52 protein-coding genes, 1 tRNA gene, 1 other RNA gene and 1 pseudogene are annotated in these 57,671 nt (G+C 71.8%); 32 read left to right on the forward strand and 23 right to left on the reverse strand.

The annotated features are described in order from the left end of the window. Positions 1-338 (forward strand): transposase (locus BM076_RS28590; protein ID WP_143120666.1); only part of this gene is annotated, 338 nt, incomplete at its 5' end. A gap of 343 nt (positions 339-681) precedes the next feature. Here BM076_RS28590 and ssrA read toward each other — a convergent pair. Next, positions 682-1,051, reverse strand: a transfer-messenger RNA (tmRNA) gene (ssrA, locus tag BM076_RS28595). Positions 1,052-1,278: 227 nt separating this feature from the next. On the opposite strand from ssrA, the gene BM076_RS28600 reads away from it, so the two are divergent. The 8 genes from BM076_RS28600 to BM076_RS28635 all read left to right on the forward strand — a co-directional run bounded on the left by BM076_RS28600 (position 1,279) and on the right by BM076_RS28635 (position 14,774). Continuing rightward, a complete protein-coding gene (locus tag BM076_RS28600) occupies positions 1,279-5,190 on the forward strand; it encodes a S8 family serine peptidase (RefSeq protein ID WP_093716629.1) in 3,912 nt (1,303 codons plus the stop codon). 249 nt (positions 5,191-5,439) lie between these two features. After that, on the forward strand, positions 5,440-6,444 hold the full coding sequence (locus BM076_RS28605; RefSeq protein ID WP_093716630.1) for a helix-turn-helix transcriptional regulator: 1,005 nt from the start codon (positions 5,440-5,442) through the stop codon (positions 6,442-6,444). A gap of 187 nt (positions 6,445-6,631) precedes the next feature. Further along, on the forward strand, positions 6,632-8,008 hold the full coding sequence (locus BM076_RS28610) for a nitrate/nitrite transporter (RefSeq protein ID WP_093716631.1): 1,377 nt from the start codon (positions 6,632-6,634) through the stop codon (positions 8,006-8,008). A 128-nt stretch (positions 8,009-8,136) separates the two neighbouring features. After that, a complete protein-coding gene (locus BM076_RS28615; protein ID WP_093716632.1) occupies positions 8,137-9,354 on the forward strand; it encodes a uroporphyrinogen-III synthase in 1,218 nt (405 codons plus the stop codon). Between the two features lie 122 nt (positions 9,355-9,476). Beyond that, positions 9,477-10,076 (forward strand): CGNR zinc finger domain-containing protein, encoded by a 600-nt coding sequence (locus tag BM076_RS28620; protein ID WP_093716633.1) that lies wholly within the window; start codon positions 9,477-9,479, stop codon positions 10,074-10,076. 155 nt (positions 10,077-10,231) lie between these two features. Beyond that, a complete protein-coding gene (locus BM076_RS28625) occupies positions 10,232-12,496 on the forward strand; it encodes a HelD family protein (RefSeq protein WP_093716634.1) in 2,265 nt (754 codons plus the stop codon). Between the two features lie 328 nt (positions 12,497-12,824). After that, positions 12,825-14,270 (forward strand): NAD-dependent malic enzyme, encoded by a 1,446-nt coding sequence (locus tag BM076_RS28630; RefSeq protein ID WP_093716635.1) that lies wholly within the window; start codon positions 12,825-12,827, stop codon positions 14,268-14,270. 222 nt (positions 14,271-14,492) lie between these two features. Further along, a complete protein-coding gene (locus BM076_RS28635; RefSeq protein ID WP_093716636.1) occupies positions 14,493-14,774 on the forward strand; it encodes an HU family DNA-binding protein in 282 nt (93 codons plus the stop codon). Positions 14,775-14,849: 75 nt separating this feature from the next. Here BM076_RS28635 and murA read toward each other — a convergent pair whose 3' ends face one another. Further along, a complete protein-coding gene (gene murA / locus BM076_RS28640) occupies positions 14,850-16,196 on the reverse strand; it encodes a UDP-N-acetylglucosamine 1-carboxyvinyltransferase (protein ID WP_093716637.1) in 1,347 nt (448 codons plus the stop codon). Positions 16,197-16,507: 311 nt separating this feature from the next. Between murA and BM076_RS28645 the strand changes: the two genes are divergently transcribed. From BM076_RS28645 to BM076_RS28675, 7 genes are all read left to right on the forward strand, one after another. Beyond that, entirely contained in the window at positions 16,508-17,086 is a 579-nt protein-coding gene (locus BM076_RS28645) for a YqgE/AlgH family protein (protein WP_093716638.1), read from the forward strand. Positions 17,087-17,097: 11 nt separating this feature from the next. Further along, complete coding sequence (locus BM076_RS28650; RefSeq protein ID WP_093716639.1) at positions 17,098-17,397, forward strand: DUF3039 domain-containing protein; 300 nt, start codon at positions 17,098-17,100, stop codon at positions 17,395-17,397. Positions 17,398-17,465: 68 nt separating this feature from the next. Then, positions 17,466-18,731 (forward strand): tetratricopeptide repeat protein, encoded by a 1,266-nt coding sequence (locus BM076_RS28655; RefSeq protein ID WP_093716640.1) that lies wholly within the window; start codon positions 17,466-17,468, stop codon positions 18,729-18,731. Positions 18,732-19,045: 314 nt separating this feature from the next. Beyond that, positions 19,046-20,677, forward strand: coding sequence for a beta-N-acetylhexosaminidase (locus BM076_RS28660; protein ID WP_093716641.1), 1,632 nt, complete (start codon positions 19,046-19,048; stop codon positions 20,675-20,677). Positions 20,678-20,987: 310 nt separating this feature from the next. Continuing rightward, positions 20,988-21,878 (forward strand): FAD binding domain-containing protein, encoded by an 891-nt coding sequence (locus BM076_RS28665; RefSeq protein ID WP_177246663.1) that lies wholly within the window; start codon positions 20,988-20,990, stop codon positions 21,876-21,878. Continuing rightward, positions 21,875-23,572 carry a 2Fe-2S iron-sulfur cluster-binding protein gene (locus tag BM076_RS37700; protein ID WP_245796463.1) on the forward strand — a complete coding sequence of 566 codons (1,698 nt, stop codon included), beginning with the start codon at positions 21,875-21,877 and terminating at the stop codon, positions 23,570-23,572. The genes BM076_RS28665 and BM076_RS37700 overlap by 4 nt, the downstream gene beginning before the upstream one ends. Before the next feature lie 97 nt (positions 23,573-23,669). Beyond that, on the forward strand, positions 23,670-25,988 hold the full coding sequence (locus BM076_RS28675) for a xanthine dehydrogenase family protein molybdopterin-binding subunit (RefSeq protein WP_093716643.1): 2,319 nt from the start codon (positions 23,670-23,672) through the stop codon (positions 25,986-25,988). Positions 25,989-26,005: 17 nt separating this feature from the next. Here the strand turns inward: BM076_RS28675 and BM076_RS28680 are convergent, their stop codons facing one another. From BM076_RS28680 to BM076_RS28705, 6 genes and pseudogenes are all read right to left on the reverse strand, one after another. Further along, a complete protein-coding gene (locus BM076_RS28680; RefSeq protein ID WP_093716644.1) occupies positions 26,006-26,755 on the reverse strand; it encodes an isocitrate lyase/PEP mutase family protein in 750 nt (249 codons plus the stop codon). Positions 26,756-26,831: 76 nt separating this feature from the next. Beyond that, entirely contained in the window at positions 26,832-27,893 is a 1,062-nt protein-coding gene (locus BM076_RS28685; RefSeq protein ID WP_245796465.1) for a methyltransferase domain-containing protein, read from the reverse strand. A gap of 340 nt (positions 27,894-28,233) precedes the next feature. Then, positions 28,234-29,058: pseudogene (locus BM076_RS28690) on the reverse strand (helix-turn-helix domain-containing protein); the annotation flags it as partial. Next, entirely contained in the window at positions 29,055-29,576 is a 522-nt protein-coding gene (locus tag BM076_RS28695) for a DUF6879 family protein (RefSeq protein ID WP_093716645.1), read from the reverse strand. The pseudogene BM076_RS28690 and the gene BM076_RS28695, both read right to left, overlap by 4 nt. Then, on the reverse strand, positions 29,560-29,751 hold the full coding sequence (locus BM076_RS28700; protein ID WP_093716646.1) for a hypothetical protein: 192 nt from the start codon (positions 29,749-29,751) through the stop codon (positions 29,560-29,562). Before BM076_RS28700 ends, BM076_RS28695 begins: the two co-directional genes overlap by 17 nt. A gap of 136 nt (positions 29,752-29,887) precedes the next feature. Beyond that, positions 29,888-30,349, reverse strand: coding sequence for a MarR family winged helix-turn-helix transcriptional regulator (locus tag BM076_RS28705; protein ID WP_093716647.1), 462 nt, complete (start codon positions 30,347-30,349; stop codon positions 29,888-29,890). Positions 30,350-30,412: 63 nt separating this feature from the next. On the opposite strand from BM076_RS28705, the gene BM076_RS28710 reads away from it, so the two are divergent. After that, complete coding sequence (locus BM076_RS28710; protein ID WP_093716648.1) at positions 30,413-30,781, forward strand: VOC family protein; 369 nt, start codon at positions 30,413-30,415, stop codon at positions 30,779-30,781. Positions 30,782-30,817: 36 nt separating this feature from the next. Here BM076_RS28710 and BM076_RS28715 read toward each other — a convergent pair whose 3' ends face one another. From BM076_RS28715 to BM076_RS28725, 3 genes are all read right to left on the reverse strand, one after another. Beyond that, positions 30,818-31,501: an NADPH-dependent F420 reductase gene (locus BM076_RS28715; protein ID WP_093716649.1), complete on the reverse strand. Its 684-nt coding sequence runs from the start codon at positions 31,499-31,501 to the stop codon at positions 30,818-30,820. A gap of 110 nt (positions 31,502-31,611) precedes the next feature. Further along, the gene (locus tag BM076_RS28720; protein ID WP_093716650.1) at positions 31,612-31,815 is read right to left on the reverse strand and encodes a DUF397 domain-containing protein; all 204 of its coding nucleotides are present in this window, start codon (positions 31,813-31,815) and stop codon (positions 31,612-31,614) included. Continuing rightward, entirely contained in the window at positions 31,812-32,651 is an 840-nt protein-coding gene (locus BM076_RS28725; protein WP_093716651.1) for a helix-turn-helix domain-containing protein, read from the reverse strand. The genes BM076_RS28720 and BM076_RS28725 overlap by 4 nt, the downstream gene beginning before the upstream one ends. A 161-nt stretch (positions 32,652-32,812) precedes the next feature. Here BM076_RS28725 and BM076_RS28730 point away from each other — a divergent pair, with 161 nt between their 5' ends. Then, positions 32,813-33,208 (forward strand): ATP-binding protein, encoded by a 396-nt coding sequence (locus tag BM076_RS28730; RefSeq protein ID WP_245796466.1) that lies wholly within the window; start codon positions 32,813-32,815, stop codon positions 33,206-33,208. Between the two features lie 67 nt (positions 33,209-33,275). Beyond that, positions 33,276-33,722 (forward strand): hypothetical protein, encoded by a 447-nt coding sequence (locus BM076_RS28735; protein ID WP_093716653.1) that lies wholly within the window; start codon positions 33,276-33,278, stop codon positions 33,720-33,722. Between the two features lie 53 nt (positions 33,723-33,775). Here the strand turns inward: BM076_RS28735 and BM076_RS28740 are convergent, their stop codons facing one another. Both BM076_RS28740 and BM076_RS28745 read right to left on the reverse strand, forming a co-directional pair. Continuing rightward, positions 33,776-34,333 (reverse strand): hypothetical protein, encoded by a 558-nt coding sequence (locus BM076_RS28740; protein WP_245796468.1) that lies wholly within the window; start codon positions 34,331-34,333, stop codon positions 33,776-33,778. 125 nt (positions 34,334-34,458) lie between these two features. Further along, positions 34,459-34,533 (reverse strand) — tRNA-Cys (locus BM076_RS28745). Between the two features lie 192 nt (positions 34,534-34,725). On the opposite strand from BM076_RS28745, the gene BM076_RS28750 reads away from it, so the two are divergent. The 6 genes from BM076_RS28750 to BM076_RS28775 all read left to right on the forward strand — a co-directional run bounded on the left by BM076_RS28750 (position 34,726) and on the right by BM076_RS28775 (position 40,950). Further along, positions 34,726-36,216, forward strand: coding sequence for an MFS transporter (locus BM076_RS28750; RefSeq protein ID WP_093716654.1), 1,491 nt, complete (start codon positions 34,726-34,728; stop codon positions 36,214-36,216). Between the two features lie 26 nt (positions 36,217-36,242). Continuing rightward, on the forward strand, positions 36,243-36,440 hold the full coding sequence (locus tag BM076_RS28755) for a hypothetical protein (RefSeq protein WP_093716655.1): 198 nt from the start codon (positions 36,243-36,245) through the stop codon (positions 36,438-36,440). Then, entirely contained in the window at positions 36,437-36,811 is a 375-nt protein-coding gene (locus BM076_RS28760) for a type II toxin-antitoxin system death-on-curing family toxin (protein WP_093716656.1), read from the forward strand. Before BM076_RS28755 ends, BM076_RS28760 begins: the two co-directional genes overlap by 4 nt. A gap of 190 nt (positions 36,812-37,001) precedes the next feature. Beyond that, positions 37,002-38,792, forward strand: coding sequence for a DEAD/DEAH box helicase (locus BM076_RS28765; RefSeq protein WP_093716657.1), 1,791 nt, complete (start codon positions 37,002-37,004; stop codon positions 38,790-38,792). Positions 38,793-39,046: 254 nt separating this feature from the next. Then, a complete protein-coding gene (locus BM076_RS28770; protein ID WP_093716658.1) occupies positions 39,047-39,829 on the forward strand; it encodes an IclR family transcriptional regulator in 783 nt (260 codons plus the stop codon). Positions 39,830-40,161: 332 nt separating this feature from the next. Then, a complete protein-coding gene (locus BM076_RS28775; RefSeq protein WP_093716659.1) occupies positions 40,162-40,950 on the forward strand; it encodes a S16 family serine protease in 789 nt (262 codons plus the stop codon). A 9-nt stretch (positions 40,951-40,959) separates the two neighbouring features. On the opposite strand, the gene BM076_RS28780 is transcribed toward BM076_RS28775, so the two are convergent. The 7 genes from BM076_RS28780 to BM076_RS28810 form a co-directional block, all read right to left on the reverse strand. Continuing rightward, positions 40,960-42,264, reverse strand: coding sequence for an MFS transporter (locus tag BM076_RS28780; RefSeq protein ID WP_093716660.1), 1,305 nt, complete (start codon positions 42,262-42,264; stop codon positions 40,960-40,962). Between the two features lie 110 nt (positions 42,265-42,374). Further along, entirely contained in the window at positions 42,375-43,001 is a 627-nt protein-coding gene (locus BM076_RS28785; RefSeq protein WP_093716730.1) for a winged helix-turn-helix domain-containing protein, read from the reverse strand. A 79-nt stretch (positions 43,002-43,080) separates the two neighbouring features. Next, positions 43,081-44,043 carry a glycine betaine ABC transporter substrate-binding protein gene (locus tag BM076_RS28790; protein ID WP_093716731.1) on the reverse strand — a complete coding sequence of 321 codons (963 nt, stop codon included), beginning with the start codon at positions 44,041-44,043 and terminating at the stop codon, positions 43,081-43,083. Positions 44,044-44,054: 11 nt separating this feature from the next. Further along, the gene (locus tag BM076_RS28795) at positions 44,055-44,930 is read right to left on the reverse strand and encodes an ABC transporter permease (protein ID WP_093716661.1); all 876 of its coding nucleotides are present in this window, start codon (positions 44,928-44,930) and stop codon (positions 44,055-44,057) included. Further along, positions 44,927-46,222, reverse strand: a complete 1,296-nt coding sequence (locus tag BM076_RS28800; RefSeq protein ID WP_322936493.1) for a betaine/proline/choline family ABC transporter ATP-binding protein — start codon at positions 46,220-46,222, stop codon at positions 44,927-44,929. Before BM076_RS28800 ends, BM076_RS28795 begins: the two co-directional genes overlap by 4 nt. Further along, positions 46,215-46,862 (reverse strand): ABC transporter permease, encoded by a 648-nt coding sequence (locus BM076_RS28805; protein WP_093716662.1) that lies wholly within the window; start codon positions 46,860-46,862, stop codon positions 46,215-46,217. Before BM076_RS28805 ends, BM076_RS28800 begins: the two co-directional genes overlap by 8 nt. A 39-nt stretch (positions 46,863-46,901) precedes the next feature. Next, positions 46,902-47,372: an Lrp/AsnC family transcriptional regulator gene (locus BM076_RS28810; RefSeq protein WP_093716663.1), complete on the reverse strand. Its 471-nt coding sequence runs from the start codon at positions 47,370-47,372 to the stop codon at positions 46,902-46,904. A 124-nt stretch (positions 47,373-47,496) separates the two neighbouring features. Between BM076_RS28810 and hppD the strand changes: the two genes are divergently transcribed. Both hppD and BM076_RS28820 read left to right on the forward strand, forming a co-directional pair. Next, complete coding sequence (gene hppD / locus BM076_RS28815; RefSeq protein ID WP_093716664.1) at positions 47,497-48,612, forward strand: 4-hydroxyphenylpyruvate dioxygenase; 1,116 nt, start codon at positions 47,497-47,499, stop codon at positions 48,610-48,612. An 89-nt stretch (positions 48,613-48,701) separates the two neighbouring features. After that, complete coding sequence (locus BM076_RS28820; RefSeq protein WP_093716665.1) at positions 48,702-50,072, forward strand: FAD-binding oxidoreductase; 1,371 nt, start codon at positions 48,702-48,704, stop codon at positions 50,070-50,072. A gap of 55 nt (positions 50,073-50,127) precedes the next feature. Here the strand turns inward: BM076_RS28820 and BM076_RS28825 are convergent, their stop codons facing one another. After that, positions 50,128-50,607, reverse strand: a complete 480-nt coding sequence (locus BM076_RS28825) for an SsgA family sporulation/cell division regulator (protein ID WP_093716666.1) — start codon at positions 50,605-50,607, stop codon at positions 50,128-50,130. Positions 50,608-50,931: 324 nt separating this feature from the next. Here BM076_RS28825 and BM076_RS28830 point away from each other — a divergent pair, with 324 nt between their 5' ends. The 3 genes from BM076_RS28830 to BM076_RS28840 all read left to right on the forward strand — a co-directional run bounded on the left by BM076_RS28830 (position 50,932) and on the right by BM076_RS28840 (position 53,460). Beyond that, positions 50,932-52,125: an RDD family protein gene (locus tag BM076_RS28830; RefSeq protein WP_093716667.1), complete on the forward strand. Its 1,194-nt coding sequence runs from the start codon at positions 50,932-50,934 to the stop codon at positions 52,123-52,125. Positions 52,126-52,197: 72 nt separating this feature from the next. Further along, positions 52,198-52,899, forward strand: a complete 702-nt coding sequence (locus tag BM076_RS28835; RefSeq protein WP_093716668.1) for an RDD family protein — start codon at positions 52,198-52,200, stop codon at positions 52,897-52,899. Positions 52,900-52,986: 87 nt separating this feature from the next. Further along, entirely contained in the window at positions 52,987-53,460 is a 474-nt protein-coding gene (locus BM076_RS28840; RefSeq protein WP_245796470.1) for an RDD family protein, read from the forward strand. Positions 53,461-53,530: 70 nt separating this feature from the next. On the opposite strand, the gene BM076_RS28845 is transcribed toward BM076_RS28840, so the two are convergent. Continuing rightward, on the reverse strand, positions 53,531-53,860 hold the full coding sequence (locus BM076_RS28845) for an MMPL family transporter (protein ID WP_093716670.1): 330 nt from the start codon (positions 53,858-53,860) through the stop codon (positions 53,531-53,533). Positions 53,861-54,152: 292 nt separating this feature from the next. Here BM076_RS28845 and BM076_RS28850 point away from each other — a divergent pair, with 292 nt between their 5' ends. Together BM076_RS28850 and BM076_RS28855 are read left to right on the forward strand one after the other, a co-directional pair. Continuing rightward, positions 54,153-56,564 carry an immune inhibitor A domain-containing protein gene (locus tag BM076_RS28850; protein ID WP_245796472.1) on the forward strand — a complete coding sequence of 804 codons (2,412 nt, stop codon included), beginning with the start codon at positions 54,153-54,155 and terminating at the stop codon, positions 56,562-56,564. A 141-nt stretch (positions 56,565-56,705) separates the two neighbouring features. Continuing rightward, on the forward strand, positions 56,706-57,020 hold the full coding sequence (locus BM076_RS28855) for a hypothetical protein (RefSeq protein WP_093716672.1): 315 nt from the start codon (positions 56,706-56,708) through the stop codon (positions 57,018-57,020). A gap of 45 nt (positions 57,021-57,065) precedes the next feature. Here the strand turns inward: BM076_RS28855 and BM076_RS28860 are convergent, their stop codons facing one another. Continuing rightward, positions 57,066-57,656 (reverse strand): nicotinamidase, encoded by a 591-nt coding sequence (locus BM076_RS28860; RefSeq protein WP_093716673.1) that lies wholly within the window; start codon positions 57,654-57,656, stop codon positions 57,066-57,068. Positions 57,657-57,671 lie beyond the last annotated feature (15 nt).

Below are 57,671 nucleotides of genomic sequence, written 5' to 3' on the forward strand. Positions count from 1 at the left end.
TGCCCAGACCGACCGGCCGCCCCAGGACGACACCGGACGTGATCCTGGCCGACAAGGCATATTCGTCCCGCGCGATCCGATCCCATCTGCGGCAGCGGAAAATCCGGGCGGTGATCCCGCAGCCGGCGGACCAAGCCGCCAACCGCAAGCGGCGCGGCCGGCTCGGGGGCCGTCCACCGGCCTTCGACCGCAACGCCTACAAGCAGCGCAACACCGTCGAACGGTGCATCAACAAACTCAAGCAATGGCGCGGCCTGGCCACCCGCTACGACAAGACCGCCACCATCTACCTCGCCGGACTCCACCTCGCCGCCATCTTCATCTGGTCAGCCAGATGATCCGAAAGAAACGGCCTAGTCCCAACCTCCATGAGGCTGCTCAGAGCATCACCCTGGCCGCACGAATCGTCTAACGGGCGCAAGGTGCTCAACCGGGCCGTGTTCACGCGGCTGTACCTCGACGCGGTGTACGATGCGCCGGTTGTCGCCGGCCACGAGTTGGCCGAGCCGTTCGCACCCCTCATCGAGGCAGAACGAGGGGTGAGTCTGAGCGCTGAGGCTGACAAGGTCCTAGAAAGACGAAACGGCGCCTTCCTTGCGGAAGACGCCGTACGTCTGGGGTTGACCAGTGCAGACCTACTCGCTGTCTCCCTCACGGATGAGGGTTCGAGTAAAGCTGCGTTGGTGGAGATGGCGGGAATCGAACCCGCGTCCTGTGGTGCGGAAACAGGGCTTCTCCGAGCGCAGTCCGCTGTGCTTTTCTCGGCCCCGGCAGTCACGCGGACAAGCCGCCGACGGGCTCAGTCACTGTTTGATTTCCTTCTCAGGCCCGTGACCGGCCTGAGAAGTTTAGATCCCTTGATGATGCCAGGATCCGGGTCGGGATCACCCCCGGGCTGACACTTCGCAAGTCGCTACTTAGGCAGCGAGGGCGAAGGAATCGCGCTTGGTGTTGGCGATTATTGGTTGCGACATATGGTTAACGAGATCATTGCCGCTTCCTCGGCTCGCTTCCCCTGCTTCGACATCCCCAGTCGAAACCGATCATCCCCATGTTGTTTTTTCAAGGTGCACCACCCGGGGGTGGTTGCTGACTCCATCGTACGGGACCAACGCCGAGCGGTGCCAGCGCATTCCTCCCGGGGCGCCGCCCCGCCGTTCGCGCGTGGCGCCGTTGCGTCACGTCGCATGCGTGCCACGGGAAACCGGTGACAGGTGAGGCGGGGCGGCCGGATTCTTTCCAGCATCGCGTGCACATGCATGGAAAGGGGCTGGACCGATGAGACGAACCAGCGTCGCGGCGGTCGTGTCGACAGGGCTGATGCTGGCCGCATCCGTGACGTTACCGACAGTGGCCACCGCCGCTCAGGGCGCCTCGGGCGGTACTGACAACGCGGCCGACAACGCTGTCATGAGCAGTGCGGGAACAGGCGCGGGGACAGATGCCGGGACGAGCGCCACCGTACGGCTGATCACCGGCGACCGGGTGACGGTCACGACGGCGCAGGACGGGCGGCACACGGCGTCGGTGCGGCCGGGGGCCGGGCGGGAAGGGGTGGTGTTCCACACCTCGGAGGCGGACGGGCGGCTCACCGTACTGCCGTCCGACGCGGACCCGCTGGTGCGGGCCGGGACGCTGGACCGGCGGCTGTTCGACGTCACCGGGCTGGTGGCGCAGCAGTACGACGAGGCCCACCGGGCGTCGCTCCCGCTGATCGTCGGCCAGGGAGCGGGGAAGGCCGGGAAGGCCGGGAAAACCGGGAAGGCGGGGACGGCGAAGGACGCCGCCGTGGACCGGCTCACCGCGTACGCCGACACCGCCACCCCCACCCACGAGCTGAACAGCATCGACGCCCGCTCGTTGAGCGTCCCGGACGCCGAACTCGGCGACTTCTGGCAGCAGTTGGTGCCCGACCCGGCGAAGCCCCGGATCGAGGCGGCGAATGCCGCTCCGAAGATCTGGCTCGACGCCCGCGTGAAGGCAGCGGCCGACCCCACGAGCATGGACCAGATCGGCGCCCCGCCGCTGTGGCAGGCCGGCTACGAGGGCGACGGCGTCAAGGTCGCGGTGCTGGACACCGGCGTCGACGGGACGCACCCGGACCTCAAGGGCCGGATCGCGAAGGCCGAGGACTTCACCGCGAGCCCGACCGGCACGGGCGACCACTTCGGGCACGGTACGCACGTGGCGTCGATCATCGGCGGTACGGGAGCGGCCTCGGGCGGTGCGCGCCGGGGGGTTGCCGACGCGGCGGACCTGCTGGTCGGCAAGGTGCTCGGGGACGACGGCTACGGCTCGGACTCGCAGGTCATCGCGGGCATGCAGTGGGCCGCGGACCAGGGCGCCAAGGTCGTCAACATGAGCCTGGGCGCCGACGACGAGAGCGACGGCACCGACCCGATGAGCCTGGCGCTGAACGAGATCAGCGAGGCCAGCGGCACGCTGTTCGTCGTGGCGGCGGGCAACAACGGGCAGAGCGGGCCGCAGTCCGTGGGCATCCCCGGTGTCGCGGACGACGCGCTGACCGTGGGCGCGGTCGACAGCCACGACGCGCTCGCCGACTTCTCCAGCCGGGGCCCGCGCCCCGGTGACGGCGCCGTCAAGCCCGATGTGACCGCGCCGGGCGTGGACATCGTCGCGGCCCGCGCGGCCGGCACCACACTGGGCGACCCGGTCGACCCGTACTACGTGACGCTGTCCGGTACGTCGATGGCCACCCCGCACGTGGCGGGCGCGGCGGCGCTGCTGGCGCAGCGGCACCCGGGCTGGACGGCGCGGCAGCTCAAGGACGCGCTGATCAGCACCGCGCACACCGTGGACGGGCAGGCCGTGACCGACCAGGGCGGCGGCCGGATCGACGTGTCGGCGGCCGCGCTCGGCCCCGTCACGGCCACCGGCACCGTCTTCCTCGGCGACGTCCACGAGGGCGACCCGGCGGCGACGCACACCATCACGTACACCAACACCTCGGACGCGCCCGTCACCCTCGCGCTCGCCATGACGCTCGCGACCCCCGGCGGCCGGGAGCCGGGCACCGGAGCGGTACGCCTCGGCGACGACGGTGACGCAAGCGCCGTCACCGTCCCGGCCGGTGGGACCTCCCGACTCCCGCTCACCGTCGACCCGTCGAAGGTCGAGCACGGCTCCTACTACGGCTATCTCACCGCGACACCGCACGGCCGCGCGGCGGTGCACACCACGCTCGCCCTCGTCGCCCACGGCCCGGTGCACACCCTGACGGTCACCGCGTACGACGCGCACGGCGCCCTCGCCCAGCCCGCGTTGAGCGTCTTCGGGGCGAACGGGCTGCTCTACCCGCTCGGCACCGGCGACGGCGTCTCGGCCGCCGACCTGGAGGAGGGCACGTACCAAGTCCGGGCGTCCTTCCAGGAGATGACGCCCAAGGGCGTCGAGGAGCGGCTGGTCGTCCTGCCGGAGGTCAAGCTCACCAAGGACACGGCCGTGACCGTGGACGCCCGCAGGACCACCCCGGTCGAGATCCGTACGCCACGGCCCGCCCAGCAGAGCGGTGTGCCGTACTACCAGACGTACCGCAGCATCGACGGCCGCAGCATGCTGGAGGCCGAGCAGTTCTTCACCGGCACGCTCAGCAAGCTCTACGTCAGCCCGACGGACCGAGTCACCGACGGGGACTTCGAGTTCAGCTCGCGCTGGCAGCTCGCCGCGCCGCAGCTCACCATGCGGGCGCCGGGCACCGGTATCGATCTGACCGGCTACTACACCTCGTACTCGCCGGCGTTCGGCGACCGGGGCGCGGATCTGACGGCGGTCGACGCGGGCAGCCTCCAGCAGCCCGACTTCAGCAGGGCGCGCGGCAAGCTGGCCGTGGTCCGCAATGAAACCGGCGAAGGGGAGAGGGACTTGGCGGCGCTGGCCGCGAAGGCCGGGGTGCGCGCGCTGCTGATCGTGCACTTCTCCGACTTCGGCTGGACCCGCTGGTATCCGACCGGCGAGCGCAACGCGATCCCGACCGTACGGGTCGGGAAGGCGGAAGGGGACGCGCTGCTGGGGAGGATCGCGAAGAAGCGGGTCACCGTGCGGTTCGGCGGGACGGTCGTCAGCCCGTACTTCTACGACGTCGTGCAGACGTCCGCGCGGCGGATTCCGCGGCACGTCGTGTACACCGTCTCGAACGCCAACAGCGCGGTGATTCCCAGCACTTACGCCGAGAACGGCGGCACGCCGTGGGCGAGCGAGCAGCGCTTCGCGTGGCGGCCGTACCAGGGCGTGGCCTGGGAGGAGACCAGGAACGTGCCGACGGGTCTGACCCGTACCGAATACCTCAGCACCGACGGCACGCTGTGGCAGCACCGGGTCAACCAGGAGACGACCTTCGACATCGACGTACCGCTCAAGGCCGGGATGGTGGGCCCCGCGACCGTCTACCGGCCGGGCCGGCAGCCCGCCGAGGCGTGGCAGCAGGCCGTGGTCCGGCCGTCGATCCCGCGCGGCACCCGGACCCCGAGCGTACGGGTCGGCGACGTACTCGACCTGCGGATACCGGAGTTCACCGACTCCGGGGACGGGCACTGGGCGCGGGCCGCGACCGATGGCGGCTTCGGCGGATTCGGCGGAGCCGCCGACACTGCGGGCAACTCCCTTGCCGCGCAAGGTGATCCGCCGGACGGCGACTCCGCCTCGGCGGCGCTCTTCAGGAACGGCACGCTGGTCGGCACCGCCGACTCCCCGTGGACCGACGTCGAAGTCGCCCCGGGCAGCGCCGACTTCCGCCTGGACGTGACGACGTCGCGGGTCTCCCCGGAGTGGGAGTACGCGACCGGCACCAGCACCTCGTGGTGGTTCCGGTCCGGCAGCACCGCTCAGGCGGCGCTCCTGCCGCTGCTCCAGGTCGACTACGCGGTCCCGGTCGACGCCCGGAACGCGGTACGCGCCGGCCGCTCGCACACTGTCGGCCTGACGGTCCGCGCCCAGGACGGGGCGGCCGTGCCCAAGGGCGTCGAGGTCGAGGTGCAGGCGTCGTACGACGACGGGCGCACCTGGAGCACGGCCCGCGTCGACTCCCGCGGTCACAACACCTTCGACGCCCGGCTCACCAGGTCCGGCCACGGCAAGGGCGACGCGTACGTGACGCTGCGGGTCACCGCCCGCGACGCCGCGGGCGACCGCGTCCGGCAGACCGTGACGCGCGCCTACCTGTGGCGGGGGTGAGGGGGATGTGAACGGCGGTCGGCGGACCGGCGCGTGCCACCGGCGCGCCCGCCCGCCGACCGCACCGCCGCCGGGGCGGGCGGGCCAGTGGGGTGCCTGCCCGCCCCGGCCCGTACCCGGAACACCCCGCCGGGTGCCCCGAGCCGGCCCCGCGGCCCGGCCGCGGCCCCCGGGCCTGCCCCGGAACCGGCCTCTGCGCTCGTAGTACGGTGGCCCCTCACTTCGCCGCCGGCCTGCGAGGAGGGTGCCATGGCGCTGGAGGCCGCCGGGATCACCGATGCCGAGGAAACCGCGTACCGGCTGCTGGTGACGAGGGACAGCGCCTCGGCGCAGGAGATCGCCGAGCACTCGGGCCTCAGCCAGGAGGACGCGGCGGCGGCGCTCGCCGCGCTCGCGGCCAAGGCGATGGCCAGCCCCTCCGACGGGCGGCCGCCGCGTTACCGCGCGCACCCGCCGGACGTGGCGCTGCTGCCGCAGCTCAAGCACCGCGCCGACGCGCTCGACCTGGCGCGGTCGGCGGCGACGGACCTGCTGGAGACCTACCGGGCCGCGGCCCGCCGCCGTGACGCGGGCCTGCTGATCGAGGTCATCACCGGGGCGGAGGCGCTGCGGCAGCGGCTGCGGCAGATCCAGGACCGGGCGCGCGACGAGATGCTGTGGTTCTGCAAGGCGCAGTACGTGGCGATGCCCTCGGGCAGCAACACCGCCGAATTCGACGCGCTCGCCCGCGGGGTGCGTTACCGGGTGCTCTACGAACGGGACTTCTTCGACGACGAGGGCGCCGTCGGCAACATCGCGGCGGCCGTCCGCAAGGGCGAACTCGCCCGCGCCGTCCCGCACCTGCCGCTGCGGCTCGCGGTCGCCGACCGGTCGGTGGCGATCTTCCCGCTGGTACCGGGCGGGCCGCACGGCAGCCCGGACGAGCCGTCCACCGCGCTGGTCCGCGACAGCAGCCTGCTCGACGCGCTGATCGCGCTCTTCGAGCGCTACTGGGAGGACGCCGTGCCGCTGCACGTCACCGCCTCCGGCACGGTCACCGGCACCTCCGGCGTCGGCCCCGCCGACCCGCTGTCCGCCACCGACCGCCGCCTGCTGTCCCTGCTGGTCGCGGGCGTCGCCGACAAGGCCATCGCCACCCAGATGAACCTCAGCCGCCGCACCCTCCAGCGCCGCGTCCACCACATGATGGAACTGGCCGGCGCCACCACCCGTACCCAGCTCGCCTGGCAGGCCGCCCGCCGCGGCTGGCTCTGACGGAAACGGCACCGGCCCGCGCCCCGTACGACGGATCCTTCCGCCCGGCAGGGCGCGCGCTCACACCCCGCCCCCGCCCCGGGTGAGTGCATGGTTGCGCTTCCGTCACCTCGGGCCACGGGGAGGTAACGCGGCGTTCCTAGGGTCGGGCCGAAGGCCAAGGGGCGACGACGGTGGGAGGCGCGGCATGAGTGGGTCGGCGGGTCGCTGGGCGGGTCGGTGGATCGAGGAGTGGGACCCGGAGGACGAGCGGTTCTGGGAGGAGGGCGGCGGAAAACAGGTCGCGCGGCGCAATCTGGTCTTCTCGGTGCTGTCCGAGCACATCGGCTTCTCCATCTGGAGCCTGTGGTCGGTGATGGTGCTGTTCATGGGGCCGGAGTACGGGGTCGACCCGGCGGGCAAATTCTTCCTGGTGGCGATGCCGACGCTGGTCGGCGGCGTGATGCGGGTGCCGTACACCTTCGCGGTGGCGAAATTCGGCGGCCGGAACTGGACGATCGTCAGCGCGCTGCTGCTGCTGGTCCCCACGGTCACCGCCGCCTTCGTGATGAAGCCGGGCGCGTCGTACACCACCTTGATGGTGGTCGCCGCGCTGACCGGCGTCGGCGGCGGCAACTTCGCCTCCTCGATGACGAACATCAACGCCTTCTACCCGCTGCGCGAGAAGGGCTGGGCGCTCGGACTCAACGCGGGCGGCGGCAACATCGGGGTGCCCGCGATCCAGCTGACCGGCCTGCTGGTGATCGGCACCGCGGGCGCCGCGCACCCGCGGATCGTGCTCGCCGTCTACATCCCGCTGGTGGTCCTCGCGGCGACGCTGGCCGCGCTGTACATGGACAATCTCGCCCCGGTGCGCAATGACACGGGCGCCGCGCTGGCCGCCGCCAAGGACGCGCACACCTGGATCATGTCGGTGCTGTACGTCGGGACGTTCGGCTCCTTCATCGGCTACAGCTTCGCCTTCGGCCTGGTGCTGCAGAACCAGTTCGGCCGCACCCCGCTCCAGGCCGCCGACCTCACCTTCATCGGCCCGCTGCTCGGCTCGCTGGTCCGCCCGGTCGGCGGCCGGCTCGCCGACCGGTTCGGCGGCGCCCGGATCACGCTGTGGAACTTCCTCGCCATGGCCGCCGCGACCGGCGTCGTCATCGTCGCGTCGCGGCAGAAGTCGCTGGCCCTGTTCCTGGTCGGCTTCATCGCCCTGTTCGTGCTGACCGGCGTCGGCAACGGCTCGGCGTACAAGATGATCCCCGGCATCTTCCGGCGCAAGGCCGAGGCGGACGGCCTGACCGGCGAGGCGGCCGACGCGTACGGGCGGCGGCTGTCCGGCGCCGCGATGGGGCTGATCGGCGCGGTCGGGGCACTCGGCGGCGTCGCCATCAACCTCGCCTTCCGCGAGTCGTTCCTGAACGCCTCCTCCGGCACCCCGGCCTTCTTCTCCTTCCTCGGCTACTACGCGCTGTGTTACGTACTGACCTGGGCCGTATACCTGCGGCGCCCGGCCGGCGCGCCGGTCACGGCGGGAGAAGCGGCACCGGCCGGGGCGGCGGCGTACGCGGAGGTGTGAGCGGGCCGCGAACCGCGCAGGTGTCCGTAACACCGGGGAAATCCCGGCGAACCGAACCCGACACCCCGCCTTGGGACGATGCCGTCCCCGGCGGGGTGGCCGGGCACCCAGACGAGCGGGGCACAGCCATGCAGGGGCAGGACCACAGCCGGAGCCAGGACCCCGGCCCGGGCCGGGAGCACGGCCGGGGCCGGGGGCGGCCCGGCGCGGGCGGCGGAGTGCCGCCGCTGGCCGGGTTCACGGTCGGAGTGACGGCGGCCCGCCGCGCCGACGAGCTGGTGGCGCTGCTGGAACGGCGCGGCGCGGCCGTGCTGCGCGCCCCCGTGCTGCGCATCGTGCCGCTGCCCGACGACACCGAACTGCTCGCCACCACCAAGCAGTTGATCGACGACGCGCCGGACATCGTGGTCGCCACCACCGCGATCGGCTTCCGCGGCTGGATCGAGGCCGCCGACGGCTGGGGTTACGGCGAGGCGCTGCTGCGCCGCCTCGCCGAGGTCGAACTCCTCGCCCGCGGGCCGAAGATGCGCGGCGCGGTGCGCGCGGCCGGGCTGCGCGAGGCGTGGTCGCCGGCCTCGGAGTCCATGGCCGAGGTGCTGGAACGGCTGCTGGAACAGGGCGTCGACGGCCGCACCATCGCCGTCCAGCTGCACGGCGAGCCGCTGCCCGGCTTCATCGAGTCGCTGCGCGCGGCCGGCGCCCGTGTGGTGTCGGTGCCGGTCTACCGCTGGATGCCGCCGGAGGACCTCGCGCCCGTGGACCGGCTGCTGGACGCCGTGGTCGCCCGTGCGGTGGACGCGGTGAGCTTCACCAGCGCGCCGGCCGCCGCCTCCCTGCTGGACCGGGCCCGGCAGCGCGGGCAGCTCGACGAGCTGGTGGCGGCGCTGCGCGGCGACGTCCTGACCGCCTGCGTCGGCCCGGTCACCGCGCTGCCGCTGCAGGCCCACGATGTGCCGACCCGGCAGCCCGAACGCTTCAGGCTCGGCCCGCTCGTCCAGCTGATCGCCAGCGAACTGCCCGGCCGCGTAAGGCCGTTGCCGGTGGCCGGGCACCAGGTCGAGATACGCGGCCAGGCCGCCGTGGTGGACGGCGAGCTGCGGCCCGTGCCGCCCGCGGGTATGGCCCTGCTGCGGGCGCTGGCCCGCCGCCCCGGCTGGGTCGTCGCCCGCGGCGACCTGCTGCGCGCCCTGCCCGGCTCGGGCACCGACGAACACGCCGTCGAGACGGCGATGACCCGCCTCCGTACGGCCCTGGGCGCCCCCAAGCTGATCCAGACCGTCGTCAAACGCGGCTACCGCCTCTCCCTGGACCCGCACGCCGACAACAAATACGACTCCGCCTCGTAGGCCCCAGGACCGATCCGCGTCGCAAGATCCGCGTCGCAAGGCCCCTACGCGTGGTCTAGCCCGGAAGGGCTGCCTGCGGGCACCCTGGGGAGAGGTGACCGGCGGGCGGAAGGCGGCGGACGATGAGGGGAACGAGCCCGCTGCGGTTCGACACCGGCCGTCTGTGTCTCGATCTCGTCGCCACCCGGGCCGGCCGCCCCGAGGAGGAACGGCTGCACTCGCCGGAACGGCTGGCGGAATGGCTGTACGGCAGCGGCCTGGTGCCGCGCGGCCCGGCGGCCGGCCCGCGGCCCGCCGTGGACGAGGGCTGGCTGGCCGGATTCCGCGCGCTGCGCGCGGCCGTCTTCCGGGTGGTGACCGCCGAGGTGGCGGGGGAGCGGCCCGCCGCGGCCGATGTCGCGGAGCTGAACGCCACCGCGCTCGCCGCCCCGCCCGCGCCCCGGGCGGTCGCCGACGAGGGCGGCACCCTGGTACGGGCGCTGGCCGCGCCGCCCGAGCCCGCGGGGCTGCTCGCGGCCGTCGCGAGAGACGCCGTCGCACTGCTCACCGACCCGCTGGCCCGTACCCAACTGCGCCGCTGCGAGGGCGAGAGCTGCTCCCTGGTGTACCTGGACACCTCGCGCGGCCGGCGCCGCCGCTGGTGCAGCAGCGAGATCTGCGGCAACCGCGAGCGCGTCGCCCGGCACCGCCGCCGCAGCACCCTCACCACCTCCCAGGGCTGAGCCCGCGCCGCGGGCCCCGGACAGCTGACCGGTCCTCAGACCCGACCGCACGCCGGAGTGTGCAGAAGCCCGCAGGTCGCGTACGGTTGCAGGCTGCCCCACGTGCCTGTCACGCACGTGGGCGGCGCACGACGTGATGAAGAAGGGGGTCCTGCGTGGCCGCGCAGACCACAGCCCAGCCGGGGGTCCGGGATCAGGAGATCGCCGTCGAGCAGGCGCACCTGGACCGGGTGTACCGCCGGCTGGAGGAGAAGATCGACGAGGCCGAGTTCCTGATGCGGGACGCCGCCCAGCGCGGCCACGTCGGGACACCCGGCGCGCTCGCGGAACGCGACGCGCAGGTCTTCCGGGCCGGGGTCCATCTCAACCGGCTGAACAGCGAGTTCGAGGACTTCCTCTTCGGCCGGATCGACCTGCTGCGCGGCAAGGACGGCAAGAAGGGCTCCGACGGCGCCTACACCTCCGTCGAACCCGCCGACGACGCGGTGCGCGAGGACAAGAGCGCCGACATCGCCGAGACCCTGCACATCGGCCGGATCGGCGTGCTGGACGCCGAGTACGCGCCGCTGGTGATCGACTGGCGGGCGCCGGCCGCCGCGCCGTTCTACCGCTCGACGCCCGTCGCCCCCGGCCGGGTCGTCCGCCGCCGGGTGATCCGCTCCAAGGGCCGCAAGGTGCTCGGCGTCGAGGACGACCTGCTGCGCCCGGAGCTGACCACGGGCCTGCCGGTGGTCGGCGACGGCGCCCTGATGGCGGCGCTCGGCCAGGCCCGCAGCCACACCATGCGGGACATCGTGGCGAGCATCCAGGCCGAGCAGGACATGGTGATCCGCGCGCCCGCCGCGTCCGTCACCGAGGTGTCCGGCGGCCCCGGCACCGGCAAGACCGCGGTCGCCCTGCACCGCGCCGCGTATCTGCTCTACCAGGACCGGCGCCGCTACTCCGGCGGCATCCTGTGCGTCAGCCCGACGCCGCTGCTGGTGTCGTACACCGAGGGCGTCCTGCCCTCGCTCGGCGAGGAGGGCCAGGTCGCGATCCGGGCCGTCGGCTCGCTGGTCGACGGGGTGAGCGCCGACCTGTACGACGATCCGGCCGTCGCCCGGATCAAGGGGTCCCTGCGGATGCAGAAGGTGCTGCGCAACGCCGCCCGCGGCGCCCTCGACCTGGCGCCGGGCCGGCCCACGACGCTGCGGGTGGTCGCCTTCGGCCGCCGCGTCGAGCTGTCCGAGCAGGAACTGGCGGGCATCCGGCACAACATCCTCGGCGGCACCGCCCCGGTCAATCTGCTGCGCCCGCGCGCCCGCCGGCTGCTGCTGGACGCGCTGTGGCGCAGGACCGGCCGCCGCTTCGACGACGCCGAACTGGCCGCCGAGGAACGGCAGGGCTTCGACGAGGACATCTCCACCGAGCAGGACTTCACCGACTTCCTCGACGCCTGGTGGCCGGTGCTCACCGCCCGCGAGGTGCTGGCCGCGCTCGCCGACGAGAAGCGGCTGGCCCGCTGGGCGCGCCGCGTCCTGACCCCGCCGGAGGTCCGCCGGGTGGCGCGCTCGCTGCGCCGCTCCGGCACCACCGCGCACGACGTGGCGCTGCTGGACGAGCTGGACATGCTGCTCGGGCCTGTGCCGCGCCCAAAGCGCCGCGAGGCCGACCCGCTGGACCAGCTCACCGGCCTCGATGAGGTGACGACCTTCGCCGACCGCAACGACGCGCGCCGCAGCCGCGCCGACCGGCTGGAGGAGGAGCGCACCGAGTACGCGCACGTCATCGTGGACGAGGCGCAGGACCTGACGCCGATGCAGTGGCGGATGGTGGGGCGGCGCGGCCGTACGGCGACGTGGACGATCGTCGGCGACCCGGCGCAGAGTTCCTGGACGGACGTGGACGAGGCGAACCGCGCCCGGGACGAGGCGCTCGGCACCCGGCCCCGGCGGCGCTTCACCCTCACCGTCAACTACCGCAATCCCGCCGAGATCGCGGAGGTCGCGGCCACGGTGCTGGCGCTGGCCATGCCCGGCATGGAGTCGCCGCGCGCGGTCCGCTCCACCGGCATCGCGCCGCAGTACGCGGTGGCGGGCGACGACCTCGGCGCGGACGTACGGGCCGCCGCCGAGCGGCTGTTGACCGAGGTGGACGGCACCGTCGGCGTCGTCGTCGCCATGAACCGCCGCGCGCAGGCGCGGACGTGGCTCGACGGGCTCGGCGACCGGGTCGTCGCACTGGGCAGCCTGGAGGCCAAGGGCCTGGAGTACGACGCCACGCTCGTGGTGTCGCCTGCGGAGATCGCGGAGGAGTCCCCTGCGGGGTTGCGGGTGCTGTACGTCGCCCTGACGCGGGCGACGCAGCGGCTGATGGTCCTTGCCGGACCGGGGGACCTGCCGGACGCCGACGGGGTGCCGGACCTGCTGCGGCGCGACTGAAACAGAACCGCCCCTCCCGGAATCGGGAGGGGCGGTTCACGTCTGCGACACCGACCCGCCATGCTCGCCTCGCGGCAAGTGGGCGCTCGAAGCGCCTAAGGTTGGGCCCGGGGGCTTGGATCGAGCCGGTGCCTCACCCAGGCTAACAAACGGCCCCCGGAACCTCTTCCCGTGAGGCGAAAATCTCTTCTTCCCACCACCCGGTTGCGTCGATCCCGCATCGCGGAAGTATTCTTCCAATCTTTACCGCAGCGGTTTACGCGTACCCGCCGGTAGGTGCAACGATCGACGGGCAGGCAGCACCACCAGGAACTGGAAGAAGGTCGTCATGGCAACGGCGCCAAGCGTCTCGTACTCGATCACGGTACGGCTGGAGGTCCCCGCGAGCGGGACCGCGGTCAGCCAGCTCACCACCGCCGTGGAGTCCTCGGGCGGGTCCGTGACCGGCCTCGACGTCACCGCGTCCGGCCACGAGACGCTGCGCATCGACGTCACCGTCGCCGCCAGCTCCACCGCGCACGCCGACGAGATCGTCAGCAAGCTGCGCGGCATCGAGGGCGTCGCCGTGAGCAAGGTCTCCGACCGTACGTTCCTGATGCACCTCGGCGGCAAGATCGAGATGCAGTCCAAGCACCCGATCCGCAACCGCGACGACCTCTCCATGATCTACACCCCGGGCGTCGCCCGGGTCTGCATGGCCATCGCGGAGAATCCCGAGGACGCCCGCCGCCTGACCATCAAGCGCAACAGCGTGGCGGTCGTCACCGACGGCTCCGCGGTGCTGGGCCTGGGCAACATCGGGCCCAAGGCGGCGCTGCCCGTCATGGAGGGCAAGGCGGCGCTCTTCAAGCGCTTCGCCGGCATCGACGCCTGGCCGCTGTGCCTGGACACCCAGGACAGCGACCAGATCGTGGAGATCGTCAAGGCCATCGCCCCCGGCTTCGCCGGCATCAATCTGGAGGACATCTCCGCGCCGCGCTGCTTCGAGATCGAGGCCCGGCTGCGCGAGGCGCTGGACATCCCGGTCTTCCACGACGACCAGCACGGCACCGCCATCGTGGTGCTCGCCGCGCTCACCAACGCGCTGCGCGTGGTCGGCAAGCAGATCGGCGACGTACGCGTCGTCATGTCCGGTGCGGGCGCGGCCGGTACGGCCATCCTCAAGCTGCTGCTCGCGGCCGGCGTCAAGCACGCGGTGGTCGCCGACATCCACGGTGTGGTGCACTGCGACCGCGACGACCTGGTGCACGCCTCGCCCGAGTCGGCGCTGCGCTGGATCGCCGACAACACCAACCCCGAGGGCGTCTCCGGCACGCTCAAGGAGGCGGTGACCGGCGCCGACGTCTTCATCGGCGTCTCCGCGCCGAACGTCCTGGACGGTACGGACGTGGCACGGATGGCGGAGGGCGCGATCGTCTTCGCGCTCGCCAACCCCGACCCCGAGGTGGACCCGGGCGTGGCCCGCGAGACCGCCGCCGTGGTCGCCACCGGCCGCAGCGACTTCCCCAACCAGATCAACAACGTGCTGGTCTTCCCGGGCGTCTTCCGCGGCCTGCTGGACGCCCAGTCCCGCACCGTGAACACCGAGATGATGCTGGCCGCCGCGCGGGCCCTGGCGGGCGTGGTGGGCGACGGCGAACTGAACGCCAACTACATCATTCCCAGCGTCTTCAACGACAAGGTGGCCGGCGCGGTGGCCGACGCGGTGCGTGAGGCGGCCAAGGCGCAGGGGCCCGCGGTCGCCGCCGCCGCGGCGACTCCTGGGACGGTCTGACAATCCGTCCGGCAAACGGATTCAGCGCGTCGACCATGTGACGACAATCCGTCATCCCCGTGGCGTCCCCGTGCAATCGCATCGTTTTTTGTGCGACTCGCGCGGTCGGTGGATTGGCTTTCCCCCCATATATGGGGGCAGGATGCACACCTGGGCAGTGAGGCACACAGCAACAGCTTCGAGCTCGCGCCCCCATGGCAGAAAGAACACGGGAGTACAGATATGAACCGCAGTGAGCTGGTGGCCGCTCTGTCCGAGCGCGCCGAGGTGACCCGCAAGGACGCCGACGCCGTACTGGCCGCGTTCGCTGAGACCGTCGGTGAGATCGTGGCCAAGGGCGACGAGAAGGTCACCATCCCCGGCTTCCTGACCTTCGAGCGCACCCACCGTGCCGCTCGTACCGCGCGCAACCCGCAGACCGGCGACCCGATCAACATCCCCGCCGGTTACAGCGTGAAGGTTTCGGCGGGCTCCAAGCTCAAGGAAGCCGCCAAGGGCAAGTAACCACACCGCGAAGGGCGGTCGCTCCCCGGGGGGAGCGACCGCCCTTCCGTATGTCCGGCCACCGGTGCGTACGCGTCAGGAGGCGGCCGGGACGGCGCTGGGCAGCTCGATGTGGGCGCCCAGGCCCTCCAGCTTCTCCAGGAAGTTCTCGTAGCCCCGGTTGATCAGGTCGATGCCGTGCACCCGGGAGGTGCCCTGCGCGGCCAGCGCCGCGATCAGGTACGAGAAGCCGCCGCGCAGGTCGGGGATGACCAGGTCGGAGCCCTGCAGCTTGGTCGGGCCCGACACCACCGCGGAGTGCAGGAAATTGCGCTGCCCGAAGCGGCACGCGGAACCGCCCAGGCACTCGCGGTAGAGCTGGATGTGCGCGCCCATCTGGTTGAGCGCGGAGGTGAAGCCGAGCCGCGACTCGTAGACCGTCTCGTGCACGATGGACAGCCCCGACGCCTGCGTCAGCGCCACCACCAGCGGCTGCTGCCAGTCGGTCTGGAAGCCGGGGTGCACGTCCGTCTCCAGCGCGATGGCGTTCAGCGGGCCGCCCGGGTGCCAGAAGCGGATGCCGTGGTCGTCCACCTCGAAGGCGCCGCCGACCCGGCGGAAGGTGTTGAGGAAGGTCATCATCGACCGCTGCTGCGCGCCGCGGACGTAGATGTTGCCCTCGGTGGCCAGCGCCGCGCTCGCCCAGGAGGCCGCCTCCAGGCGGTCCGGGAGCGCCCGGTGGGTGTAACCGCCCAGTTTGTCGACACCCGTGATCCGGATCGTCCGGTCGGTGTCCATGGAAATGATCGCGCCCATTTTCTGCAGGACGCAGATCAGGTCCTCGATCTCCGGCTCGACGGCCGCGTTGGACAGCTCCGTGACGCCCTCGGCGAGCACCGCGGTCAGCAGCACCTGCTCGGTGGAGCCCACCGACGGGTACGGCAGCCGGATCTTGCAGCCGCGCAGCCGCTGCGGCGCCTCCAGGTACTGGCCGTCGGCGCGCTTCTCGATCGTGGCGCCGAACTGCCGCAGCACGTCGAAGTGGAAGTCGATCGGCCGGCCGCCGATGTCGCAGCCGCCCAGGCCCGGGATGAAGGCGTGGCCGAGCCGGTGCAGCAGCGGACCGCAGAACAGGATCGGGATCCGCGACGAGCCCGCGTGCGCGTCGATGTCGGCCACATTGGCGCTCTCGACGTGCGTCGGGTCGAGCACCAGCTCGCCCGGCTCCTCACCGCTCTGCACCGTCACGCCGTGCAGCTGGAGCAGCCCTCTGACGACGCGGACGTCACGGATGTCGGGGACATTGCGGAGTCTGCTCGGGCCACTGCCGAGCAGAGCGGCGACCATGGCCTTGGGTACGAGGTTCTTCGCACCGCGGACACGGATCTCGCCCTCGAGGGGGGTTCCGCCATGAACAAGCAGTACATCGGCGATGTCGGTCATGGATCTCGCGATCTTCGGAACGGTTGGTACGGGTTGTGGTGCGCGTTCGTGGAACGGGGGCCGGGCGCGGCCGGGGTGCTCGCCGCGCGGAGCGCAGGAAGAAATGGTAATGCGCCTACTGACCCGTCCAGGCGGGCCGCACGCCTCCGGCCGTGTCATGACTTCGCTACAGAGCTGCGCGTGCCGGACCGTGTACGGTGCGCTGCCGGCCGCACCCCGCTCGTACGCCGGCGGCCGCGCCGTCCGGCCATGGCCCTTCGGCCACGGGGTTGCCGCACCGTCCGGCCGCTTTGTGCGGGATCATGTGTGCCATGACCGAGGTGTCCTCGCTCACCGGAAGACTGCTCGTCGCCACACCGGCGCTGGCCGACCCCAACTTCGACCGGGCAGTGGTGCTCCTCCTCGACCACGACGCGGAGGGGTCGCTCGGCGTCGTCCTGAACCGGCCCACGCCGGTCGGCGTCGGGGACGTCCTGCTGCCCTGGGCGCCGCTGGCCGGCGCCCCCCAGGTGGTCTTCCAGGGCGGCCCGGTCTCGCTGGACTCCGCGCTGGGCCTGGCCGTGGTGCCCGGCGAGGCCAGGGACGGCGAGGACGCGGACCCGCTCGGCTGGCGCCGGGTGCACGGCGCGATCGGCCTGGTCGACCTGGAGGCGCCGCCGGAACTGCTCGCCGCCGAGCTGGGCTCGCTGCGGATCTTCGCCGGATACTCCGGCTGGGGCCCGGGCCAGCTGGAGAAGGAGCTGGTCGAGGGCGCCTGGTACGTGATCGAGTCCGAGCCGGGCGACGTGTCCTCGCCCGACCCCGAGCAGCTGTGGCGCTCGGTGCTGCGGCGGCAGCGCAATGAGCTGGCCATGGTGGCCACGTATCCCGACGATCCGTCTCTCAACTAGTCTTGAGTCTTATGAGCACTCTTGAGCCCGAGCGCGGGGCGGGCACCGGCACTCTGGTCGAGCCGACTCCGCAGCTCTCCCACGGTGACGGCGACCACGAGCGCTACGCGCACTATGTCCAGAAGGACAAGATCATGGCGAGCGCGCTGGAAGGCACGCCCGTCGTCGCACTCTGCGGCAAGGTCTGGGTACCGGGACGCGATCCCAAGAAGTACCCGGTCTGCCCGATGTGCAAGGAGATCTACGAGGGCATGCCGCTGGGCGGCGGGGACAAGGACAAGTCCGGCAAGGGCAGCGGCGGCAAGAGCTGACCTCTGCTCCCGGGACGGCGGCGGCGTGAGCCGGCCGCCGCTCCCGGCCGGCGGAATCAGGGGCGGACGTGGACAGCGGTCAGGGTGACGACGGCGCTTTCGGCGCGGCGGACGCGCCCGACGACGACGCGAGCAGTGGTGAGCGGGTGCACTCGCTCGTCGCGCAGAGCCGGTTCGCCGAGGCGCACGCTCTCGTCAGCGACGCCTTCGTGGAGCGCAACGGCAGTGCGGGCTACCTGCTGCGCGCCTGGATCCTCGCGCAGGAGAAACGGCGCCCCCAGGCCCGCGAGGCGGTCGACTGGGCGCTGGCCCTGGCCGGGCCCGCCGAGGCCGCGGACGTCTTCGTCCTGGCCGGAGTGGTCCTGCTGTCGCTGGACGAGCCGCACGCCGCGCTGACCGTCGCCCTGCGGGCCACCGGCGCCGACCCCGACGGCTGGGAGCCGTCCGTCCTGCTCTCCGACGTCTACCGGCGGCTCGGCCGCGTCCCCGACGCGGTGGCCGCCGCCCGCCGGGCCGTCGCGCTCGCCCCGCAGGAGGCCGAGGCGCAGGTGGCGCTGGCCCGCTCCCTGACCTCCGGGCGCGGGCTGCTCGGCCGGGTGCCCGGGCGGCACCGCGCCGAGCACCAAGGCGCCGTCGAACGCGCGCTGATGCTCGGCGCCGACCCCAGTCAGCTCAGCGCGCCGCGCGGCGGCGCGCTGGCCGGGACCGTCGCCGTCGTGCTGCTGCTGGGCGTCCAGCTCTTCCGGATCGCGACCGGCGACGTCTGGCAGGTCATCGCGACCGCGGCCGGCGGTGCGGCGATGGTCGCGCTCGCCGTGATCCTGATCTCGGTGTCCGGGCGCCGCTCCGGTACGCCGCTGCCCGCCCGGCTGCTCGGCATCCGCGCCACCGTCCGCACCGAACTGGCCGCCGATCCGTGGCTGCGCCGCATACGGGAGATCAACGCGGCGGCCGTCCTGCCGCTCGTGCCGCTGGTCACCACGGTGCTGCCCTGCGACAAGGAGCGGCAGCGCGCGCCCTGGCCGCTGTGGGCGGTCTCCGCCGTCGCCGCGGCCGGGGTGGCGGCCGTCCTCGTCGTCATCCTCGCCGTCCGCTGGTGGTACGGCGGCCTCTTCGCCGAGCGCGCCTTCCTGCGTACGTGGAACGGTCTCCTCCAACTCGGCGTCGTCCTCGCTCTCCTGGCCGCCACCGTCGCCCTCGCCGCCGCCTCCCGCGTCCCGCACGCCGCCTGGCAGACCCTCACCCTCGCCCACCTCGCCTGGCTCCTCGCCGGCACGGCCCTCACGGTCACCTTGAGCGCCCGCGCTCATCGGGAAAGGGCTTCAGCTCTTTAGCTGTTTGCCGGTGCCGGGTCGGAAAGGGGTGCTCCGGTACGCCCCGGGCCGCGGCCCCGGTGGGGGTTGCTCGCGCAGTTCCTCGCGCCCCTGAAAAGACCTCGCTCGCCGGCAGCGGAGAACGTGCTCCGACAGGGGCGCTGGGGGCACCTCCCAGCGGTAGCTGGGGGAGGAACTGCGCGACCAGCCACGACGGGTCCGCAGTCGGCAAAGCACCGCATGGGGCAGACGAGATGCCGTACCCCGTACGAAGGCGCCACCAGGCACAAAGCAAGGTATAGACCAATCCGGGGACCCGGGGGCAGGATGGCCCCATGGACTTGATCCCGGCCCCCCGCCACCAAACCCCGTACGCGACGGACGACGCCTTCGTCCTCGGCCCCGAGACGACCCTCACCGCCACCCCCGGCGCCGAAGGCGCCGCCCGCTGGCTGCGCGCGGCGCTGGCCGGCGCGACCGGCCTGCCGCTCGCCCCGGTGGAACCGTCCGGCACGGACGTGATCCGGCTGGCCGTGGACGAGGAAGTGGCCAGGGAGCTGGGCCCGGAGGGCTACCGGATCATGGCCGCCCCGGACTCCGGGGTGCACATCTTCGGCGGCGGCCCCGCAGGCGTGTTCTGGGGCGCCCAGACGCTCCGCCAGATGCTCGGCGCGGACGCCTTCCGCAGAGCCCCCCTCGGCGAGCGCGAGTGGAAGGTCCCGACCTGCCACATCCAGGACTCCCCCCGCTTCGGCTGGCGCGGCTTCATGCTGGACGTGGCACGGCACTTCATGCCGAAGGACATCGTTTTCCGCTACCTGGACCTGATGGCCGCTCACAAGCTGAATGTGCTGCACCTGCACCTGACCGACGACCAGGGCTGGCGGGTGGAGATCCGCCAGTACCCGAGGCTCACCGAGATCGGCTCCTGGCGCGAGCGCACCAAAGTCGGCCTGCGCGAATCGCCGTTGTGGGACGAGCGCCCGCACGGCGGTTACTACACGCAGGACGACATCCGCGAGATCGTCGCGTACGCGACCGAGCGGCACATCACCGTCGTCCCGGAGATCGACATCCCGGGCCACTCGCAGGCCGCCATCGCCGCGTACCCGGAACTCGGCAACGCCGACGTGATCGACACCGCCGCCCTGCCGGTGCTGACCAGTTGGGGCGTCAACCCCAATGTGCTGGCGCCCAGCGACACCACGCTGCGGTTCTACGAGAACGTGCTGACCGAGCTGCTGGAGCTGTTCCCCGGCACCTTCATCCACATCGGCGGCGACGAGTGCCCCAAGGAGCAGTGGCGTGAATCCGCCGATGCCCAGCGCCGGATCAAGGAACTGGACCTCGAGGACGAGGACGAGCTGCAAAGCTGGCTGATCCGCCACTTCGACTCCTGGCTCGCTGAGCGCGGCCGCCGGCTGATCGGCTGGGACGAGATCCTGGAGGGCGGCCTCGCGCCCGGCGCGGCCGTCGCGTCCTGGCGCGGCTTCGCCGGCGGCGTCGCGGCGGCCCGGGCCGGGCACGACGTGGTGATGTGCCCGGAGAGCCATGTCTACCTGGACTGGCGGCAGTCGGAGTCCGAGGAAGAGCCGGTGCCGATCGCGCACGCGCGCAGCCTGGAGGACGTCTACCGCTTCGAGCCGGTGCCCGCCGACCTGACGCGGGAGGAGGCCGCGCGCGTCATCGGCACCCAGGCCAACGCCTGGACCGAAGTCATGGACTCGGTACGGGTGCTGGACTACATGGCCTTCCCGCGGCTCGCCGCCTTCGCCGAGGTCGCCTGGTCCCCACTGCCCGCCCCCGACGAGCGGGACTGGGCGGGCTTCGAGGCCCGGATGCGGACCCACTACGCGCGGCTCGACGCGCTCGGCGTGGAGTACCGGCCGCCGGCCGGACCCCGGCCGTGGCAGCGCCGTCCCGGTATCGTCGGCCGTCCCAAGGCGGGTCCGCCCCCGATCAGGTGACCGACCCCGTTCAGGTGACGGAGTCCGGACTTTCCGCCCCCGTCGCGCGCGGAGCTGGCACCGTGGGAGTGGCGTACCGCCGCAACACACCCGAAGGTTGGCAATTCCGGCACAGCGGTTCATTCCGTCAGAGCCGTACGTTCGCGCCGGTGACGGACGGATCGGTACTTCGCGGACCCTCGCGTCGACCACCGTCGAACATGTGCCAGAGTTGCCACGTCCGGGCTGTGAGCACGTACGGTACGGCTACCGCGAGCACGTACGGTACGGCTACCGCGCGACGGAGAAAGGCCGGGAAGGGGCAGGCTGCGTGAGCACGTATGCACGGCAGGCGGCGGAGACGGCGCACACGGCGCGGAACGTCACGCTGCCGTCCTCGCTGGACGAGGCGGTGGAGGCGCTCGCCGCCATGCCCGGCGCCGTGCCCGTCGCCGGCGGCACCGACCTGATGACGGCGGTGAACTCCGGGCTGCTGCGCCCGGACGCGCTCGTCGGCCTCGGCCGGATCAGCGAGATCCGCGGCTGGCAGTACGCGGACGGCGCGGCCCTGCTCGGCGCCGGACTGACCCATGCCCGGATGGGGCGGCCGGACTTCGCCGCCCTCATCCCGGCGCTCGCCGCCGCCGCCCGCTCCGCCGGACCCCCGCAGATCCGCAACGCGGGCACCCTCGGCGGCAACATCGCCTCCGCCGCGCCCACCGGCGACGCCCTGCCGGTGCTCGCGGCGCTGGAGGCCAGCGTGATCGTCGCCGGGCCCGAGGGCGACCGCGAACTGCCGGTCAGCCACCTGCTGACCGGCATGGACCCGCTGCGCCCCGGCGAACTCCTCGCCTTCGTACGGATCCCGCTGCTGCACGCCCCGCAGACCTTCCTCAAGGCCACCGGCCGGACCGGACCGGGCCGCGCGGTCGCCTCCGTCGCGCTCGTCGTGGACCCCGCGCGCCGCCAGGTGCGCTGCTCGGTGGGCGCGGTCGCGCCGGTGCCGCTGCGCCCGCTGGAGGCCGAGCAGTGGGTGGCGGGACTCATCGACTGGGACGGCGAGCGCTCGCTCGCCCCCGAGGCGTGCACGGCCTTCGGCGAGTACGTCGCCGCCGCGTGCATCCCGGACCAGGAAGGCGTCGAACTGCCGCCCGCCGCCGTCCAGCTACGCCGTACCGTGGCCGCACTGTCCCGTCGAGCGCTCGGGAGGGCACTGGCATGACCGACCAGCCGCAGCCGCAGCCGGGCGCGCCCGGCTCTTCCCCGTCCGGCCCCGGCACGTCCGGGACCTGGCAGCCCGTGCCCGGCGGCGGGGACTACGACCCCGACCAGACGATGCACGTCTCCTTCGCCGCCCAGCTCCCGCCGGAGCCGCGGCCCGGCGAGGACCCGCTGAGCGCGCACGGCCCGGCGGGGCCGCCCGGTTCGAACGACGGGGACGCGGTCACGCAGTGGTCGATCCCGGTGATAAGGGACGACACGGACGGCGATTCGGGGGAGTACTCGGTCGGTGCCTTCGCCCCGCCGTCGTCGTGGGACCAGGCGCCGTCGCCCGCGGCCACGCAGTCGTTCCCCGCCGGGATGTTCGGGCAGGGCGCGGCGGTCGCCGGACAGGCGCGGGCCCGCGCGGAGGCCGAAGCCGCTCAGGCGCGGGCCGCGACCCAGGAGAGTCAAGGGCAGGGCCCGGGCCAGGACCCGGAACACCTCACCGGCCAGTGGGAGATGCCCTTCGCCGGACCCGGCACCGGAGCGGGGGAGGGCGCACCCTGGCCGCCCGCCCAGGCCGCCTGGTCCGCCGCCGTGGACGATCCGGAGGCGCCGCCCGCCGCAGCCGCGGACGTGTCCGGCTACGGAGCCGCGGACGTCTCCGACTACGGATACGGGGACGGTCGAGGTGACGGGGACGGTCGAGGTGACGGGGACGCCGCCGGCCCGGCCGGTCACGAAGCTTCTCCCGGTCACGAAACCCATCACGAAGCCGCCGCCGACAGCGCTTTCGCGGCGCCCGGCGACCCGGAGCCCGGACCCGAGGCCGCCCGGACGCGCGCCCCGGGCGAGCCCGACGGCCCCGCGGGCAGCGGCGCCCTCCACGACCCCGAGGGCCTGTCCGACGGCCTGGCCCCGCTCACCGGCATCGGCGCCCTCGACGGCGTCGACGGCCTGTCCGCGCTCGACCGGCTCAGCGGCCTCGACGCCCTGCCGGGCATGGACACGCTGCCCGCGCTCGACGGCGACGACGACGATCTCGTACCGGGCGGCCCGGACGGTGACGCGGCCACCGCCGAGGACGAGGACGACGGCGACTCCGAGCCCGACGAGGAAGCGCCGGAACCGACCCGCAGCGAACACCCGGTGGCCTCGTACGTCCTGCGGGTCAACGGCACCGACCGCCCGGTCACCGACGCCTGGCTCGGCGAGTCCCTGCTCTACGTGCTGCGCGAGCGGCTCGGCCTGGCCGGCGCGAAGGACGGCTGCGAGCAGGGCGAGTGCGGGGCCTGCTCGGTGCAGGTCGACGGCCGCCTCGTCGCCTCCTGCCTGGTGCCCGCGGCCACCGCGGCCGGCAGCGAGGTCCGCACCGTCGAGGGCCTGGCCGTCGACGGCCGCCCCTCCGACGTCCAGCGCGCGCTCGCCGAATCCGGCGCCGTGCAGTGCGGTTTCTGCGTGCCGGGCATGGCGATGACCGTGCACGACCTGCTGGAGGGCAACCACCGGCCCACCGATCTGGAGACCCGCCAGGCGCTGTGCGGCAACCTCTGCCGCTGCTCCGGCTACCGCGGCGTCCTCGACGCCGTCGAACGGGTCGTCGCCGAGCGGGAGGCCGCCGCCGACGAGTCCGACCCGCCGGGCGGCACCGGCCGCGTCCCCCACCAGGGCGGCCCGTCCCACGCCAACCCGCCGTCCGGAGGCGCCGTATGACCGGCATCATCGACGGCCGGGGCGCCGCGCCCGCCCGTGTGCGCACCCCTGGCGTCCGTTTCCCCACCGTCGTCCCGCTGCCGTCCGGAGGCGCCGTATGACCGGCATCATCGACGGTCCGAGCCCCACGCCGGCCCCTGACGTGCTGGCGGGCGCGGGGGCCGCGACCCGGGGCATCGGCGCGTCGCTGCCGTCCGCCGACGCGCTGGCCAAGACGCAGGGCACGTATCCGTACGCGGCCGACCTGTGGGCCGAGGGCCTGCTGTGGGCGGCGGTGCTGCGCTCGCCGTACCCGCACGCGCGGATCACCCGGATCGACACCAGCGAGGCCGTCGCGATGCCCGGCGTGCGCGCCGTCGTCACGCACGAGGACGTGCCCGGCGACGCGATGCACGGCCGCCGGGTCGCCGACCGCCCGGTCTTCGCCGCCGATGTCGTACGCCACCACGGCGAGCCGATCGCCGCCGTCGCCGCCGACCACCCCGACACCGCCCGGCTGGCCGCCGCGGCCATCCTCGTCGAGTACGAGGTGCTGGAACCGGTCACCGACCCCGAGAAGGCGTTCGCCGCCGAGCCGCTGCACCCCGACGGCAATCTGATCCGGCACATCCCGCTGCGCTTCGGCGACCCCGACGCGGTCGGCGAGGTCGTCGTGGAGGGCCTGTACCGCGTCGGCCGCCAGGACCCGGCCCCGATCGGCGCCGAGGCGGGCCTGGCCGTACCGCGCCCGGACGGCGGCGTCGAGCTGTACGTCGCCTCCACCGACCCGCACGCCGACCGCGACCTGGCCGCCGCCTGCTTCGGCCTCGAACAGGACCGCGTCAAGGTCGTCGTGACCGGTGTGCCCGGCGCGATGGGCGACCGCGAGGACTCCGGCATCCAACTGCCGCTCGGGCTGCTGGCGTTGAAGACCGGCTGCCCGGTGAAGTTCGTCGCCACCCGCGAGGAGTCCTTCCTCGGCCACGCCCACCGGCACCCCGCGCTGCTGCGCTACCGGCACCACGCCGACGCCGAGGGCCGGCTGGTCAAGGTCGAGGCGCAGATCCTGCTTGACGCGGGCGCGTACGCCGACTCCTCCTCCGACGCGCTCGCCGCCGCCGTGGCCTTCGCGGCCGGCCCGTACGTCGTCCCGCACGTCTTCGTCGAGGGCTGGGCGGTCCGCACCAACAACCCGCCGTCCGGGCACGTCCGCGGTGAGGGCGCCGTTCAGGTCTGCGCGGCCTACGAGGGCCAGATGGACAAGCTCGCCGCGAAGCTCGGCCTGGAACCGGCCGAGATCCGGATGCGCAATGTGCTGGCCACCGGTGACCTGCTGCCCACCGGGCAGACCGTCACCTGCCCGGCGCCCGTCGGCGAACTCCTCAAGGCCGTCCGCGACGCCGAACTGCCGCCGCTGCCCGACGGCGACGACGAGTCGCAGTGGCTGCTGCCCGGCGGCACCTCGGGCGCCGGCGAACCCGGCGCGGTGCGCCGCGGTGTCGGCTACGCGCTCGGCATGGTGCACGTCCTCGGCGCCGAGGGGGCCGACGAGGTCTCCACCGCGACCGTCCGCGTGCACGACGGCCGCGCCACCGTCATCTGCGCCGCCGTCGAGACCGGCCAGGGCTTCAGCACGCTTGCCCGGCAGATCGTCCAGGAGGTCCTGGGCATCGACGAGGTGCAGGTCATGCCCTCCGACACCGACCAGCCGCCCGCCGGGCCCTCCGCCCGCGGCCGGCACACCTGGGTGTCGGGCGGCGCCGTCGAACGCGCCGCCAAGATGGTCCGCACCCAGTTGCTCCAGCCGCTGGCCGCCAAATTCGGCATGTCCGTCGAGCTGCTCTCCATCGCCGACGGCAAGATCACGTCCTACGACGGTGTGCTGTCCACGACCGTCGCCGAGACCCTCGACGGCAAGGAGCTGTGGGCGACCGCGCAGTGCCGCCCGCACCCGACCGACCGCCTCGACGACACCGGCCAGGGCGACGCCTTCGTCGGCCTCACCTTCTGCGCGATCCGGGCCGTCGTGGACGTCGACATCGAGCTGGGCGCCGTCCGTGTCGTGGAGCTGGCCGTCGCCCAGGACGTCGGCCGTATCCTCAACCCGCGCCAGCTCGCCGCCCGCATCGAGGCCGGCGTCACCCAGGGGGTCGGCCTCGCCCTCATGGAGGACCTGCGCGCACCGCGCGGGATCGTCAAGCGGCCCAGCCTGACCGGCTACTCCCTCCCCACCGCCCTGGACGCCCCCGCCGTCCGCGTCGTCCGCCTCGTCGAAGAGCGGGACGTCCTGGCCCCCTTCGGTGCCAAGGCCGTCTCGGCGGTCCCGGTCGTCACCGCCCCGGCCGCGGTGGCCGCCGCGGTCCGCGCGGCCACCGGCCGCCCGGTCACCCGCCTCCCGATCCGCCCCCAGGCGGCGGTGGTCAAGCCCCAGGCGTAGCGCCTCCGGTGCGGCCGTCAGGCCCGCAAACCCCGCGCCATGTCCCGTACGGCCTCCAGCGCCTGCTCCTGCAGGCCGCCACCGAAGGTGACCCGGGCGGCGCCGAGCACGCCCAGTTCGCGCGGTGAGGGGCCGCCCGGGCGGCACAGGGCGTTGACGGGTACGCCGACGCCTTCCGCGACCTCCGCGAGGAGGGAGGGCGGGGCGAGGATCGGGTAGACGCAGTCCGCACCCGCCGCCGCGTACAGCTTGCCGCGCTCGACAGCCGCCCCGGTCGTACGGTCGCCGCGCAGGAAGGTGTCGACGCGCGCGTTGATCACCAGCGCGTCGCCGGCCGCGGCCCGTACGGCGGCCAGCCGGTCGGCCTGTTCCCGCGGCTCCACCAGCCGCCTGGTCGCGGAGTCGGAGTCCTCCAGATTGCAGCCGACCGCCCCGGCCTCCAGCAGCCGCTCCACCAACTCCCGTGGCTCCAGCCCGTATCCGGCCTCGACGTCCGCCGACACCGGTACGTCCACGGCCCGGGTGATCCGGCGGATCGCGGCGAACATCTCGTCGGCCGGCGCCGCGCCGTCCTCGTACCCCAGCGACGCCGACACCCCGGCGCTCGGTGTCGCCAGCGCGGCGAAGCCCGCGTCCGCGAACACCCGCGCGCTGGCCGCGTCCCACGGCCCCGGCAGCACCAACGGATCATCCGCGGCCCGCCCGTGATGCAGCGCCCGCAGCGCTTCCGCCCCCGCGTGCTCCGCGTCATCCACTCGCTCACTCATACCGCCGACGCTATGCCCTGCCGCCCCCGCACCGCTGTACCAATCCGCCCCCCTTTCCTTGGGCCAATCCGACCTCTCACCGGGCGCCGTCCACCGGCCACGCACCGGCCGGATCGTCCAGCCAGGCGTACTGACCGTCGCCGTCCACCGTCAGCCCGAAACGCCCGACCCCCGGCCGCCCGCGCTCCGCCCACCAGTGGTACGCCGCCTCCACCTCGTCCCAGAGCCGGCGCGGGCCGCCCTGGCGGACCGTTGCCGTCGGCCGGCCGTCCCGGAACATCACGACCGCCCAGGACGCCTCGCCCCGCCCGTCCCGGCCGTAGAACCACACCGGCCGCGCCCCGCCGCGCTTGCCGGCCGCCGCCTGCACACACCCCGGCACCCGCAGCCCCAGCACAAAGGGCAGCGCCGTGTACCGCCCGGTGAGGAACTCCGCCTCGGTGACGCCGGTCGTGGACTCCTCGGCCGCTTCCACACCGCCGTACGGCACGACGTCACCGTGCCGTACGGCCGGCCCTCGGTGGGCCCTTAGCTTCATGAACTCCACCAGCCGTGTGAACCGCCCCGATGCCGTCCCGTCCGCCACGACCAGCCGCACCACAGCGTCCCCGTTGCCGTACGGCGTTCCCCAAGGCGCCACGACGATCCCGCCCAGCGCCGTCTGCTCCACCCACGCATACGGGATCTCCCGCACGCCGCAGGTCGCGATGACGCGGTCGTACGGCGCCCCCGGCCGGTACCCGTCGCGTCCGTCGCCCGTGACCACCGTCGGCCCGAGCCCCGCCCGCCGCAAGGCGTCCCGGGCCGCTTCCGCGACCGCCGCGTCGACCTCGACCGTCGTCACCCTCGCGCCGCCGAGCCGGTGCGCGAGCAGCCCGGCGTTCCATCCCGTACCGGTCCCGATCTCCAACACCGCCTGTCCGTCCCGCACATCGAGATCGGCCAGCATCGCGGCCACCACCGACGGCATCGACGCCGACGACGTCGCCACCTTGCCCGGTCCCGGACCCGCGTGCCGGCCGTCGTCCCACTGCGTCACGACGGGCACGTCCGCCTCGGCGTATCCGTGCCACCGGCCCGGATCCGCGGACCGGTCCGCGACCGTACTCGCCTGCGCCCCCACATCGAACGGCCACATCACCTCGGGCAGAAACCCGGACCGCGGCACTGCCGCGAACACCGGCGCCCAATCGGCCGCCAGAGCACCGGATTTCAGAAGGGACCGGCACAACACGGCCCAGCCCCTTCCGTCTTCTGCCTCGGTCACTTCCGGTGGGTCCCGTCCCCGGGCGGCGTGGTCCCGTCCGGATTCGGCGGCTCCTCCGGCGGCGTCCACGGTGTACCCGGGTGCCCGTCTCCTTCTCCGCCGACGCGAATTCCCCGCTGTTTCATCTCCATGGCAGCTTCTCCAGTTCGTCCGGATACAGTGCTATTCGCTGTCGTGTCCAGGATTCGGGAGGGGTGTGCGCAGGCAAGTCTGTTTCCTGTTCGCGCAAGAACTCGTCGCGGAGGGCCGAGAGGAAGTCGCGCATGGCGTCGGCGGCAAGAGCGGCCGAGGCGAAGCGTTCGAACTTCCCCACGTACAAAGCGACGTCACGTGGATCGGTCACGGACAATTCGGCGTGCAGCGTTTCGACGGTGACCATGCGGTCGTCGCGAATGACGAATGAATGTCCTGGCACGTCGTCCTGCGGAGCGGTGAGCGTGACGACGCGGATGTCCACGTTCGGAAGCCTGGACAACGAAATCAACCGGTCCAGCTGTCCCGCCATCACCGGCGGTGGCACCAGCAGCCAGCGCAGCACAGGCTCGGTGACGATGAATCGCAAGGTCTTCGCCGGGTCGTACAGCACGCTCTGCCGGTCGAGCCGCGCGGCCACGGTTCGTACCAATTAGTCGTCGCTCAACTCCTTGCGGGAGAGAACCGCCCGCACGTACTCGGGCGTCTGCAACAACCCGGGAATCAGAGAGGGTTGGAACAGACGCAGCAGCGTCATCGAGTGGTCCAGCGCTTTGATCTGCTGCTGCTTGCGGTGATACCCGAGGCGACGGTAGAGCCGCCAAGCGACGGCCTCCGTGGCCTCGGCCCTGGCGGCGGCCAGATATTCGGCCGTGACCTCCTCGGACACTCCCAGCGCCGTCAGGATGCGCTCCACGTCCACGACGCCCGGGGCCGTGCGGCCGTTCTCGATCTTGCTCAGCTTGCTGGTGGACATGACGGCACCGCGGGCCACGGCTTTCGCTTCCTGCCCTGAAGCCTGTCGCAGCGCCCGCAGTGCAGCGCCCAGTTCTGATCTGTTCACGCGCCGAACTCGGCCCACCACTCGGTGAAGGGCACGGCGTGCGCGAGCGCGACGTCGCGGTACGCCCTGAATTCCCCGGCGTCCTCCCGGACGTCCGCGCCGAGGTACTTGCCCGCGCCGTCATACGCCATGGCCGCCACCGTCGCGCCGTCGAACAGCCAGAAGTCCGGTGCGTCCGGCAGCGGGTTGGGCTTCTCGGTGGTGTCGAGGATGAAGAATTCCTCACCGGCCGCCGCGTTCCTGCGGTAGCCCCAGCCCAGTTCGAACCGCAGGTACGGCGTGAGCGGGCGGGACAGAATGTGCACGCGGTAGATGCGTTTCCCCGCCCGCGCGATGTCGCGGACCGTCGTGACCCAGCCGGCGTTCCGGTAATCCGCCGGCTGTTCCTCTCCGGCGAGGAAGGCCCGATACGCGGCCACGCCACCGGACTTGCTGTAGTCGTCCAGCGTCTCCAGCCGGAACGCTTCCCGCTCGAAGCACGAGAACATCTCGCCGAGTGTTCTAGAGGAGTCCGTCACGGATGGCCTTTCGGATCAGGTCCACAGGAATCTCGACCATGGTCTCGTGAGCGGGAATGCTCAGGCCGTGTTCGGTGAGTCGCGTCCCCTGCACCGCGAGGGTGCCCCTGTCGGTGACGTACAGGGTCGGGCAATCGCCGTCGTCGCACGATCCGACAAGCCGTGTCAGTTCCACTGCTTCCTCCACCCCGAGACAGCGTTACGTTCGATGCTCGCCAGTGGCGTCACCCGGCACAAGGGATTCGGGTTTCCACAACGGGAAACCGCGTAGATCCTTGACCGGACTGCCGTCCCTCGCTGCGGGCGCACGGTCACCCAGCGGCGTCGCCGCCGTCCCGCAGGGAGTGGATCATGGACCCCAGGATGCCGAACGCGGCCGTCTGCTCGGGTTCCGTCAGGCCGGACAGCATTCTGAGCTCGACGGAACGGACCGCCGCGGACGCCTTTTCCAGGCTTCGCCGGCCGCTGGGGGTGAGGCGGGCGGGGAGGGCCTTGCCGACGGGGGGTGCGGCGGGGCGGGTGACGTAGCCGTCCCGTTCCAGGGTCTGGAGCAGCACGTTCATGGACTGGCGGGTCACGAAGGCGCCGCGCGCCAGCTCGGAGTTGGACAGGCCCGGGCGTTGGGCGAGGAGTTCGAGGCAGGAGTAGTGCGTCACGGTCATCCCGAGGGGCCGCAGCACCTCCTCCATGGCGGCGCGCAGGGCGCTCGACGCCTCCTTCAGCAGGTAGCCCAGGGATTTGTCGAGGTCGACGCCCGCGTCCTTTTGACTCATGTCAGTATTCTGACATACGGTGGGTCGTGTCAGGAATCTGACACAGATGGAAGGAGCACCACCATGCCCGCCACCGGCCCCGACTTCATCTCCCTCCAGGCGCGCGACCTCGCCGCCTCGCAGGCGTTCTACGAGCGGTACCTCGGCCTCGTCCGCTCACCGGCCGGACCGCCGCACGCCGTCGTCTTCGACACCAAGCCGATCGCGTTCGCGCTCCGGGACGTCGTTCCCGGCACGGATCTCGCGTCCGCGGACCGGCCCGGCATCGGCGCCGCGATCTGGCTGCACGCCACCGATGTCCAGGCGATCCACGACGCGCTGGCCGCCGACGGCCACACCATCGTCTCCGCGCCGATCGACGGCCCCTTCGGCCGTACGTTCACCTTCGCCGACCCCGACGGCTACCACGTCACGCTGCACGACCGCGCCTGACGTACGGCGCCGCCCATCGGCGGGCGGTGCCGTACGTCAGAGTTCGGCCGCTGCCAGGGCCGCCTCGATGTCGGCGGCGGAGGCCGGGGACGGGGGCACGGACATGAAGTCGGCGACGGACTTGTCCGCGTAGGGGAGGCCGTACGCCGGGGTGCCGGGCTGGTAGCGCCAGCCCTCGGAGAGGGGTCCCGCGTCGACGGCGTCGAAGCCGAGCAGGTCCAGGAGGTGCGTGGCGCTGGCCTTCGCGTCGGCGTCGTCGCCCGCGATGGCCAGGGCGCTGCGGTCCGCGGCGCCCGCCGGGCGCGGCAGGACGGCCAGGTGCTTGAAGAAGATGTTGTTGAAGACCTTCACCACCCGGGCACCCTCAAGGTGCGCCTGGAGCAGCCCGCTGTCCGTGGTCTCCTTGGCGGCCAGCTCGGGGATGTCACCGTCGCGCTGCGGGTAGTAGTTGCCGCTGTCGAGCACGACCTTCCCGGCCAGCGGCTCGCGCGGGATCAGCGGATACGCCTTGACCGGGACCGTCACCACCACCCAGTCCCCGGCTTCCGCCGCCTCCGCCGGCGTCGCGGCCCGCGCCCGCGGCCCGAGTTCCGCGACGAGGTCCGCCAGCGTCTCCGGCCCCCTGGAGTTGCTGAGCACCACGTCGATCCCGGCGTCCACGGCCAGCCTGGCCAGGGTGCCGCCGATGTTCCCGCTGCCGATCAGTCCCAAAGTCGTCATACGCCCGCCAACGACGCCCCCACCCGGTCTGTTCCCCGCACTGGGCCGAACGGGAACCGCCCTGTCCGGGGCATGGGCCCGGACCGGGAATCGCCCGGGCCGGCGACCGGTCAGGCCAGGAAGGCCCCCGCCTTGACCTCGGCGACGAACGCGGACCAGGCGTCGGCCTGGAACGTCAGCGACGGGCCCTCGGGGTCCTTGGAGTCGCGCACCGGGACCACACCACGCGTGGTGGCCAGGTTGGCGGCGACCTCGACGCAGTTGCCGCCGTTGTTGCTGTAGCTGGACTTGTACCAACGGGGTTCGGTCGTCACGGGGTGCCCTTTCGGATGTGCTCAATCATGGCCACGGAGTCCGCCTGAGACAGCACTTCGGCCTGCAACTGATGGTATGCCGTCAACATCGTCAGCACCGAAGAGCTTTCGCGGTCCAAGTGCCCTTGCGCTTGGGACTCGGCGTAGCTGATCACCGACCGGTCCGACATGGTCAGCAGATTCACGGGCAGGTCGAACGTCCGACGCTCGCCAATGCTGTACGGCGCTACCTGTATCAGCGTCGTGGGCGACGCGGCAAACTCGATCAGCCGGGTCAACTGCCGGTCCATCACAGCGTGGCCACCGATCGGGCGGCGGAGACAACTCTCGTCCATGATCACGAACAGCATGGGCGGCCGATCCCGGACCAGAGCCGCCTGCCGCTCCGCGAGGGTCGTCACTCGTTCCTCGGCCTGCGCCTCTGTGATGGCGCCTCGTTTGACCGCGCTGTTCGCCAACACCCATGCATATTCGGGTGTCTGGAGCAGGCCGGGGACGATGCCGATCTCGAACAACCGGATCTCGACGGCCCGGCCCTCGTGCTCCATGTATTCGGGGAACCCCTCCAGCAACGAACCGCGACGTAGTTCCGTCCATTCGCGCTCGAACGAATCAGCGGTGTCCGTCAGGTCGAACGCGACGTCAAGCTGGCGCGAGAGGCGACGAGTCGGCGGTTTCCGACCAGTTTCGACGGCCGATACGTGCTGGCTGGAATAGTCCAGGGCGGCGGCCAGATCCTCCTGGTTCCAGCTGCGCGCTTCCCGCAGCCTGCGCACCCGTGCGCCGAATGCGGCCTGTGGACTGCTGTCGGGCTGCAATTCCTTGATGTTGGCCACGGCTCGGCCCGAACCTTTCCTTCGTTTCTGACTAGTTGAAGGGATTTCGACTGTAAGTCACTCTGTGGCTGTCCGGTTGCGGAACGTCACAGAAGGGCCAGAGCGACATGCACCACACAGCCTTACCGCCTGTCCTCCAACGCACCTCACCAGCCCCCGCATTGCGACTCTGGCCCGCTGCCGAGCGGTCCATCGGGCAGGCCCGCGACTGGCTGACCCGCACGGCCGACGAGTGGGGCCTGGACGGCGACCTCGCCGACGCGGCGACCCTCGTCCTGTCGGAGCTGCTGACCAACGCACTGCGGTACGCCCGGCCCACGGACGACGGTGTCGTCGGCAGCGAGATCGGCACCCGGCTGGTCCGGCAGGAGAACGGTCTCCGCATCGAGGTGCACGACGCGTCCGACCGCGTCCCCGTACTGGCGGCGGCCGACCCCCTGGACGAGCACGGCCGGGGCCTCGTCCTGGTGGACGCCCTCACGCAGGGTCAGTGGGGCGTCGGCCCCCGCGACGGCATCGGAAAACTCGTGTGGGCGGACGTGCCGTCTCATCAATGACCGGAGCCCCGGGGCGGACCAACACCTCACCGTGGACTGGCGGTTGGGCGCATGCCACCGTTGGGCCATGGGCAAGCGCCGTGTGGACGACATGGAAAGCGACATCGAGAGCGTCGAGGACTGGACGCAGTCCGCGACCGAACGCAACCGGCTGCCGTGCTCGGCGCACGGGAGCACCTGCGAGTCCGGTGAGATGGTGGCCACGGTCCGCCTCCGCAGGCCGAGCAGCGGCACCCGCGTCCGCTACGCGGCCGTCTGCCGGCGCTTCCTGGACGAGCACCCGGGCAAGGTCGCACAAGCCCGTGCGCGGGCGGCCGGAATCGAACCCGGCGACTTCTACGCCAGCGCCATGGGCGACTGCTGGCACACCGACGCGTTCTGCCCCGGCATCCGGGCCGGCCGCAGCGCGGCGATCACCAACGACTACACCACCCACCCACTCCTGGCCTTCGCCACCGCCGAAGCCGCAGCGGCCCACTCCCTTCTGGGCAATCCGTGCGGCTCCTGCCGATAGCCGGTCCGGCGGAACCGGCTCGCAGAAGTCTCACCCCGTCCGCGGGGCGGGGCTCACGGTAGGCGCTTGCGCACTTCGGACCATGAGGTGAGCCGGTCCTTCGCGGGACCGGGCGGGAGGAGAGGGATCAGCCGATCCACGTGGGCCGTCAGGTTCTTGCACCGCCGAAGCGCGCCGATCTGTTCGGCGGGCAGAAGACGCCAATTCGCCGCGAGCGCCCCGGCCCGGTCGGGTGTGAGCGCGGGCATGAGCGAGAGCGCCGCCAGTGTGTCGGCGGCGAGCGCTTCGGGATTCCAGGCCGGGTCGGTGCCGGGGCCGAGATGAGTGATGATCCAGGTGCGCAGGGCGAAATTCTGGCCCCGCTTCCGCGCGTCGTCCCACGGGGTCCCGCTGGGGAGCAGGTCGTTGGCGGTCAAGGACACCTCGGCCCAGCGCAGCCGCAGGCCATGCGGCTCATCCGCACCGGACTCGGAGCCATGGCCGTAAGTATGGAATTGGGCAACGGTCCTTATTCGCTCGAGTTCATGCCACTTCCTGGCGGCCGCAAGCTTCTCGAGGCGCTCCCTCGTCCAGCCCTTGAGCTGGCGGATCGAACGGTCGCTGTCGCCCAACTCTCCTCGTTTCGCATGCCGGGAACAGGCGGACCACAACGTAACGGCAAAACGGGTCGGACGACGAATGGGGCGGCACCCGGATGCGGGTGCCGCCCCATTCGTCGTCTGCCTGGCGCAGGCAATGGAGGCCGTGACCGGAATCGAACCGGCGTAACTCGCTTTGCAGGCGAGTCCCTCAACCACTCGGGCACACGGCCGTGTGCGGGGGTGCTGTATGAGCGTCGCCGGGGCTGGGGAGTGGGGTCAAGAGGAAAGGTGGGACTGCCATGCGGTGTTCACGGGGGTTCATGAAACGGGAGGAGCGGGGGTGGGGGCGTAGGGCGAAAGGATGAGGAAGAGCGGGGCGCAGGGCAGGGGTGAAAGGGGGCCGTGCCCCTTACCCTGGGCGGGTGACTGCCTCCGAGACTCGCCGTGACCAGCGGATATCCGCCGACGTTGTCGCCGAAGGAGCGGCATTCGAGGGAGTGCTCGGGCGGACGTACCGGGCGCTGACGCTCGGCATCGTGTCAGTGGTGCTGATGATCGCGTTCGAGGCGACCGCCGTGGGCACGGCGATGCCGATCGCCGCGCGGGAACTGGACGGGCTCGGGCTGTACGCGTTCGCCTTCTCCGGGTACTTCACGACGTCGCTGCTGGCGATGGTGGTCAGCGGGCAGTGGTGCGACCGGTCCGGGCCGCTGCCGCCGCTCGCGGCGGGGATCGGGGGGTTCGCGGCGGGGCTGGTGATCAGCGGGACGGCCGGGTCGATGTGGCCGTTCGTCCTGGGGCGGGCCGTGCAGGGGCTCGGCGGCGGGCTGGTGATCGTGGCGCTGTACGTCGTGGTGGGCCGGGCGTATCCGGAACGGCTGCGGCCGTCGGTGATGGCCGCCTTCGCCGCGTCGTGGGTCGTGCCGTCGATCGTCGGGCCGCTGGTGTCGGGCACGGTCACCGAACAGCTCGGCTGGCGCTGGGTGTTCCTGGCCATCCCGGTGCTCGTGGCGCTGCCGCTGGCCGTGATGCTGCCCGCGCTGCGGCGCACCGCGCAGGCGCCAGAGCCCGGCCGGGAGGAGGAGACGGCGCGGCCCCGGATCGACGGCCGCCGCATCTGGTACGCCGTCGCCCTCGCGACCGGCGCGGCCCTCCTCCAGTACGCGGGCCAGGACCTCGACCTGCTCTCCGCGGTCCCGGCCGCCGCGGGCCTGGCCCTGCTCGTACCGTCGGCCCTGCGGCTGCTGCCGCCCGGCACCTTCCGGGCGGTACGCGGCCTGCCCACGGTGGTGCTGATGCGCGGCATCGCGGCGGGCACCTTCATCGCCGCCGAGAGCTTCATCCCGCTGATGCTGGTCACCCAGCGCGGCCTGTCCGCGACCATGGCGGGCCTGTCGCTGGCCGGCGCCGGCCTGACATGGGCGCTCGGCTCGTACGTCCAGGCCCGCCCGCGGCTCGCGCCGGTCCGCGAACGCCTCGCCCAGGCCGGCATGGTGCTGTCCGCCGCCGCGATCGGCGGCGCCTCCCTCGCGCTGGTGCAGTCCGTACCGGTGTGGGTCGTGGCCGTCGCCTGGTGCGCGGGCGGCCTCGGCATGGGCCTGGTCATCTCCACCCTCAGCGTGCTGATGCTGGAGCAGTCCGCCCCCGAGGAGGCGGGCGCCAACTCCGCCGCCCTCCAGGTCTCCGACGCCCTGTCCAACGTCCTCCTGATCGCCGCCGCCGGCACCGTCTTCGCCGCCCTGGGCGGCGGCACCGTCTCCGCGACGACCGACGTCACCCACGGCGTCACCGACCACGCCACCACCACGGCCCACCCCGCCGCCTTCGCCGCCGTCTTCCTCCCCGCCGCCGCCCTCGCCGTCGCGGGCGCGGTGATCGCCGCCCGCCTGCGCCCGAAAAAGGCCGCATGCTAAGTGGTACCACTTGGTACCATGGGGTCATGCCTGGACTGAACGTGCGATTCACCGAGGAAGAACTGGAAGCCCTGCGCGAGCGCGCCGACTCCGAGGGCACCAGCATGCAGTCCCTCGCCCACGACGCCGTGGTGCGGGCGATCAGCGAGCGCTCTCGCCTCTTCGAGGACGCGGCGGCCCACGTACTCGGAGTCAGCGGTGAGCTGAACCGGCGCCTGGCGTGACGCACTTCCTCACGCTCCCGGAACTGCTGGAACTGGCCCGCCGCCTCGGCGCCGACGAGGTGCGCGACTACGGCCTGCTTGAGTCGGCCCTCGCCCGCCCGAAGGCCAGCGTCTTCGGGCAGGACGCCTATCCCGACGTCTGGCAGAAGGCAGCGGCGCTGATGGAGTCCCTGGCGCGCAATCACGCGCTCGTGGACGGCAACAAGCGCATCGCCTGGTACGCGACCTGGGTCTTCCTCCAGATCAACGGCCACCGGTTGCGTGCGGACTTCGACGTGGATGAGGCCGAGGCCTTCGTCCTGGCCGTCTGCCAGGGGTTGCTGGACGTGCCGAAGACGGCTGAGGCCCTGCGGGCCTTCGGCGAAGCGTGACCTCCCGAAGGGCCCGTAGCGTGCACGCGGCGCCGCGCTGTGAGGTGGGTCGCAGACGGGCGACGCGGGGGCGTCACGCCGGGTGTGGTGGGGTGCGGCCGGTAGGCTGAGGCGGTTTTCGTACCGACGGCCGTCGGAGGATGTGGGCGGCCGGCGGGACCGTACGTGCTGCCGACCCCCGACGGAGACCGTGACTACCACCGCCTCATCGCACCCGCACCACCTGTCTCCCGCGTTCCCCGGGCGCGCGCCCTGGGGGACGGCGAACGCGCTACGGGCCTGGCAGCAGGGGGCCATCGACGCGTACGTCGCCAAGCAGCCGCGGGACTTCCTCGCGGTGGCGACACCCGGCGCCGGGAAGACGACGTTCGCGCTGACGCTCGCCTCGTACCTGCTGCACAACCACCTCGTGCAGCAGATCACCGTGGTGGCGCCCACCGAGCACCTCAAGACGCAGTGGGCGGACGCGGCGGCGCGGATAGGGATCAAGCTGGATCCGGACTACAGCGCGGGCCCGGTCGGGAAGGAATTCCACGGCGTCGCGGTGACGTACGCGGGTGTGGGCGTGCGGCCGATGCTGCACCGCAACCGCTGCGAGCAGCGCAAGACCCTGGTGATCCTGGACGAGATCCACCACGCGGGCGACAGCAAGTCGTGGGGCGAGGCGTGCCTGGAGGCGTTCGACCCGGCCACCCGCCGTCTGGCGCTGACCGGTACGCCGTTCAGGTCGGACACCAACCCGATCCCGTTCGTGGTGTACGAGGAGGGCAACGACGGCATCCGCCGCAGCGCCGCCGACTACACGTACGGGTACGGCAACGCGCTCGCCGACGGCGTCGTCCGCCCGGTGATCTTCCTCAGCTACAGCGGCAACATGCGCTGGCGCACCAAGGCAGGCGACGAGATCGCCGCGCGGCTCGGCGAGCCGATGACCAAGGACGCGATCGGGCAGGCGTGGCGGACCGCGCTCTCGCCGACCGGCGAGTGGATCCCCAACGTCCTCAAGGCCGCCGACCAGCGGCTCACCGAGGTCCGCAAGGGCATCCCGGACGCCGGCGGCCTCGTCATCGCCACCGACCAGGAGTCGGCCCGCGCCTACGCCAAGATCCTCAAGGAGATCTCCGGCGAGAAGCCGACCGTCGTCCTGTCCGACGACCCCGGCTCGTCCAAGCGGATCGAGAAGTTCAGCGCGTCCGAGGAGCGCTGGATGGTCGCGGTCCGGATGGTCTCCGAGGGCGTGGACGTCCCCCGCCTCGCGGTCGGGGTGTACGCGACGACGATCTCGACCCCGCTGTTCTTCGCGCAGGCGGTCGGCCGTTTCGTACGGTCCAGGCGGCGCGGCGAGACCGCGTCCGTGTTCGTGCCGACCATCCCGATGCTGCTGGAATTCGCCAACGAGATGGAGGTCGAGCGCGACCACGTGCTCGACAAGCCCAAGAAACAGGGCGAGGAGGACCCCTTCGCGGAGGAGGACAAGCTCCTCGCGGAGGCCGAGAAGACCGAGGACGAGGCCGGCGAGGAGGACATGCTGCCCTTCGAGGCGCTGGAGTCCGACGCCGTCTTCGACCGGGTCCTCTACGACGGCGCCGAATTCGGCATGCAGGCGCACCCGGGCAGCGAGGAGGAGCAGGACTACCTCGGCATCCCCGGCCTCCTCGAACCGGACCAGGTGCAGATACTGCTGCAGAAGCGGCAGGCCCGGCAGATCGCCCACAGCCGCAAGAAGCCGGACGAGGAAGCCGATCTGATCGAGCTGCCCGCCGAACGGCGGCCCATCGTGACGCACCGCCAGCTCCTCGAACTGCGCAAGGAACTCAACACCTTGGTGGCCGCCTACAACCACCAGAGCGGCAAGCCGCACGGCGTGATTCACACCGAATTGCGCCGGGTGTGCGGCGGGCCGCCGAGCGCCGAGGCGACCGCGGGACAGCTCACCGAGCGGATCAAGAAGGTCCGCGAGTGGGCGACCCGAATGCGATGATGTCGGCCGTATTGTAGTCGTATCGCGGGCAGCGGAACCCCAAGCTCGGGTCAAAGCGACGCCCGGATTGTGGACGACCCCTTCCGCTGAGCGGTACTCGCTCGCTACGGTGCCGGTCACGCACGCGCCGTGGCAGTGCAGCCGCGGAGCGCAGCCGGTATGACGACAACCGGCGGCCTCTCCGCGCACTGCCGCGGGACCGGCAGTGCGTAACCGCCGTGGAGATGCGCCGCCGCCTACGAGGAGGGGGCGTCGTGACCGCGGAGACGTCTCAGACGCTTGACCGGGGCCTGCGGGTTCTCAAGCTGCTCGCCGACACCGACCACGGGCTGACCGTGACCGAGCTGGCCGCCAAACTCGGGGTGAACCGCACGGTGGTGTACCGCCTGCTGGCCACCCTGGAACAGCACTCGCTGGTCCGCCGGGACCTCGGGGGACGGGCCCGTGTGGGCCTCGGCGTGCTCGGCCTGGCCCACCAGGTGCACCCGCTGCTGCGCGAGGCCGCACTGCCTGCGCTGCGTTCGCTCGCCGAGGAGATCGGGGCGACGGCCCATCTGACCCTCGTCGACGGCAGCGAGGCGCTCGCCGTCGCCGTCGTCGAGCCGACCTGGACCGATTATCACGTGGCCTACCGCACCGGATTCCGGCATCCGCTGGACCGGGGGGCCGCCGGGCGCGCGATCCTCGCCGGGCGCGGCATGCAGCCGACTCCTGACGGGTCGCGCTGGGAGCGGTTCGCCGACGGCGAGGAAGCGGTCGGGGGTTCGCTCTCGCCGTCGCCCGGCCCGGGCGACCCGGGGGATCCCGGGGCCGCCTCCGAGGCGCCTGCCGCCACCGCTACGGCCACGGAGCCGGTTCGCTACGTGCTGACGCACGGGGAGCTGGAGGCCGGCGCCAGCGGCGCCGCCGCTCCCCTCCTCGGAGTGCCCGGCATCGAGGGCAGCGTCGGGGTCGTCATGCTCGCGGATTCCGTTCCCGAGCGGGTCGGGGTCCGTGTCGTGGAGGCGGCCACGGAGGTCGCCGACGCCTTGCGCTGACGCGCGGGTTCGACACGTAGTCGGGGTGCCCGAGGTCTCTCCTGCGGAGGGCGGTAACCATCAGGGGCGCGGGGAACTGCGCGGCCCGCCCCCACCGGGCCGGTGGTCGCAGAACAAGCAGCGTCTGCCCCGCTGGGGGCGGTTTTCTGCCTGAAGGCGCGCTGCGGCTGAGCGCGCAGTTCCCCGCGCCCCTAACGGGGCATCCCACTTCCGCCGGCGCAGCGCCGCGTCCCCGCGCCCCTAACGAACCGCACTCCGCAGGAGACCTCGCTTGCCCCCAGGCATGGGGGCTCGGGCGCACCCGGGGCGACGGGTGAAATAAGGTTCGCCGCATGCCTAATGTTTCCCGGCGGACCCGGATCCTGGCCGTGTGCGCGGCGGTGGTCGCCGCGCTGCTGGCGGTGGCGGTGTTCGCCCCGCTCCCGGTGTCGATCGTGGAGCCGGGACTGACGGCGGACGTCCTGGGCGCGGACCAGGGCACGCAGATCATCACGGTGAGCGGTACGCAGGTCAGGAAGACCAGCGGCCAGCTGCGGATGGTGACGATCCAGGCGACGGCACCGGACGCGTCGGTGCACTTCACGGACGTGTGGAAGGCGTGGTTCAAGAAGGACCAGGCGGTGATGCCCCGGGACTCGGTCTACCCCAGCGGCGGCTCGGTCAAGGACATCGAGAAGGCCAACCAGAAGGAGATGACCGACTCGCAGGACGCGGCGACGACGGCCGCGCTCAAGCACCTGGGCCTGTCGCCCGCGAAGGTGACGGTCGACCTGCACCTGGAGGACGTCGGCGGCCCGAGCGCCGGCCTGCTGTTCACCCTCGGCATCATCGACAAGATCGACGGCGACGGCCGCGGCGGCGACCTCACCGGCGGCCGGACCATCGCGGGCACCGGCACCATCGACGGCTCGGGCAAGGTCGGCGCGGTCGGCGGCGTACCGCTGAAGGAGCAGGCGGCGCGGCGGGACGGCGCCACCGTCTTCCTGGTGCCGCGCGGCGAGTGCTCGGACGCCAAGGCCGAGCTGCCGTCCGGGCTGCGGCTGATCCCGGTCGACACGCTCGACGGCGCGCTGGACGCGCTGGACGCCCTCCGGTCGGGCGGCAGGCTCCCGGCCTGTTAAGAGGTCCTGTTAAGAGGCCCGGGAGGGCGCGTCGCCCCACTGCCGGAAGGCGGGCAGCACCAGCGGGCTCAGCGTGGTGACCAGATAGACCGCGCTGACCGTCGCCATCGCGACGCGCAGGCCGCCGTACTGGACGAGGTAGCCGCCGAGGAGGCCGCCCAGCGGGACGGCGACCAGGACGCCGGAGGTGACGGCGCCGAAGACCCGGCTGCGCAGCCGCTCCGGGACGAGCCGGACCATTTCGGTGCCGATCATCGGGTTGAGGACGCCGGCGGCCAGGCCGCACACCGCGCAGGTGACGATCAGCGGGGTCAGACCGGGTACGAAGGCGGCCACGGCGGTGCGCGGGAAGCCGCAGAGCAGGAAGGCCCCGATGAACAGGCCGCGCTGCGGCAGCCGGTGGCCGACGACGCCGTACAGCAGGGAGCCGATCAGCGCGCCGCCGCCGAAGGTCCCGGCGACCAGGCCGATGCTCACCGAGCCGCCGAGGTGCTCGCGGGCGTCCACCGGCAGCAGGACGGCCGACCACGCCTGGTCGAGCGCGTTGGTCACCATCACCATGGCCACGATCGCGAACAGCAGCCTGGCCGCGACCAGATAGGCGAAGCCCTCGCGCAGTTCGGCCCGGTAGCTGCCGGACTTCTCCGAGGACGCGGGCGCGGGCTCGCCGGGCGCCCGGTCCCGTACGCCCGCGCCGACCAGGACGGCGGACACCGCGAAGGTCACCGCGTCGATCAGCAGCGCGTTCGTGGCGCCCATGACGGAGATCAGGACGCCCGCCAGGGGAGCGCCGAGCATACGGGCGCCGCGCGAGGCGCTCTCGTACGCGCTGGAGGCCCGCGCGATCGTGGTGCCGGCCCGTTCCGCGAGCCGGGGCATGAGGACTTCGCGGGCGGTCTCGCCGGGCGCGTGGAACAGACCGCTGACGCCGACGAGTACGAGCAGTTCCCAGTAGCGCAGGCCCACGGTCAGGTGCAGCAGAGGCACGGCGGCCATGGCGAGCCCGCAGACGACGTCGGAGACGACGCCGGTGACGGTGTAGCCGAGCCGGTCGATCAGCGGGCCGCCGAGGATCGCGGCGATGACGACGGGGACGGTCGCGGCGAAGGCGACGAGTCCGGCCCGCGCGGCGCTGCCGGTGGTCTCCAGGACGAACCAGGGGACGGCGACGACGGTGAGCATGTTGCCGGTGATCGAGACGACGTTGGCGGCCAGCAGGACGCCCAGCGGGCGGCGGTCGCGCGGCGGCGGCCCCGCCGTTCCGGCGGCGTCGGCCTGTTTTTGGGCGTGCGGTATCGCGGTACGTGCTGACATGGCGTTTCCCCCGGTGGTGAACGGTTGGGTGGTGGCGTCCCCGCGGGATTCGCGGGATTCGCGGGACGCGCGGGCTTCGCGGAACTCGCGGTACTGCCGCGATCAGTCGATCAGTCGGCGGCGATCGGGAATTCGTGGAACTGCACGCGGACCCGCTCGCCCTCGGGGCCGGCGGTCTCGCGGGTGCGGAAGGACTCGACGAGCGCGTGCACCTGGGTGCTCAGCTCGCGCGCGTCCTCGGGCGTCAGGCGGAGCGTGAAGCGGCTGGAGTCCCAGGCACCCTGCCACTCCTGCGGCCACTGGTGCATCGTGCCCATCCAGGTGGCCAACTGTTCGGCGCTGCTGGCCGCGTGCTCGACGAGGAAGGTACTCATCGCCTCGCGCACCTCGGGATCGGGGTGCCGGACGAACTCCTCGACGCTGTCGAAGGTCTGGCCGCGGTGCGCGGCCTTCCACCACCGCTCGCGGGCGGTGCCGCGGCCCGGGTCGTCCTCGACCAGGCCGAAGGAGGCGAGCTGCCGCAGGTGGTAGCTGGTGGCGCCGCTGGACTCGCCGAGCCGGGCGGCCAGGTGGGAGGCCGTGGCGGGGCCGTGGTCGCGCAGCGCGGTCAGCAGCCGGATCCGCAGCGGGTGCGCGAGGCCGCGCAGCGAGCGGGCGTCCAGCCTGACCAGATCCTGCTCCGCGAGGGGGCCGATGGGTACGGCGTCCTTCGTCGGCGTCTTGGGCTTCTCCGTCATGGGCACCACCATAAGGGCGTGCAAAGCTTCTTTGCAATGCTCTTTTGCAAAGAAGCTTTGCACCCAGTGGGCCCCCGGCTCACCCCTCCTTGATGAACCCCTCCTTGATCAGCCAGTCCTTCGCCACGTCGTGCGGGTCCTGGCCGTCCACGTCCACCTTGGCGTTCAGCTCCTGGGCGACCGCCGTCGTCAGCTTGGCGCTGATCGGGTTCAGCAGGCCCGCGATGGCCGGGTACTTCTTGATCGCCTTGGAGTAGACCGACGGCGCCGCGTTGTAGTTGGGGAAGAACCCCTTGTCGTCCTCCATCACGGTCAGATTCATCGACTTGATCCGGCCGTCGGTCGTGTACACCTCGCCCAGCAGGCACGAACCGCTCTTGTTCACCTGGGTGTAGACGATCCCGGCGTCCATCTTCTGGATCCGCGAGCTGGGGATGTCCATGCCGTACGCCTTGGTCATGCCGGGCAGCCCGTCCTGCCGCGAGGCGAACTCGTTCTCCACGCACAGCGTCACGGCCTTGGGGTCCTTCTTCGCCAGCGCCGCCACGTCCGAGAGCGTCTTCAAGTGGTATTTCGCGTTGTTCCGTTGGCTGATCGCCAGCGAGTACGTGTTGTCGAGCGTGGACGGTGGCAGCCAGGTCAGGCCGTGCTTGAGGTCCTCGTCGTGGACCGCCTGCCACTGCTCCTGCGGGTCCTTGATCGGCTCGGTGTGCCCGAGGTACGTGATCCACGCGGTGCCGGTGTACTCGTACATCGCGTCCGCCTGGCCGGACTTGACCGCTTCGCGGGCGCCGATGGAACCGGTGATGTTGGTGCGGTCCAGCACGCTCGCGCCCGCCGCCTTGAAGGCCAGGCCGATCATCTCGCCCAGGATGATGTTCTCGCTGAAGTTCTTGGACGTGATCACCAGATGGGCGCCCTTGAGGGGTTCGCCCCGCCCGATCGAGCCCGGCTTCACGTTGTCCACCAGCGGGCTGCCGCTGGTCAGCCCGCAGGACGCCAGCAGCGCCGCGCCCGTCAGCGCCGCCAGCCCCGTACGCAGTCCGCGCCGCCTCACGCCGACACTTCCAGACCGCGCGGCCGCATCAACTGCTCGGCGATCGAGGCCAGCCAGTCCACCAGCAGCGCCAGCACCACCGTCAGGACCGAGCCGAGGATCAGTACGGGCATCCGCTGGTTGACGATGCCGGAGGTGATCAGGTCGCCGAGGCCGCCGCCACCGCCGAAGGTGGCGAGCGTCGCGGTGCCGACGTTGAGCACCAGCGCGGTCCGTACGCCGGCCAGGATCAGCGGTACGGCCAGCGGCAGTTCGATCTTGGCGAGCACGCCGGGCGCCGACATGCCGATCCCGCGCGCGGCCTCCACCAGCGTCGGGTCGATCGCCTTGAGCCCCGCGACGGTGTTGGACAGCACCGGCAGCACCGCGTACGCCACGATGCCGATGATCGCGGTGCGGGCGCCGATGCCCAGCCAGATCACCAGCAGCGCCAGCAGGCCGATCGCCGGGGTGGCCTGGCCGATGTTGGCGAGCGCGGTGACCACGGGAGCGACCTTGCGCAGCCGCCGCCGGGTCAGCGCGATACCGACCGGAATGGCGATCACCAGCACCCAGAAGGTGGAGATCGCGGTCAGCTTGACGTGCTGCCACAGCCGCAGTTGGACATTGCCGTTGTCGAGCGAATTGTGCTCGATGGAGTCCAGATGGATGTTGGTGATCCACAAGTAGGTGGCCAGCAGCACCGCCGCCAGCACCACGGGCGTGAACACCAGCTTCTGCCAGGTGACCTTGCGCTTCGGCCGGGCGGGGGAGACCACCGGCTCGTACGCGGGCTCGTCGCGCTCGCCGTCGCCGTCGTCGCGGAAGGCGAGCCCGCGCACATCGTGCTCGCCGTCCGGGCGGGTGCTCCGCCCCGGCCTGTCCGGGCTCATGAGCGGGGCTCCGCCCGGGTCGCGCCCTCCTGCTCGGCGCGGGTGTGCTCCTGGTCCTGCCCGGCCTGCTGCTCGGCCAGTTCGTGCTGGTGCTCCATCGCGGTCAGCCGGTCGGCCTCCAGCATCTCCTGCACCGAATTCATCAGCGTCTCCATGTCGACCACGCCCACGAACTCGCCGCGCCGCCCGGTCACCGCGACCCGCCCGCCGCTGTCGGTCAGCACCGCCTCCAGCGCGTCCCGCAGCGTCGCGTCCCGGGTCACCGTGTCGTGCACGATCGTGCCCGCCCGCGCCAACGACCCCTTGGCGCGCATCAGATCACCGCGCCGCAGCCATTTGTACGGGCGCTGCCGCCGGTCCAGCAGCAGCAGTTCGTTGTGCTGGCTGGTGCGCAGCCGGTCGAAGATCGACTGCAACGGCTCGTCCACGCCCACCGCCGGGAATTCGGCGATGCCGACATCGCGCACCCGGGTGAGATTGAGCCGCTTGAGCGCCGCGCCCGCGCCGACGAAACCGGACACGAACTCGTCGGCGGGATTGGTGAGGATGGCCTCCGGGGTGTCGAACTGCGCGATGTGCGAGTGCTCGCGCAGCACCGCGATCCGGTCACCGAGCTTGATCGCCTCGTCGAAGTCGTGCGTGACGAAGACGATCGTCTTGTGCAACTCGTGCTGGAGCCGGATCAGTTCGTCCTGGAGGTGGTCGCGGGTGATCGGGTCGACCGCGCCGAACGGCTCGTCCATCAGCAGCACCGGCGGGTCGGCCGCCAACGCCCGTGCCACGCCGACGCGTTGCTGCTGCCCGCCGGAGAGCTGGCGCGGGTAGCGGCCGTGGAATTCGCGCGGGTCCAGGCCCACCAGGTCGAGCATCTCCTCGACCCGGTCCTTGACCCGGGACTTGCTCCAGCCGACCATCTTCGGCACCAGCGCGATGTTCTCCGCGACCGTCATGTGCGGGAAGAGGCCGGACGACTGGATCGCGTAGCCGACCTTGCGGCGCAGCTTCACCGGGTCGATCGCGGTGACGTCCTCGTCGTTGATCCTGATCCGCCCGGACGACGGCTCGATCAGCCGGTTGATCATCTTCAGCGTGGTGGACTTGCCGCAGCCCGAGGGCCCCACGAAGATCACCGTCTCGCCGGCCTTGATCTCCATGCTGACGCTGTCCACCGCGGGTTCCGGGGTGCCCGGATAGCGCTTGGTCAGGCTCTCCAGCTCGATGGTGGCACCGGCCACCGAGCTGTGCTCCGCCGACTGCTGCACCGGCTGCTGCGCCGGCTGGTCTTCAGGCACGGATCCCCCTCGGGATGGTCAGACGGCCGATGCCCACGTACACGGCGTCGAAGAGCAGGGCGAGCACGATGATGCCGAGCGTGCCGGAGAGCACCTCGTTGAGCGCGTTGGCGCTGCCCAGCGACGCGATGCCGCGGAAGATCTCATTGCCGAGCCCGGGGCCCGAGGCGTACGCGGCGACCGCCGCGATGCCCATCAGCATCTGGGTCGCGACCCGGATACCGGTCAGGATCGGCGGCCAGGCCAGCGGCAGTTCCACCCGCAGCAGCCGGGCCGCCCGCGACATGCCGATGCCCTTGGCCGCGTCGACCAGCGCCGGGTCCACCCCGCGCAGCCCGACGATCGCGTTGCGGACGATCGGCAGCAGCCCGTACAGGGTCAGCGCCGTCACCGTCGGCGGCACGCCCAGGCCCAGGACCGGGATCAGCAGACCGATCAGGGCCAGCGACGGGATGGTGAGGATGGTCGCGGTCGAGGTGACCGCGAGATTGCCCGCCCAGTCGCTGCGGTAGGTGAGGACACCGATCAGCACCCCGATCACCGTGGCCAGCACCATGCACTGGAAGACGGCGCTGGCGTGCTGGAAGGCGTCGGTGAGCAGCTGCTGGTGCCGGTTGGAGAGGTACTGCCAGAAACTCACCGCCGGCTCACCTCTCTACGGGTCTACGGGTCTACGGGTCTATGTGTCGCGTGCCGCCTGCTCCACCAGCGGGATGATCCGCAGCGGGACCGGGTTCTCCATGACGATCGCCGTGGCGGCCCGGACAATCCCATCAAAGCCGACAACCCGGTCGATCACCCGCTGGAGATCGGCGTTGGAACGCGCGACCAGCCGGCAGAGCATGTCGCCCTGACCAGTCGTGGTGTGCAGTTCCAGCACCTCCGGCACGGTCGTCAAATGCGCCCGTACGTCGGCGCCTTGGCCCTGCTTGATCTCCAGCGTCGCGAACGCCGTGACCGGATAGCCGAGGGCCGCGGGATCCACCTGCGGGCCGAAGCCGCGGATCACCCCATTGGCCCTCAGCCGGTCGAGCCGCGCCTGCACCGTGCCGCGCGCCACCCCCAGCCGCCGCGACGCCTCCAGGACGCCGATCCGCGGCTCCCGGTCCAGCAGCGTGATCAGCCGCCCGTCCAGCGCGTCGATCCCCATGCCCCACCGCCTCCCATGGTCATGCTGCACAGATTGACCCGTCGATCGTCGCTCCCGCTGTACAGGCTGTCCACTGAAATCGGGAACTATTGCGCACCCTGACGAGCGGCGGGACGCTTTTGCCATGACTGAGACCAAGGATGCTTTCCCGGTAAAGGGCATGGACGCCGTCGTCTTCGCCGTGGGCAACGCGAAGCAGGCCGCGCACTACTACTCCACCGCCTTCGGCATGCGCCGCGTCGCCTACGCGGGCCCCGAGAACGGCAGCCGCGAGACCGCCTCGTACGTCCTGGAGTCGGGCGGCGCGCGCTTCGTCCTCACCTCCGTCATCAAGCCCGCCACCGACCACGGCCGCTTCCTCGCCGAGCACGTCGCCGAACATGGTGACGGCGTCGTCGACCTCGCCATCGAGGTGCCGGACGCGCGCGCCGCGTACGAGTACGCCGTCGCGCACGGCGCCACCGGCCTCACCGAGCCGTACGAGCTGAAGGACGAGCACGGCACGGTCGTGCTCGCCGCGATCGCCACCTACGGGCAGACCCGGCACACCCTGGTCGACCGCAGCGGCTACGACGGCCCCTACCTGCCGGGCTACGTGGCCACCGAGCCGATCGTCGAGCCGCCGGCGGCCCGCTTCTTCCAGGCGATCGACCACTGCGTCGGCAACGTCGAACTCGGGAAGATGAACGAGTGGGTGGCGTTCTACAACAACGTCATGGGCTTCACCAACATGAAGGAATTCGTCGGCGACGACATCGCCACCGAATACTCCGCCCTGATGTCCAAGGTCGTCGCCGACGGCACCCTCAAGGTCAAATTCCCGCTCAACGAGCCGGCCGTGGCGAAGAAGAAGTCGCAGATCGACGAGTACCTGGAGTTCTACGGGGGGCCCGGGGTCCAGCACATCGCGCTGGCCACCAACGACATCGTCGCCTCCGTGCGCGCGATGCGCGCCGCCGGCGTCGAATTCCTCGACACCCCCGACTCGTACTACGACACGCTCGGCGAGTGGGCGGGGGAGACCCGCGTCCCCGTCGACACCCTGCGCGAACTCAAGCTCCTGGTCGACCGCGACGAGGACGGCTACCTCCTGCAGATCTTCACCAAGCCGGTCCAGGACCGGCCGACCGTCTTCTTCGAGATGATCGAGCGCCACGGCTCGATGGGCTTCGGCAAGGGCAACTTCAAGGCGCTCTTCGAGGCGATCGAGCGCGAGCAGGAACGCCGCGGCAACCTCTAGCCCGGGTCAGGGGCGCGGGGGACGGTTCCCCGCGCCCCTGAACAGGTAGCCCCTTCCGCAAGGGGCGGCCGAGCTGCGAGGCTGATCACATGCATGACGAACTGATCACCGCACTGCGCGGCGGCCTGCCGGAAGGGGCCGTGCTGACGGACCCGGACGTCATGGCGGCGTACTCCCATGACATGGCCAGCTTCTCGGAGGCGGGGGCGCCGGCGGCGGTGGTGCTGGCGACCTGTCGGGAGGACGTCCAGCACGTCATGCGGGTCGCGACAGCGCTGAAGGTGCCGGTCGTGCCGCAAGGGGCACGTACGGGTCTTTCGGGCGGGGCCAACGCCAGTGAGAACTGCATCGTGCTGTCGCTGGTGAAGATGGACCGGATCCTGGAGATCGACCCGGTCGACCGCATCGCGGTCGTGGAGCCCGGCGTGATCAACGCGGTGCTGTCACGCGCGGTCGCCGAGCACGGCCTGGCGTACCCGCCGGACCCGTCGAGCTGGGAGCAGTGCACGATCGGCGGCAACATCGGTACGGGCGCGGGCGGCCTGTGCTGCGTGAAGTACGGGGTGACGGCCGAGTACGTGCTCGGCCTGGAGGTGGTGCTGGCCGACGGACGGCTGCTGAGCACCGGGCGGCGCACCGCCAAGGGCGTCGCGGGCTACGACCTCACCCGCCTGTTCGTGGGCTCCGAGGGCACCCTCGGCGTCGTCGTCAAGGCGGTCCTCGCGCTGAAGCCCGCGCCGGCGCCGCAGCTCGCGATGGTCGCGGAATTCCCGTCCGCCGCCGCGGCCGGCGACGCGGTCTGCGCGATCATGGAGAGCGGCCATGTGCCGTCGCTGCTGGAGCTGATGGACGGCACGACGATCCGCGCGGTCAACGCGATGGCGAAGATGGGCCTGCCCGAGACCACCGAGGCGATGCTGCTGGCGGCCTTCGACACCGCGGACCCGGCCGCCGACCTCGCCGCGGTCGGCGCGCTGTGCACGGCCGCGGGCGCCACCGACGTGGTCCCCGCCGAGGACGCCGCCGAGTCGGAGCTGCTGCTCCAGGCCCGCCGGCTGTCGCTGACCGCGCTGGAGACACTGACCAGCGCCACGATGATCGACGACGTGTGCGTACCGCGCGGCAAACTCGGCGAGATGCTCGACGGCGTCGCCAAGATCGCGGACCGGTTCGACCTGACGATCGGGGTGTGCGCGCACGCGGGCGACGGCAACACCCACCCCGTGGTCTGCTTCGACGCGCACGACCCCGACGAGTCCCGGCGGGCCCGCGAGTCCTTCGACGAGATCATGGCGCTCGGCCTCGCGCTCGGCGGCACCATCACCGGCGAGCACGGCGTCGGCCTGCTCAAGAAGGACTGGCTGGCCCGCGAACTGGGACCCACCGGGGTGGAGTTGCAGCGCGGGGTGAAGGCCGTCTTCGATCCGCTCGGACTGCTGAATCCGGGCAAGCTGTTCTGATTCCCGCGGCCGCCGCGACGGCCGGTTAACCGGATCCCGCGCCGGAGGCGGGCCCTCACGCGCCCGCGTCCGGCGTCTCGTCCTTCCCCGACCAGGGGTCGCTCAGCCACAGGTCGTCCCCGGTGGTCGGGGCGAGCAGCCGGCTCAGCCCGTCGTCCATGCCGAGCTGTTCGTGCTCGGTGCCGGGGGCCACCACCCGCAGCGTCCGCTCCAGCCAGGACGCCACCGGCGACGACGGCGCCTCCAGCAGCGCGTTGCCGTCGGGCGAACTGAGCGCCATGCAGATCACACTGCGGCCGTTGACCTTGGTCGGCCAGATCCGTACGTCACCGTGCCCGCACGGCCGGAAGACGCCCTCGACGATCAGCTCGCGCGCGAACGTCCAGTTCACGGGCGCGTCGGAACCCACGTGGAAAGTGATGTGCACGGCAAAGGGATCATCCGTGCGATAGGCCAGCCTCGCGGGTACGGGGATGCTCCGCTCCGGCGACAGCACCAGCTGCATTTCCAGTTCGCGTTCCACCACGGTGTGCATCGACTCGACATCCTTTCCTCGGCGCGGCAGCCCCTTTGTCCGTGTTCACCACGGGTTTCGCGGTGACACGGGGGACGCGCAGCGGGTGCTGCGCGGGGCCCGCACCAGGAGAGAGCGCGTACCACCCCAACCATTACGCGGGTTCGCGGGATTAGGTTCAAAATTCCTGAAGCACGGGCACGAGGGGGCGCGTGCGGGTAAAGACAAGTACGCCCTCCGGTGCGGCCCGCGGCCCGCGACAGCGGTCACGCCGGGCCCGCGCGTCTGGTACATCTGGACGTCACAAACCCCCACCAGACCGAGCAGATACGGAATTCACGGACCATGAGCGCACCCGCCGCCGGCTCCTCCGGTTCTTCCTCCGCGTCGCCGGTGCCGGGCTACTACCCCGACCCCTCGGTCCCGAACTACATCCGCTACTGGAACGGCTCCGCCTGGGTGCCGGGGACGAGCAGGCCCGCGCCGGCGGACGGCGGGACACCGGCCGGGCCGGCCGTACCGTCCACGCCGTCCGCACCGCCATCGCCGTCCGTACCGTCCGCTCCGGCCGCACCCTCCGCTCCTTCTGTTCCGGCGGGCCGCTCGGCCGACGAGTCCGGGGTGATGTATCTGGACGAGGACCCGGGCGCGCCGCTCGCGGACTTCGGTACGGGGACGGCCGCCGCGGTGGCGCCGCCGCCGTCCGCACCCGCTCCCACGCCCGTACCGCCGCCCGCCGCTCCCGCTCCCGAGCCCGCTCCCGGGCCGTCGCCGGTGTGGCCCCGGGCGGCCGGGCAGCCGGCCGCGTCGGAACCGCAGCGGATCTCCTGGGGCACGGCGGCACCCGCCCAGCAACAGGCTGCCGCGCCCTCCGTACCGGCCCAGCCGCAGCCGCAGCCCCAAGCGCGGCCCCAGCCTCAGCCGCAGGCGCCGGCCGCGCCTTGGGCGCAGCAGGTGCACCATCTGGCCCGGCAGTCGGAGGAGGAGCGGCAGGAGAGCCCGGCGCCGTGGCGGCCGCCGGTCGGCGACCCCTTCCTGAGCACGATCACCCGGCAGGACCGGCCGGCCGCGCTGGTACGGCGGTTCGCCGCCCGCGTGCTGGACACGGCGCTGTTCTGCGCGGTGACCGCCGCCGCGGCCGTACCGCTGGGCACGGCCGCGTACCAGCACATCCAGGACAAGGTCGACGACGCCGAGCAGACCGGCGAGACCGTCAAGGTCTGGCTGATCGACGGCACGACCGGCGTGGAGATCGGCGCTGTGCTGCTGGTCGCGGTGCTCGCCGGCCTGCTGCTCGAAGTGCTGCCGACCGCGAAGTGGGGGCGCACGCTCGGCAAGAAGCTGGTGGGGCTGCGGGTGCTGGACGTCGAGGCGCAGCTGCCGCCCGGCTTCGGCGCGAGCCTGCGCCGCTGGCTGACCCACACGGTGCTGGACGCGCTGGTGGTCGGCGCGGTGGGTCTGGCCTGGTGCCTGTTCGACCGCCCCTGGCGGCAGTGCTGGCACGACAAGGCGGCCGGTACGTTCGTCGCGGGCGACTGACGCCGTACTCCCGGGTACTCCGAACGGAGCGCGCAACAGGCGGGCCGTCACCGTCCGGGTTTGACTCGCCGTATGAGTACCGATCAGCCAGCGCCCGGTTCCCCCGAGGACCCCTACGCCAAGCCGCCCGGCGACCAGGGCGGCGGCCCGTACGGCGCCCCGCCGCCGAGCGGCCCGTACGGCAACGATCCGTACGCCGACAATCCCTACGGCGGCGGGCAGTCCGGCCAGGGCGGTCCGGGCAATCCCTACGGCGGCGGCCAGGGCGGTCCCGGCGGACCGTACGACAACGGTCCCGGCGGGCCCGGGAATCCGTACGGGGAGCCCCCGCGGGACCCGCTGGCCGGGATGCCGCCGCTGGCCGACAGCGGCAAGCGCGTCCTCGCCCGGATCATCGATGTGATCATCGTGCTCATCCCGGCCGGCCTGCTGGACTGGGCGTCCGGCGGCACCGACAACTTCAGCAGCGGCAAGTCGGCGCTCGGCGGCGCCTTCTTCGCGGTCATCGGCTTCCTCTACGAGTGGTTCATGACGCAGAACAGCGGCCAGACCGTCGGCAAGAAGCTGATGAAGATCCGTACCGCGATGCTCGACAACGGCAGCGCGCCCGGCTCCTCGGCCGCCGCCCTGCGCGCCCTCGTGCTGTGGCTGCCCGCCTTCTGCTGCAGCTGCATCTGGTTCGTGATCCTCGGCATCACGGTGCTCTTCGACAAGCCGTACCGGCAGGGCCTCCAGGACAAGGCCGCCAAGACCGTGGTGGTCTCGACCACCTGACCGGCCGTCCGACCGGTCGCCCGACGCTCCGAAAGGGCCGCGCACCCGCCCTGTACCGCCACCCGGATGGCTGATTGACTCATGGTCATGAGTACAGACCAGCCGTCCGGGATGGCGCCGCTCGCGACCCTCAACCAGCGTTTCCTCGCCCGCCTGGTCGACACCGTCGTGCTGATCGTGATCGATGTGCTGGTGAGCGTCGTGGTGTACGGCGACGACCTGTCGAGTCCCACGGACGCCGGCGGCGGCAAGCAGGCCGTGGCGACGGTGGTCACCTTCGTCGTCTACTTCCTCTACGAGGGCTTCATGACGGCCGCCCGCGGCCAGACGCTCGGCAAGAGGATGCTGAAGATCCGCGCGGCCCGGCTGGTGGACGGCGAGGTCCCCGGCGGCGACGGCTGGACACGGGCCGCGGTCTACGCGCTGCCCGGCGCCTTCGGTGTGGTCCTGGTCGGCCCGCTGTTCTGGCTGCTGAATTCGCTGTGGTGCCTGTGGGACAGGCCGTACCGGCAGTGCCTGCACGACAAGGCGGCCAAGACCGTGGTCGTGGCCGCCGTCTGACGCCGTGTGGTGCAGGTGCAGGTGCAGGTGCAGGTGCTGGCGTTGTGCGACGCCGTGTGACACCGCCTTCTCAGCGGCGCAGCGTCGCTTCCCTGGCCTCGCGGACACCGCGTCCGCCCGCCGCCCGCGGCAGCGGACGCCGTGCGGCCGGCCGGGGGGCGAGGTGTTCGGGAACGGGGGCCGGGGCAGGGGAACGGTCGGACGCCTGGGCGGACTTGACCCGGGCGACGGCGGGCAGGGTGACGGTCACCGCGACGAGCAGGCCCAGGATCAGTCCCGCCGCGCAGCAGACCGCGACGCCCGTGCCGGAGCGTGCGTCCGACAGCAGGAGCATCGCGAAGGTGGACAGGACGACGGTCAGCGAACCGTAGGCGAGTTGCGCGGTCGTAGGACGTGGCATTGGGGGATCCGTCCTCGGTAGCGGGCTGGCTCTACGCTTCGGCATGCCCTGACCGTACATGGGGTAAGCGTGACCTAACCCACGGTGCGGTGCACGAGGGGGCGCACGGGGTCGCAAGCGTGTCAGGCATCTCAACCAGCGGACAGCCGGGCGGGGTTGGGGCAACGCTGTGAGTCCGCTGAGCGGTACCGGGAAACCGGTAAACGTACTGGCGTGCCATGCTCAAGTCAAGATCTGTTTTTTCTCCCGTCACTCCGATGCAATGGCCTTTCCCAAGGGGAGGTCAAGAATCTTGAAAACGCAGCGGAGGATCACCCAACCCGCCGCCCTGGCCCTGGCGATAGCCGTGCTGGGGGTGCCCGCGGTCACCGCAACCGCGGCACATGCGGCGCCGGCCGACAGTGCGCATCCCGCGCCGGCCGTCAGCCACGACCCGGCGGACAACCAGGCGCACGACCTGCCGGGCCCGTTCACCGAGCAGCAGACCGCGGAGCGCTCGGCCGCGCTCCAGCAGGTCGTCTCGGGCGACGCGACCGTGCAGCAGCGCGGCGGCTCCAAGGTCGTCCAACTCGGCCACGGCAAGGGCAAGAAGAGCAAGTACGTCGAACTGGGCCGGGAGAAGACCGACAAGATCTTCACCATCCTCGCCGAGTTCGGCGACCAGGTGGACAACACCACCACCTACGACCCGGACGGCCCCGACGGCCCGCAGCCCCCGGTCACCAAGTACGGCGGCGACCCGGGCCCGGCGCACAACACGATCGCCGCTCCGGACCGCAAGAACGACAACAGCACCGCCTGGCAGGCCGATTACAACCAGGCACACTTCAAGGACCTGTACTTCTCGCACGACGCCGGCAAGGAGTCGCTGGCGAAGTACTACGAGAAGCAGTCCTCGGGCCGCTACTCGGTCGACGGCGAGGTCTCCGCCTGGGTCAAGGTGCCCTGGAACGAGGCCCGTTACGGCTCCAACTACTGCGGTGCCTCCACCTGCTCCAGCGCCTGGGACCTGATCCGCGACGCCACCACCGCGTACGTCGCCGATCAGAAGGCCCAGGGCCGTACCGACGCGCAGATCAAGGCCGACCTGTCCCAGTACGACCAGTGGGACCGCTACGACTACGACGGCGACGGCAACTTCAACGAGCCCGACGGTTACATCGACCACTTCCAGATCGTGCACGCGGGCGAGGACGAGTCCGCGGGCGGCGGCGCCCAGGCCGAGGACGCCCTGTGGGCGCACCGCTGGTACGCCTACGGCACCGACGCGGGCAAGACCGGCCCGGCCGACAACAAGGCCGGCGGCACGCAGATCGGTGACACCGGCATCTGGGTCGGCGACTACACCCTCCAGCCGGAGAACGGCGGCCTCGGCGTCTTCGCGCACGAGTACGGCCACGACCTCGGCCTGCCCGACGAGTACGACACCACGTACGTCGGCGAGTCCAACGTCGCCTTCTGGTCGCTGATGTCGTCCGGTTCCTGGATGGGCACCGGCAAGGACGCGATCGGCGACCTCCCCGACGACATGAGCGCCTGGGACAAGCTGCAGCTCGGCTGGCTCAACTACGGCACCGCCAAGGCCGCCAAGCGCTCGACGACCAAGCTGGGCGTCGCCGAGTACAACACCAAGGACAAGCAGGCGCTCGTCGTCACGCTGCCCGACAAGGCGGTCACCACCACCATCACCACGCCCGCCGAGGGCGACAAGCAGTGGTGGAGCGGCATGGGCGACAACCTGTCCAACACCCTGACCCGCTCGGTCGACCTGACCGGCAAGACCTCGGCGTCCCTGTCCCTCAAGGGCTGGTGGGACATCGAGGAGGGCTACGACTACCTCTACACCGAGGTGTCCGCCGACAACGGCGCCAGCTGGACCGCGCTGGACGGCACCGCCAACGGCAAGTCGATCCCGCGCGACGGCGGCGACGCCCCCGCGCTGACCGGCACCAGCGGCGCGTACGAGGACCTGTCCTTCCCGCTGGACGCGTACGCGGGCAAGCAGATCCAGCTGCGCTTCCGGTACCTGACCGACGGCGGTGTGGCCCAGCAGGGCTTCGCGGCCGACGCGATCACCGTCACCGCGGACGGCTCGGCCGTGCTCACCGACGGCGCCGAGACCGACGACAACGGCTGGACCGCCAAGGGCTTCTCCCGGATCGGGGCGTCCTTCACCAAGGACTACCCGCAGTACTACATCGCGGAGAACCGGCAGTACGTCTCGTACGACAAGACGCTCAAGACCGGCCCGTACAACTTCGGCTGGACCAGCAGCCGGCCCGACTGGGTCGAGCACTACCCGTACCAGAACGGCCTGCTGATCTGGCTGTGGGACACCTCGCAGCCCGACAACAACGTGGGCATCCACCCCGGCTCGGGCCAGATCCTGCCGATCGACGCCCACGCCAAGGCCGAGAAGTGGTCCGACGGCAGCCTGCTGCGCAACCGCATCCAGGCGTACGACTCGCCGTTCAGCTGGTGGCCGACCGACGGCTTCACGCTGCATAACAACGGTGTCGCCACCAAGGTCAAGGCCAAGCTCGGCACGCCGGTCTTCGACGACCACTACGGCTCGTACTGGGACGCGGCCAACCCGACCGGCAGCGTGAAGGTGCCGGACACCAACACCCGGATCACGATCCTGAGCGAGGCGCTGGACGGCAGCACCATGACCGTCGCGGTCGGCCCGGCCAAGCTCTGGTGATCACCACCCCGTGATCATTTTGGCCACGGAGATTGCCCGAAACCGGTCGCACCCCGTGTGACCTGGTGTTTCATCGGGATTCATCCCGCGTTCGGCCGTCGCCCCCTGGTGGGCGGCGGCCGAACCGCTGATGATGTGACCATGGCGGTCGGTGGCTTCACCAAGCTTCCGGGCGGCTCGGTCGTCGTGGCGCTCGGGCTGCCCCATCCGGGCTGCCCCGACCGCACGGTCCGGGTCGTGGTGCACGCCCTGAACCGGCAGCGCGCCCTCACCCGGCTCAGCAACCTCGGCTTCCGCGGCGCGCGGCTGACCGGCAACGCGGAGCCGCCCACGCCCGACGAGGTCACCGCCGTACTGCACCATCCGGACGGCCTGGTCTGGCGCGAGTACGACAGCGCGGAGCTGTGGCACCCGATCTCGACGCTGAACCGCACGGTCCGCCAGGACCGGTCCTAGCCGGTTGCGACGGGCTTGTCCCGGCCGGCCGTGACGGGCATGTCCTCAGCCGGTCACCACGGGCTTGCCGGACAGCTCCACGCCCGCCTCGCGCAGCTCCACCAGCGCCCGGTCGGTGGTCGCGGGCGCCACGCCCGCCGTCAGCGTCAGCAGCACCCGGGTGGTGAAGCCGTCCCGTACGGCGTCCAGCGCCGTCGCCCGCACACAGTGGTCGGTGGCGATGCCCACCACGTCGACCTCCGTCACCTGGCGCTCGCGCAGCCAGCCGGTGAGCGTCGCGCCGTTCTCGTCCAGGCCCTCGAAGCCGCTGTACGCCGCCGCGTACGCGCCCTTGTCGAACACCGCGTCCACGGCGCCCGAGGCGATCGCGGGCGCGAAATTCGGGTGGAACCCGGCGCCCTCGGTGCCCGCCACGCAGTGCACCGGCCACGACGTCACGAAGTCCGGGCGGTCCGAGAAGTGCGTGCCCGGGTCGATGTGGTGGTCCCGGGTCGCCACCACGTGCCGGTAGTTCCCCGCCGACTCCCCGATCAGATCCGTGATCGCGGCGGCCACGTCGGCCCCTCCGGTCACCGCGAGGCTGCCGCCCTCGCAGAAGTCGTTCTGCACGTCGACGACGATCAATGCGCGGTGCATTTCCCTTGTGCCTTT

Origin of the sequence: Actinacidiphila alni (assembly GCF_900112845.1) — a bacterium.
GTDB lineage: Bacteria > Actinomycetota > Actinomycetes > Streptomycetales > Streptomycetaceae > Actinacidiphila > Actinacidiphila alni.

Coding starts and splice junctions, on each gene's coding strand:
- BM076_RS28780 (WP_093716660.1), bottom strand. CDS start 42,264: ATGTCAGCACGTACCGCGATACCGCACGCCCAAAAACAGGCCGACGCC.
- BM076_RS28775 (WP_093716659.1), top strand. CDS start 40,162: ATGCCTAATGTTTCCCGGCGGACCCGGATCCTGGCCGTGTGCGCGGCG.
- BM076_RS28635 (WP_093716636.1), top strand. CDS start 14,493: ATGAACCGCAGTGAGCTGGTGGCCGCTCTGTCCGAGCGCGCCGAGGTG.
- BM076_RS28620 (WP_093716633.1), top strand. CDS start 9,477: ATGAGGGGAACGAGCCCGCTGCGGTTCGACACCGGCCGTCTGTGTCTC.
- BM076_RS28755 (WP_093716655.1), top strand. CDS start 36,243: ATGCCTGGACTGAACGTGCGATTCACCGAGGAAGAACTGGAAGCCCTG.
- BM076_RS28680 (WP_093716644.1), bottom strand. CDS start 26,755: ATGAGTGAGCGAGTGGATGACGCGGAGCACGCGGGGGCGGAAGCGCTG.
- BM076_RS28810 (WP_093716663.1), bottom strand. CDS start 47,372: ATGGGGATCGACGCGCTGGACGGGCGGCTGATCACGCTGCTGGACCGG.
- BM076_RS28610 (WP_093716631.1), top strand. CDS start 6,632: ATGAGTGGGTCGGCGGGTCGCTGGGCGGGTCGGTGGATCGAGGAGTGG.
- BM076_RS28600 (WP_093716629.1), top strand. CDS start 1,279: ATGAGACGAACCAGCGTCGCGGCGGTCGTGTCGACAGGGCTGATGCTG.
- BM076_RS28785 (WP_093716730.1), bottom strand. CDS start 43,001: ATGACGGAGAAGCCCAAGACGCCGACGAAGGACGCCGTACCCATCGGC.
- hppD (WP_093716664.1), top strand. CDS start 47,497: ATGACTGAGACCAAGGATGCTTTCCCGGTAAAGGGCATGGACGCCGTC.
- murA (WP_093716637.1), bottom strand. CDS start 16,196: ATGACCGACATCGCCGATGTACTGCTTGTTCATGGCGGAACCCCCCTC.
- BM076_RS28735 (WP_093716653.1), top strand. CDS start 33,276: ATGGGCAAGCGCCGTGTGGACGACATGGAAAGCGACATCGAGAGCGTC.
- BM076_RS28650 (WP_093716639.1), top strand. CDS start 17,098: ATGAGCACTCTTGAGCCCGAGCGCGGGGCGGGCACCGGCACTCTGGTC.
- BM076_RS28605 (WP_093716630.1), top strand. CDS start 5,440: ATGGCGCTGGAGGCCGCCGGGATCACCGATGCCGAGGAAACCGCGTAC.
- BM076_RS28830 (WP_093716667.1), top strand. CDS start 50,932: ATGAGCGCACCCGCCGCCGGCTCCTCCGGTTCTTCCTCCGCGTCGCCG.
- BM076_RS28825 (WP_093716666.1), bottom strand. CDS start 50,607: ATGCACACCGTGGTGGAACGCGAACTGGAAATGCAGCTGGTGCTGTCG.
- BM076_RS28820 (WP_093716665.1), top strand. CDS start 48,702: ATGCATGACGAACTGATCACCGCACTGCGCGGCGGCCTGCCGGAAGGG.
- BM076_RS28630 (WP_093716635.1), top strand. CDS start 12,825: ATGGCAACGGCGCCAAGCGTCTCGTACTCGATCACGGTACGGCTGGAG.
- BM076_RS28845 (WP_093716670.1), bottom strand. CDS start 53,860: ATGCCACGTCCTACGACCGCGCAACTCGCCTACGGTTCGCTGACCGTC.
- BM076_RS28685 (WP_245796465.1), bottom strand. CDS start 27,893: ATGTGGCCGTTCGATGTGGGGGCGCAGGCGAGTACGGTCGCGGACCGG.
- BM076_RS28645 (WP_093716638.1), top strand. CDS start 16,508: ATGACCGAGGTGTCCTCGCTCACCGGAAGACTGCTCGTCGCCACACCG.
- BM076_RS28835 (WP_093716668.1), top strand. CDS start 52,198: ATGAGTACCGATCAGCCAGCGCCCGGTTCCCCCGAGGACCCCTACGCC.
- BM076_RS28860 (WP_093716673.1), bottom strand. CDS start 57,656: ATGCACCGCGCATTGATCGTCGTCGACGTGCAGAACGACTTCTGCGAG.
- BM076_RS28675 (WP_093716643.1), top strand. CDS start 23,670: ATGACCGGCATCATCGACGGTCCGAGCCCCACGCCGGCCCCTGACGTG.
- BM076_RS28855 (WP_093716672.1), top strand. CDS start 56,706: ATGGCGGTCGGTGGCTTCACCAAGCTTCCGGGCGGCTCGGTCGTCGTG.
- BM076_RS28660 (WP_093716641.1), top strand. CDS start 19,046: ATGGACTTGATCCCGGCCCCCCGCCACCAAACCCCGTACGCGACGGAC.
- BM076_RS28795 (WP_093716661.1), bottom strand. CDS start 44,930: ATGAGCCCGGACAGGCCGGGGCGGAGCACCCGCCCGGACGGCGAGCAC.
- BM076_RS37700 (WP_245796463.1), top strand. CDS start 21,875: ATGACCGACCAGCCGCAGCCGCAGCCGGGCGCGCCCGGCTCTTCCCCG.
- BM076_RS28715 (WP_093716649.1), bottom strand. CDS start 31,501: ATGACGACTTTGGGACTGATCGGCAGCGGGAACATCGGCGGCACCCTG.
- BM076_RS28710 (WP_093716648.1), top strand. CDS start 30,413: ATGCCCGCCACCGGCCCCGACTTCATCTCCCTCCAGGCGCGCGACCTC.
- BM076_RS28705 (WP_093716647.1), bottom strand. CDS start 30,349: ATGAGTCAAAAGGACGCGGGCGTCGACCTCGACAAATCCCTGGGCTAC.
- BM076_RS28840 (WP_245796470.1), top strand. CDS start 52,987: ATGAGTACAGACCAGCCGTCCGGGATGGCGCCGCTCGCGACCCTCAAC.
- BM076_RS28615 (WP_093716632.1), top strand. CDS start 8,137: ATGCAGGGGCAGGACCACAGCCGGAGCCAGGACCCCGGCCCGGGCCGG.